Genomic DNA, 56,910 nt, shown 5'->3' on the forward strand with positions numbered 1-56,910 from the left:
CCGCGTCCACGCCCGCCCCGGTGCCGCACGGGGGCGGGCGTGGACGCGGGGGCTTCGCCGACGCCCCGGTCGGCGACGGGTCGGGGCGGGTCGGGCAGGTCGGGCAGGTCGGCGGCTCAGGGGCGGCGTCCCCAGGCCGTGACCAGCCCCGGTGACAGGTCGTCCGCGGTGCCGGAGGCGAGGGCCTCCTGCGCGTCGGCGAACTGCGCGGCGTCGACGAGCCCGGTGGCGAGCATGGCCTCGCGGGACCGGGCCCAGGTGTCCAGCCAGAACGCGGCGATCGGACTGCCCGCGGCCAGCGGGGGCACGTGCACCTCCGCGGCGACCCCGGTCAGGCCGGCCTCGCGCAGCAGCCGCGGGTAGCCGGGCGTCCAGTCGACGTCGGTGCCGATGGAGGTGCGCAGCGCCCGCCACATGGCGCGCATGGCCAGCCGGTAGGGGGAGTCCGGTGGTGCTGCGGTGGTCAGGTCGATCGCGTCGCCGAGGACGAGGTGCCCGCCGGGCAGCAGCAGGTCGCGCAGGTGCGCGACGATCCGGTGGCGGTCGGGGAGGTGCATGAGCACGAATCGCGCGTGGATCAGGTCGAACCGGCCCGGGTCGAAGCCGGGGTCCGTGACGTCGGCGGCGAGGGTCCGCAGCGCGCCGCCCGCGTGCGGTTCCAGGAAGCGGACGTCGCGGTCGACCGCGAGGACGTCGCCGGCCCCGGCCTCTCCGGCCAGCCAGCGGGCCACCGTCCCGGTGCCGGCGCCGATGTCGAGGCAGCGCGTGTCCGGTCCGACGCCGACGGCACGCAACCGGGCCCGGGTGACGTGGTCGTACGCGAGCGAGCCCAGGTCGATGCGTTCGCCCTCGCCGGGTTTCCACGGCTCGAAGAGGGACTCCCCGTAGCTGCCGGTCCCGTCCGGGCCGGCCGCCGTGCGGTCTGCGGGCATGGCGTCCTCCTGTCCGTCCGCCTGCCTGTCCGTCCGTCCGCCTGTCTGCCTGTCCGTCCGCCTGTCCTCAGCGGCCGCCGGGGGGCGGCGCGCGGGTCGGGACGGACGTTCCGAGCGTATCGACGATCCCCCGGCCCGGCGCTCCCGGACGCGGCGGCCGCGGAGCTGCCGGGCCCGGCGCGGCAGGCCGGGCCCGGCAGCTCCGCGGGGTCGTCCCGCCGGTCAGTGGGCCGGGACGGCCACCTCACCGGTGGACGGGCCCCGCCGCACGCCGGCCACGGCGAGGAGGGCGCCGAGGACGCACACGACGGCGGTGGCCAGGACGGCGGTGTGCACGCCGTTCATGAAGGCCTGCCCGCTCCCCTCGACGACCGCCGCCCGCAGCGGCGCCGCCATGCCGGGGCCGACGGGGGCGACGCCCATCGAGACGGCGTCCCGCGCGGCGCCGAGCCCCTGCGCGGCGGGCGCCGGGACGCCCGCCGCGGTCAGCTCGGGCACGAGGGTGGCGCCGACCCGGCTGCCGATCAGGGAGACCAGCACGGACGTGCCGAGGGCGCCGCCGACCTGGAGCGCGGTGGCCTGCAGTCCGCCCGCCACACCGGCGTCCCGGACGGGGGCGCTGCCCACGATCGCGTCGGAGGAGGCGGCCATCACCATGCCCACGCCGAGGCCGAGCGCGACGAAGGGCGGCCACAGCGCGGCGTAGCCGGAGTGGGTGTCCCAGCCGAGCATGCCCAGCGAGGCCCCGGCCTGGAGGAGCATGCCGAGCGGCATGGTCAGCCGGGCGCCGAACCGGCCGGTGAGGGCCGCGCCGAGGGGGGACGCGACGACCGACGCCAGGCTGAGCGGCAGCGTCCGCACACCCGCCTCGACCGGGCCGAGGCCGCGCACGTTCTGCAGGTAGAGCATGACGAAGAAGATCATGCCGAGCAGCACGAAGAAGTTGACCGCCGTGATGACGGTGCCGACGGTCAGGGCCGGGTTGCGGAACAGCCGCATCGGCAGCAGCGGGTGCCCGACCCGGGTCTCCCACCCTGCGAACAGGGCCAGGACGGCGCAGCCGGCGGCGAGGGTGCCCAGGGTCTGTGCCGAGGTCCAGCCCCACGTCCCGCCCCTGACGACGCCGAACACCAGCACCAGCAGGCCCGCGGCGAGCAGCGCCACGCCGGCGAGGTCGAACCGCTGTCCCGCGGTGGTGGCGCGGCTCTGCGGCAGCACCGCGGCGCTGAAGGCCAGCGCGACCAGGCCGACGGGGGCGTTGACGAAGAAGACGGACTCCCAGCCCACGTGCTCGACGAGGAGTCCGCCGAGGATCGGGCCCAGCGCGGTGGAGACGGAGGAGACCATCGCCCAGATGCCGACCGCCGTGCCGAAGCGCTTCGGCGGGAAGACCGCGCGCAGCAGGCCGAGGGTGTTGGGCATGAGGAGGGCACCGAACAGCCCCTGGAGAGCGCGGAAGGCGATCACGCCGTCGATCGAGCCGGCGAGGCCGATGGCGACCGAGGCGGCGGTGAAGCCCGCCACGCCGACGAGGTAGACGGTGCGGCGGCCGAAGCGGTCGCCGAGCTTGCCGCCGAGGACGAGGGCCGCGGCGAGGGCCAGGAGGTAGGAGTTGGTGACCCATTGCAGGTCGGTGGTGGAGGCGTGCAGGTCGCGCCCGATCTCCGGGTTGGCGATGGCGACGACGGAGCCGTCCAGCCCGACCATGAAGAGGCCGAACGCGACGGCCGCCAGTGTCAGCCACGGGTTGGAACGAGCGGCGCGGGCGGCGCGAGCAGCACGGGAGGGCCCGGTCGGCGGGGAGGAGGGCAGGCGGGAGGGGTCCACGACGGTGGAGGGCATGGCGAGGGCTTTCTCGACGGACTGCGGAACGGCAAGCCGGCCGACGGAGCGGCGCAGACGATCGCCCGGTCAGCCGGCAGGGTGCTGGGCGCTCGCCGTCAGTGACCGCAGGGCCACGAGCGCGGAGCCGAGTGCCGCCGCCTCGCCGTCGGTCAGGGCCCGCAGCGCCGTCTCGACGTAACCGGCCTTCAGCGCCTGTGCCTCGGCGATGCGGCTGCGGGCCTCGGCCGTGAGGTGGAGGTGCGCGACGCGGCGGTCGCCCTCGTCCTGCCGCCGGTCCAGCAGCCCCTGCTCGACGAGCCGGGAGACCAGGGCGCTCACGTTGTTGGGCTTCATCAGCAGCGCCCGGGAGGCGGCGCGGACGGTGACGCCCTCGCCCTCCCCGACCAGCAGGAGCAGCGCCAACTGGGCGTCGGGGAGCCTGGGGTGCGGGAAGTCGAGGGCGAGGCCCCGGTCGAGTGCCCGGTGCAGCACCGGCAGGACGGCCGCGAGCCCGGAGGCGAGGGCGCGGTCGTCCCGGTCGGGGGCACTGGAGGTGGGCACCGGGCGAATCTAGCCATGGCGTCATACCTATGTCAAAGGAGCTTTCTGCCCCCGGCGGCCCGAGCAGGCCCGGACGCGCAGCATTATCTTGCGCCCGCGGACGGGTGAATTCCGTTCACCTGGAGGTAACTTCGGCAGCCGTCGGACGTCTTCGAGCAGCACGGCCGCCGGGGCCCGGGCCTGCAGAAACACGGCAGCCGCCCGCGGCCCCGCACCGCGCTGCCCGTCGGCACCACGACCCCCCACCCCCACCACCCACCACCCACCACCCACCACCGGGATCGCCGCCACCGTCGCCGCCGCTCCCGTCCTCCTGCCAGAAAGGCCGGCCCATGCCTGCTTCCGTCCCCCCGCGGAGAGCACTCGCCGCCGTCGTCACCGCCGCCGCCCTGGCGCTCGCCGGCTGCGCCTCCCGACCGGAGACCACCGGCTCCGGCCCCCTGGTCCTGGGCTTCGTCAACGGCGCCGACACGGAGTTCCACACGTGCCTGCAGAAGGCCGTCGAGCAGACGGCGAAGGCGGAGGGCGTCCAGGTCGTCACGGCCAACTCCGCGCAGAACCCGGCGACCGAGCGGACCAACGTGGAGGACATGATCGGGCGCAAGGTGGACGCGCTGATCGTGCAGACCGTGAGCTTCGACGGCCTGGTCGGTGACATCGCCGCCGCCGGGGACGCGCACGTCCCCATCTTCCTGACCTCGGTGGTGCCCGACGACACCACGGGCATCCTCGGCGCCGCCGTGGTCGACCTGCAGAAGGTCGGCGCCCTGGACGCCGGGTGGATCGGCACGGACGCCCACGGCCGGCAGGTGCAGGTCGCGGTGATCTCAGGCTCCCCGGGGGCCGCCTCCACCCTGCTGGTCAACGGGTTCATGGCGGCGCTCCCGTCCAACGCCAGGGTCGTCGCCAACAAGCGGGCGATGTTCAACCCCACCACCGCCCGGGCGGTGGCCGCGGACATGATCAAGGCGTACCCCGGCCTCGGGTACGCGTTCGTCGCCAACGAGGGGATGGCCCTCGCCGCCCGCACGGCGTTCGACGCCGCCGGGGCGGAGAACGTCAGGATCGTCACCGTCAACGGCACAGACGCGGGTCTCGCCGCCGTGAAGGACGGCAGGCTGTCCGCCACGGTCTCCAACTCCGCGCTGTCGACCGGTGAGCTGGCCGTGCACCGGGTGCTCGACCTGCTGGCCGGGGAGAAGACCGAGCCGATCGTGCAGAGTCCGGTGCTGCTGGTCACCAAGGAGAACGTCGCGCAGGCCCCGCGCTACTGCCCCTGAGACCCGGCTCCGCTCCCCCGGCGCCGCGGGGGAGGCCGTCAGGTGCGCTCCGTGCCGCCGCCCGGCCGGCCGCGCCGGGTCCAGCCCGGTTCGACGGCGGCCCACTCGGCCTCCCACGCACGGTCGGCGGCCCGCTCGATCGACCTGCGGCGGAGCATGTACGCACCCGCCACCGCGCCCGCCATGCCGGTGAGCGCGGTGAGCCCGTACACGCCGGCGGCGAACTGCATCGCGGTGTGCCCGCGCGGCGCGGAGGCCCGGGCAGCGGTGTCGTCGACCCAGATCGGGACGGCCGTGCCGGCCGGGGCGCCGCCGGGCACGCCGATCAGGCCGCTCTCCTGATGTCCGGCGGGGTACTGCCAGATCGCCTGCGCCTGGGCGGGCCGGACACTCCGGCCGGGCGTGTCGACCGCGTCGGCGACCGTGGTCGCGGTCACCCGGTGCCGGTGCAGCGCCGTCTCGGCGGCCTCGGTGCGGATGCCGTTCAGGAGCACCACGGCGACCACCACGGCGACCGCCAGCGAACCGGCCACGGCGGCGAGCACGGCCAGCCGGAGCCGACTGCGGGCCAGGTCGAACCGGCGGCAGAGCGGGTTGTGTTCCAGGCCGACGGCCCGCCGGACGAAACCCAGGGCCGACGCGTGCGGCAGCGGCCGCCCCCGCGGTGCGGACGGAGCCGACATGGCGCGCCTCCTCGGCCGGGCACCCGCGCCCGCCCACCGTCGCCGGCGGGGTGCCTCCCCATTCTATTCGGGCGGGGCGGCTCCGTCCGGGCCCGGCGGCGGGGCGGTGGAGACCCGCCCCGCCGCCGTCGCCCGGTGTACGGCCTGCGGTTACGACCGGTAGGTGACGTCGGCCGCGGTGTAGAGGCAGGACGTGCCGTCGGGGCCGCTGCCGGCCTCCTTCGGCTCGCCGCTGGTGACGCCGGTGAAGCGCTGGCAGACGGTGATCTTGTGGCTGGTGTCCCCCGCGATGGTGAGGCGGGTGATCTTCGCGGTGTCGCCGAGGTTGGGGTTGATGCCGACGATCTTCTTGCCGGGCACGGTGGCCAGCACGTTGTCGATGACGACGTGGCGGGCGTACTGCGTCTTGCAGTTGCCGCACGAGCGGTAGAGCTTGCCGAAGTCCTCGACCCGGAAGTTCCTGATGACCATCGTGCCGGGGCCGTTGTGCTGGAAGACCTTGTCGGCGGCACCGCGCGCGCCGCCGCCGTCGACGGTCATCACCTGCGAGGCCGAGGTGCCCTTGAAGGTGGCGGCGTCCTCGCCGACGTTCTCCCACCAGACGTTCCTGAGGGTGCAGGTGCCGCTGCAGTGCACGCCGTCCGCGGCCGGGTCGCCGAGCACGACGTTCTGCAGCACCGCGCCGTCGGCGAGCTCGAAGAGCGCGGGCTGGCTCTCGGACTGGCCGCCGGTGCCGAGCGCGCCCTTGCCGACGTAGCGCCTGCCGCCGCCGTCGAACACCCCCGTCACCTTCTGCGTGGCCGTCAGCGGGACGTCCACGGTGGGCGTCGGCCAGGCCTGGATCGCTCCGGTCGCGGTCGCGGTCGCGGTGGGCGACGCGGTGGCGGTGGGCTTCGCCGACGCCGTCGCCGTGGCGGTCGGCTTGGCGGAGGCCGTGGGTGTCGCGGACGCGGTGGCCGTGGCGGTGCCGCTCGCGGTCGGCGCCGCGGTCGCCGCGACGGCCTTCAGCGCCCAGCGCTTCGCCGGGGCGGAGCCGCAGGAGTTCTGCTGCACCGGCGTGCCGGGCGCGGCCGAACCGTCCCTGACGGCCAGGCACTTGCCGCTGCCGCCGTTGACCAGGCGGTAGCCGCCGTCGACGGCGGTGAAGGTCCACGTCTGCGCGGGTGCGCCGGTGGTGCACGCCTCCTGCTGCACCGCGGCGCCCGCACCCGTCCTGGCGTCGCGGACGGCCGCGCACTTGCCGCTGTGCGCGGCCACCAGCGTGAAGCCGCTGCCCGCGGCGGTGAGCCGCCAGGCCTGCCCCGCACCGCCGCACGCGTGCTGGGTGAGCTGGACACCGTCCGCGACGCTGCTCCCCGGCACGTCCAGGCACAGGCCGCCGGCGGCGCCGACGAGGGTGTAGGTGCCCGCGACCGGGGTGGGCGCGGCCGCGTCCGCGCTCGCCCAGATGCCGCCCGCCGCGCCGGCGGCCGCCAGGGCCGCCGCACTGCCCAGGGCCACGATCCGGCCGCGCTTGGGGCGTATGGCTCGCTTGCTCACGTCTCACAGTTCCTTACCGCTGCAGGGACAGGGAGCGGGGCCGTCCCGGATGCCGGGGGCCCGCCCGAGCGCACGGCCGGCGGGATGACGACCCGTCGGCCCGGTGCTCGTCCCCTGGTCGCCGCCCGGCGGAGGAAGGTTGCCGCGGTCGGGAGGATTTCTTTTCCCGGTGCCGGAGCACCGCCGCCCGCAGGTGCCGGCACGGCCCGACGGACGGTCAGCCCAGCGGTTCGGCCAGCCCCCAGCCCCCGGCCAGCAGGGTGTCGACCTCGGCGAGCGCGGCGGCCAGCCGGGTGGCCCGGTCGCCGCGCAGTTCGCGCCAGGGCGTGCCCGAGGCGGCGAGCACCTCGCGGAACCGGCCGGTCATCCACGGCCGCAGGTGCTCGCCGTCGCGCAGGCCGTCATCGGCGAACGCGACGTCCTCGTGCGAGGTCAGGAGGTACAGGGCGCGGGGCGGCACGGCGGCGGCGAGCCGGTGCACGGGCCCGGTGGCCCTGCCCGTGTAGCGCTCCTGCCAGACCGTGGTGGCGAGGGTGTCGGTGTCGCACACCAGCACCGGCCCGCCGTCGCGGGCGGCGCGGTCCTCGGCCTCGTTCTGGCGGCGGCCGACGGCGACGAAGTCGGCGTCCGTCCAGTCGAGGTCGAAGACGGTGGGCGGGGGCCCGTCCGGTGCGGCCAGGCCGCGGGCCACCGCGAGCTTGGCGACCGTCAGTTCGCGGCCGTACTCGGGCACCCAGTGGGTGCGGGCGTGCGGGCCGCCGCGCCCGCGCAGGGCGGCGGCGAGGTCCCGGGCGAGCGTGGTGGTGCCGGTCGACTCGGCGCCGAGCACGACGACGCGGCGGGCCAGGCCGCCGCGCACGGGCGGTTCGAGCTCGTCCCAGTACGCGACCGGGTCGGCCCGCACCTTGGTGCCGGAGACGGCGAACGTGTCGCGGCCGGTGTCGAGCAGCACCGGGGTGGCGCCGAAGCGGCGGGCCAGTTCGACGCCGTACGGCTCGGAGCTGAAGGCGGCGTCGACCGGCGGGGCGGGCGGGCCCGCGGCGACGGCCTCGCGCATCAGCGCGACGTGCCCGGCCCAGGCGTCCTCGCTGTCGTAGTCGACGGGGAGGTCGTCCGCGATCCCGACGACGGCGACGTGCGGTTCGGCCGACCAGCGCTCGCGTATCCAGGCGACGCGGTCGGCCCGCGGGACCGACTCCTGCGAGGAGGCCATCACGACGACCGTCACCCGCCGGCAGGCGTCCGCGGCGGCGCGGATCAGGAAGTGGTGGCCGGAGTGCGGCGGGTAGAACTTGCCGATCACCAGGCCGTGCGCGAAGGCGCCGCTCATGCGGGCACCCCCACCGGTGCCGCCGGGCGGGCGGTGGCCGCCCCTCGCCGCCAGGCGCGCAGCCCGATCAGGCACATGCCCAGGAACAGCGTGTAGACGACGGCGGTCAGCTGCAGCCCCTTGGCGGCGTACAGCGGGATGTAGACGAGGTCGGCGGCGATCCAGAAGTACCAGGTCTCCACCTGCTTGGCGTTGAGCAGCCACTGCGCGGCGAGCGAGAGGGCGGTGGTGAGGGCGTCCCAGAACGGCGCGCTGTCGTGCGCCCGGGTGAGCAGCAGGGTGAGTCCGGCGGTCACCGGCACCATGAGGGCGAGCAGGACGAGCAGGGTGCGGGCCGGGGCGCGGCCGACGGGCCCGGCCGTCAGCCGGTCGCGGCCGCGTGCCCAGCGCAGCCAGCCGTGCGCGGCGAGCAGGAGGAAGACGACCTGCAGGGCGGCGTCGGCGTAGAGGCGGGCGCTCCAGAAGAGGACGAGGAAGAAGACGTTGTTGGCGATCCCGACGGGGAAGTTCCAGGCGGTGGCCCGGACGCAGAGCCAGACGCAGACGGCGCCGGTGGCGAAGCCCAGGAGCTCGGCCCAGGTGACGGCGTCGTTGCCGAGCAGGAACAGCTGGTGGTTGAGCGGCTCGACGAGCCCGCCGAGTGTGTCGGCGATGGCCATGTGGCCCCCCTTCGCAATTTGTGTCAGAGTGACGATAATCGGCGGAAGGGGTCGGCGCAATGGCGTTGAGCTGTGGATTTCCCGCCGCACGACACCCCGGGGCAGGGCCCGCGGGCCGGGCGCGACCGTGCACGGCCGGGCGGCGGCCGTACGCTCCGCCCGCCGCCCGCCGGGGCCCGCCCGACCCGCGGCCGCCGCACGACTGCGGCCGACCCGGTTGTAGGCCCGAATACCCGCCGCTACGCTGCTGCGCATGAAGCAGCTGAACGTCAGGCTCGACGACGACGCCCACCAGGCGCTCGCGCAGCGCGCCGAGGCGGCGGGGATGACCCTGCCGGACTACGCCCGCACGGTGCTGGCCGAGGAGGCCGACGAGCGGCGCCACCGCTTCCTGACCGCCGCCGCGCACTTCTCGCAGGCATGGGGCCCCGCCTTCGAGGAGGAGTTCGGCCCGTACGCGGCGCGCAGCACCACTCGCGCCCAGCGGGACACCGCCGCGTGATCCTCCACATCGACCGGGCCTGGCTCCTCGACATCGCCCACCAGTTCCTGCCGCACGACCCCGACATCACCGACTACGGCTCGCTCGCCGCGGCGGTCGCCCGGCACGCCGACGCGGTCATGGAGGTGCCCGTCTACGGCGCCCCGCACCAGCGCGCCGCCGCCCTCATGCACCAGCTCGTCCGGGTGCCCGCGCTCGACCACGGCAACGAGCACTTCGCGGCCGTGGCCGCCGCCTCCTACCTCGCCGCCAGCGGCGAGATCGTCACCGCGGAGCCCAAGGCCGCGGTCGAACTCGCCCGCCGCATCCGCGACGAGGCGCTCGACGTGCGCAGCACGGCCGTCGCGATCCGCGGCTGGCACCGCTGAGCCGGGGCCTGCCGCAGCCCGGCGCACCCGTCCCTCCCGGGCTCCGGACGGGCGGGGCCGGATCGCCGCGCCCGTCCTGCGGGTGGGGCGGTCAGTAATCCACGGCGTCGCGGACGATCGGGCAGGTCATGCAGTGGCCGCCGCCGCGGCCGCGGCCGAGCTCGGCGCCGACGATGGTGATCACCTCGACACCGGCCTTGCGGAGCAGGGTGTTGGTGGTGGTGTTGCGGTCGTAGGTGAAGACGACGCCGGGTTCGACGGCGACCGCGTTGTTGCCGCTGTCCCACTGCTGGCGTTCGGAGGCGTACACGTCGCCGCCGGTGGCGATCACCCGCAGCGCGGGCAGTCCGAGGGCCCGCGCGACCACGTCGGTGAAGGCGCGTGAGCCCTCGTCGGTGATCTCGACGCCGGGCGCGCGGTCGCCCGGGCGGAGCGAGAAGGTGTGGACCGCATCCATGATCGTCGGGTAGAGGGTGACGATGTCGCGGTCGGCGAAGGTGAACACCGTGTCGAGGTGCATCGCGGAGCGGAGCTTGGGCATGCCGGCCACGATCACGTGCTCGGCGGCGCCCCGGGCGAAGAGCGCGGCGGCGACCTGGGTGATCGCCTGCCGGGAGGTGCGCTCGCTCATGCCCATGAGGACGACGCCGTTGCCGACGGGCATGATGTCGCCGCCCTCGAAGGTGGCCTGGCCCCAGTCCTGTTCGGGGTCGCCCCACCAGACGGTGGAGTCCTTGTGGTCGGGGTGGAAGGTGTAGATCGCCTTCATGAGCAGGGTCTCGTCGTGGCGGGCGGGCCAGTAGAGCGGGTTGAGGGTGAGGCCGCCGTAGAGCCAGCAGGTGGTGTCGCGGGTGTAGAGCGTGTTGGGCAGCGGGGGCATGAGGTACTCGCGGGCGCCGGTGGCCTCGCGGGCGAGGGCGAGGTAACCGGTGCGGAAGTCCTCGGGCAGGTCGGTGGTGGCCAGGCCGCCGATGAGGAACTCGGCCAGGGCGCGGGGCTCCAGGGACTCCAGGTAGGCGCGGGTGCCCTCGACGAGGCCGAGCCCGACCTCGTTCGCGGTGATCTTGCGGTCGAGCAGCCAGGACCGGGCGTCGGGCAGGGCCATCGTCCGGGCGAGCAGGTCGTGCAGTTCGACGACGTCGACCCCGCGCCCGCGGAGCTTGTTGACGAAGTCGGCGTGGTCGCGCTGGGCGTTCTCCACCCACAGGACGTCGTCGAAGAGCAGGTCGTCCGCGTTGCCGGGTGTCAGGCGCCGGTGGGCGAGGCCGGGTGCGCACACCAGCACCTTGCGCAGCCGTCCGACCTCGGAGTGCACGCCGTGACCGGCGGAGGCGGTGGGGGTGGTGTCTGTCATGGCCTTCCTCACTTCGGAGCGGGGACATCGGTGGGGCGCGGCGGCGGTGCGGGTGGTGCGGCGGTGCGGGTGGTGCGGCGGTGCGGGCGGTGCGGCGGTGCGGGCGGTGCGGGCGGCTACAGCTCGATCCAGCCGAGGGCGAGGGCGAGCACGCCGACCACCGCTCCCGCCAGCGAGACCGCGAGGATGACGAGTTCGCGCGCCGAGAAGAGCCGGCGCCGCTGCTCGCGGCGCGCCATGACGAACAGCACGGTGGCGGGCGCGTAGACGATGAACGAGACCAGCACGAACTTCAGGCCGGCCGCGTACAGCAGGAACGCGGTGTAGATCACGGCGACGACGGCGACGGCGAGGTCACGCTTCGCCGGACCGCCCGCGGCCGCCCCGGCCCCGGCCCCGGCCCCGGCGCCCCCGCCCGGGGGGACGGCCCCGGGCCGCCCCCGGCCGGGCAGGGCGATCTTCAGCGCGAACGCCGCGGCGAGCAGGAAGGGGATCAGGGTGAGCGCGCTGGTGAGGTCGAGGGCGAAGTTGAAGGCGTCGTCGGAGAAGTACGTGATCACCAGCACGATCTGCGACAGCACCGTGGTGAGGAACAGCGCCGGGACGGGGACGTCGGCACGCGTGGTCCGGCCGAGGAAGCGCGGCATGTCGCGGTCCTTCGCGGCGACGAGGAGCACCTCGGCGGCCATCAGCGTCCAGGCGAGGTAGGCACCGAGCACGGAGACGATGAGCCCGACGCTCACGAAGACCTCGCCCCACTCGCCGACCGCGGACCGCAGGACCCCGGCCATCGAGGGCTGGCGGAGGGCGGCGATCTCGCTGCGCGGCAGCAGGCCGTAGGAGACGATCGTCACCGAGGCGAAGACCGCGAAGACGCTGAGGAAGCCCAGGACGGTCGCACGGCCGACGTCCTCCCGGCGCTCGGCGTGCCGGGAGTAGACGCTGGCGCCCTCGACGCCGAGGAAGACGAAGACGGTCGCGAGCATGGTGCCGCGCACCTGCTCGAACAGCGATCCGAGGTCGGCGGCGCGGAAGTTGTCCGCGAAGACCGACGGGTCGAGGTAGAAGAGCGCGAGCACGACGAAGACGAGGATCGGCACGACCTTCGCCACGGTGACGATCCGGTTGATCGTGGCCGCCTCCCGGACGCCGCGCCGGACGACGAGGAAGAAGGCCCAGAGCCCGACCGAGGAGAGCACGATGGCGAGCACGGTGTCGCCGTCGCCCAGCGCGGGCGCGATGCCGCCGATCGTCGACATGATGAGGACCCAGTAGGTCACGTTGCCGACGCAGGCGCTGGCCCAGTAGCCGAAGGCCGAGAAGAAGCCGAGGTACTCGCCGAACCCGGCCTTGGCGTAGGCGTAGACGCCGGCGTCGAGGTCGGGCCTGCGGACGGCGAGCGTCTGGAAGACGAAGGCGAGCATCAGCATGCCGGTGCCGGCGACCGCCCAGGCGATCAGGGCCCCGGCGATGCCGGTCTCCTGGGCGAACCGGCCCGGCAGCGAGAAGACGCCCGCACCGACCATCGAGCCGACGACCACGGCGGTGAGCGTCGGGAGCGTCAGCTTGGCGGCGGGCGTCCTCGCCTGCGCCTCAGCGGCGGTCACCGTCCCTCACCCGGCCGCTCGGGCACCGACCGCTCGGGCAGCGGCCGCGTCGCCCGGGCGCCGACCGGGGTTCCGCCCGGGGTTCCGCCCGGTGCCCGGCAACGGGTGCTCCCGGGGTCGGCGGGCCGCGCACCGCGCCGACACATCGTCACCTTTGTCCACATTTGGATGATTATGCCGACGGACGGCGCGAACGGCCGGGCACGACGCGGCCGCGGGCCGAGGAGCGGGCTCCACGGGCCGGACCGGCGGCCCGACCGACGGCCGAACCGGCGGGGAGGCGACGGCGACGGCCGGTGTGCGGGCTCCGTGTGGAGGGCCGGGTCAGGGCGGCAGCGGCGCCGTGGCCGTGGGGACGAGATGGAACCAGACCCACTTGCCCTCCCCAGCCGCGAGGCACCCCCAGTCCTCGCTCAGCGTCCGGATCAGCGCCATGCCGCGGCCGGACTCGGCCAACCCCTCGGCCGGCACGTGCCGCTGCACCGGACGCGCCGGCTCGGCGTCGAACACCGCGGCGAAGAGGCCGCCGGTCCGCTCGTCGCGGGCGAGCACCACCTGCAGGTGCGTACCGGAGGCGTGCTCGACGGCGTTGGCGACGGCCTCGGTGACCAGCAGGTGGCCGCGGTCCGCGAGGTCCTGGTCCTCCAGGTCCATGGCGCTCACCACGCGCCGGGCCTGCCCGGCCGCCCTGGGATGGCGGGGCAGCGTGAGGTCCGCGGCGAAGTCGGAGCGGCGTTCGGTCGTCAGCATGGGGATTCCTTCCACGGTGGCGGCGCCGCGTCGACGGCGCGGCAGGTGCCCGGGCCGGGCCGGAGCAGCCCGGGGGCCGGGAGGACGAGTGCCCGGAGGACGGGTGCGGGCAGGCGCGGGTGGGCGGGCGGCGTGACGGCCTGCGCCCGTCGGCCGCGGTGGCGCCCGTGCCGCTGCTCCCACGCTACGGACCGCCGCGCACCGGGCGCATCGGCCGCGCAGCCATCACGCACCGGCCGAAAGGACGAGTCCCGCCACCCGCTACCCGGCGCCCGCTACCCGGGCTCGTCCGGCAGGCCGCTCGCCCAGGCCCATGCCGCGATCTCCACGCGGTTCCGCGCCCGGAGCTTGGCCTGGACGTTCGCGAGGTGCGACTTCACGGTGGAGAGCGACACGAAGAGGTCCGCCGCGATCTCGGCGTTCGTCCGCCCGTGCGCCAGGCGCCGCACCACGTCGCGTTCGCGCCCGGTGAGCGGCTCGGACGGCTCCCGGGGCCCGGCCCGCCGCGCCGCGGGCCGCAGCTCGCGCAGCAGCCGTACGGTGATGGCCGGGGAGATCAGGGCGTCCCCCGCGGCGGCCGCGCGGACCGCCTCGACGAGCATCGCCGCGCTGGCGTCCTTGAGCAGGAAGCCGCCCGCGCCGTCGCGCAGCGCGGCGGCGACGTACGCGTCCAGGTCGAAGGTGGTGACGATGACGATCCGCGGGGTGTGCGCGCGTCCCGGCGCGTTCAGCCGGCGGGTCACCTCCAGCCCGTCGACGCCGGGCATGCGGATGTCGAGGAGCAGCACGTCGGGCCAGAGGCGTTCGGCCGCCTCCAGCGCGGCAACGCCGTCGGCCACGTCGGCGAGGACCTCGATGTCGTCCTGGCTGTCGAGGATCATCCGGAAGCCGGCCCGCACCATCTCCTGGTCGTCCGCGATCACCACCGAGATCGCCATGGCCGCCGCTCCTTCCCCGCTGCTGCCGCCCTTCCCCGCTGCTCCCGCCATTGCGGTCCCGCAGGTCCGGCACGGGCCTTCTCATCGCAGCGGACGGCCTGCCGGCCCGCAACCCCGGGCCGCGGGGGCCGGGGCCGGCCGGCGGTTGCGGGGCCGGTGGGCGCCCCGTCCCATGGGAGGACCGGTCCGTACCCGACCGGGCGCGGACCGGGACGGAGGAGGGCCGCGATGACGCCGTGGAGACGCCCGCGGGCCGGGGCCGCCGCCCGGATCGCCGCCGCCGCGCTGCTGGTGACCCTGGTCAGCCTGGAGGGGGCGCTGCTGGCCGGCCAGCCGACCGGGCCGCACGTGCTCGTGTGGGTCTGCGGCGTCCTGGTGTGCTGCTGTGCGATCCCCCTCGCCCGGGTGCCGCCGACCGTACGGGCCGACGTGGCCGCGGCGCTGTCGTGGTCGGTGACACTGGCCCTGCTGCTGTGGGATCCGCCGCTGTCCGTGTGGGGCGCGGGCGAGGCCGCCGCGCTGCTGGTGCTGCTGGCCGAGGTGCTGCGCACGGCCCCGCCGCGCACCGCGGCGCTGCTCGGCGCGGCCCTGGGGGCCGGCGCGGTGGGCGTGCCGCTGCGCGACGAGGACCCCGGACCGTTCACGCTGGTCTTCGCCGTCCTGACGGCGGCGGTCACCGCCGCGTGCCTGCTGCTGCGCGCGCAGGACGGCAAGCAGCTGCGTGACGTGGCCGCCGTGCGCGAGGCGGAGCGCCTGGAGCTGGCGAGGGAGCTGCACGACCTCGTCGCGCACCATGTCACCGGCATCGTGGTGCAGGCGCGGGCCGCGCGGTACGTGAGCGCCGACGCCGGGCAGGCACAGACCGCACTGGCCGGGATCGAGGCCGCGGCCGACCGGGCACTGGCCTCGATGCGGCGACTGGTGGGGCTGCTGCGCGAGGAGGGCGCGCCGACCGCACCGGTCGCGGGGCTGGCCGAGGTACGGGCGCTGGCGGACGCGTTCGCACGGACCGGCCCGCCCGTCCGGCTGCGGATCTCGCCCGACCTGCCGGACCCGCTCTCCCCCGAGCTCGCGGCGGCGGTGCACCGCATCGTCCGGGAGTCCCTGACCAACGTGCGCAAGCACGCGGCCGGCGCGACCTCGGTGGCCGTGGCCGTGGAGGCCCGCGCGGGTGCGCTGGAGGTCACCGTGACCGACGACGGCGCGGACGCGCATCCGCCTCCGGCGGAGGCCGGTGCCGGAGGCGGTGCCGGTGCCGGAGGCGGAGGCGGTGCCGGTGCCGGTGCTGGTGCCGGAGGCGGAGGCGGCTTCGGCCTGGTCGGTCTCGCCGAACGCGCGACCGTCCTCGGCGGCACCCTCACGGCCGGTCCCCTTCCGGAGGGCGGCTGGCAGGTCGCGGCGCGCCTGCCGTCGGCCCCCTGACCGGCCCGGGCCCTCCTCCGCACAGTCCGGCCGGGGCCGGGAGTCAGCAGGGTCCGGCCGGGGCCGGGAGTCAGCAGGGTCCGGCCGGGGCCCGGGGGTCAGGTCCGGCGGGGCGCCGGTGAGAAGAGACCGACGAGGGCGACGGCCGCCACGGCCATGCCGAGTCCGGCGGCGAAGACCACGACCGCCAGGGAGACAACTGCCACGAGCGCCATGGATCCGACCTCCTGTCGCCGGCGCCGGCCGGCTGGCGGGCGTCCGTTCGGGTCGCCGTCTGCCCTCGCCGGTCCGGGCCACACGCGGCCGACCGCCGCTCGGCCCGTTCGCGTACGCGGGGGCGGCCGTGCGCCTGCCCCGCCCACTCCGCCCGCTCCGCCCAATCGCGCCGAAAAGAACATCACCGCACACAACTTGTCAAGGATCTATCAAGTCTGACGCTTCGTCACCTCTGCTGCGCGGGGCGCACTCCCGGTGGTCCTGTCACGCCGGAGCGATCGGGCCGGCCATGCGCCCGCGCGGCGCAGGTGGCGGCGGTCCCGCGCCGGGGCGCGGCCATCGCGCCCTAGGGACCGGGCCCGCGGGCCGGAGCGCAGCCCGGCCCCGGCCGGCGCCCCGGGTGCGCGGTGGCCTGCGGAGTACCACGTGCGAACAGAGCGTTACGGCGCCGCACGCGTGCGCCCCGGCCGCGCCCTGCCCGGCAGCCGGCGGCCGAACCTAGCGTTCACCTCGGCGGAAACCGGACCGGCCCGGAGCACGACCGGCCGGCGGCCCGCCCCACGAACCCACCCCCGCGGCCACGTTGCGGGGCTCGACCGTCCCCGGGGGACACGCCGGCAGCCCGGCCCCTCAGCCCCCGCCCACCTCGGACAGACCTGCCTGCGCGGCACCGGGCCATCCCGTGTCCGGCGCCGCGCGATGCGCCGGACACGGCACCGACCAGCCACCCCACGAGACCTCTGGAGGGTCCTGATGGACATGCGATACGAGGCGTACTCCTACGCCGACAAGCTGTTCTACGACTCACCGGTGCGATGGGCCGCCCTGGAGGAGTTCGCCGCCACCCGGGAACCGGTGCCGCCCGGATGGGTGCGCAACGTCCGCGAGGTGTGGGCCGGCCTCCATCCGGCCGCGGCGGCCCTGCCCGACCAGGGCTGGAAGATCCACGTCTCCGCGTGCCTGGACAACGCCGAGCGCATCCTGGCCGTGGTCCGGGACTACTGCGTCGGACAGCAGGTGGCGTTCAAGTTCCTGCGCAGCCCCGTGCTGGTGCAGACCCAGAACGCCAAGTACGCGTCCCGGGGTTCGAGCGGCAAGTTCATGACGATCTACCCGCCCGACGACACGGCGCTGGAGCAGTGCCTGCACGACCTCGACGCGGCACTCGACGGCGAGCCCGGCCCGTACATCCTGAGCGACCTGCGCTGGCGGAACGGGCCGTTGTACCTGCGCTACGGCGGTTTCACGGAGCAGTTCTGCCGTTCGGAGACCGGGGAGCTCGTGCTGGCCTTCCGCGAGCCCTCGGGCCGGCTCCGCCCCGACGTGCGGCGCGCCGTGTTCGAGGTGCCGGAGTGGGCCCCCGTGCCGGATGTCCTGCGCGAGGCGCTCGCCGGATCCGCCACCGCCAGCACGGACGCCTTCCCGTACGCCGTCGAACGCGCCCTGCACTTCTCCAACGGCGGCGGCATCTACCTCGGCCGGCCGACCGGCGGCGGCCCGCAGGTGGTGCTGAAGGAGGCCAGGCCGCACGCCGGACTCGACCAGCGCGGCGAGGACGCCGTGCTGCGCCTGGGCCGCGAGCACGACGTGCTCCGGCACCTGGAGGGGGTGGACGCCGTCCCGGCGGCACTCGGCCACCTCACCGCCTGGGAGCACCACTTCCTCGTGCAGGAGTACGTCGAGGGCGAGCCGCTGCACCGCTGGTTCGGACGGAACTACCCCCTGATCCACCCCGATCCCGCACCCGGGACCGTGGCGGCCTACCGCGACGACGCGCTGCGCATCATCGACGGCGTGGAGCAGGGGCTGCGGGAGATCCACGCGCGGGGCATCGTCTTCGGCGACCTCCACCCGCGCAACCTGATCGTCCGGCCGGACGGCCGGGTCGCCTTCGTCGACTTCGAACTCGCCTCCCCCGTCGACCGGTTCGTCCGCCCCGCGCTCGGCGCCGCCGGATTCGCGGCGCCGCCGGAGCTCACCGGCACCGACGTCGACACCTACGCGCTGGCCGCGCTGCGGCTCTGGATCTTCCTCCCCCTGCTGCCGCTCTCCGCGCTCGCCCCCGGCAAGGCGGAGGCGCTGGCCCACGCCGCCGAGGAGCGGTTCGGCCTGCCCCCCGGGGCGCTGCAACCGGGCGGCGTTCCGGCGGCGCCACCGGCCGCACCACCGGCGTCAGCACCGGCACCCACACCGGCACCAGCACCGGCACCAGCACCAGCACCAGCACCGCGCGGGGAACCGTTCGCGGAGCCGTTCGCGGAGCTGCTCGACGGCGACCCGGCCCGCTGGCCGGACCTGCGCGAGGAGCTCGCCGCGGCCGTCGCCGCGAGCGCCGCACCGGAACGCACCGACCGTCTCTTCCCCGGCGACCCGGGGCAGTTCACCCACGACGGCCTCGGCCTGGCGTACGGCGCGGCCGGAGTGCTGTGGGCCCTCCACGCCACGGGTGCGGCGGTCGACGAGGAGCACGTGCAGTGGCTGCTGGACGCCGTCGCCCGCGAACCCTGCCGACCCGGCCTGTTCATCGGCGGGCACGGCGTCGCGTACGTCCTGGACCTCCTCGGGCGGCGTCCCGAGGCGATGAACCTGCTCGACCGCCTCCTCAAGGACGACCCGGAGGGCCACGGCCCCGACCTCGCGGGCGGCCTCGCCGGGATCGGCCTGGCCCTGCACCACTTCGCCCGGGCCACCGGCGACCACGCCCTGCACCTCGCCGCCCTCGACGCGGCCGAGCGGGCCGCGGCGAAGCTCGGCCTGACGACGACCGGCACCCCGGCGGCCTCCCCGGCCGCCCGCGCGGGCCTGCTCCACGGTGCCTCGGGGACCGCCCTGCTCCTCCTCCACCTGCACGGGAGCACGGGCGACGACGGCCTGCTCGACCTCGCCGGCCAGGCCCTCGCCCGGGACCTCACCCGCTGCGTGACCGCCGAGGACGGCACCCTGCAGGTGGACGACGGCACCCGGGTGCTGCCCTACCTGGAGTCCGGCAGCGCCGGCATCGGCGCGGTGCTCCACGCCTACCTGCAGCACCGGCCCGACGCGCAGGCCGCGGAGCAGCTCGCGGGCATCCGGGGCGCCGCCGAGCCCGAGTTCATCGTCCAGTCCGGACTGTTCAACGGACGGGCCGGGCTGATCGCGCTGCTGCGGCTGCTGCAGGGCGACACCGCGGCGCACGCCGGCGTGATCCGCCGCCACGTCCGCCGGCTGGCCTGGCACGCCGTCCCGTACGAGGGCCGCCTCGCCTTCCCCGGGGAACAGCTGCTGCGGCTGTCGATGGACCTGGCGACCGGCTCCGCCGGGCTGATGGCCGCACTCGGGTACGCCTTCGCCGGCACCGACCCGCTGCCGTTCTGGCCCGGCCCGGCGACCGCGCCGCCCGACGGCCGTCCCTGACCCCTCCACCCGCCGGCCCCGCGCCGGCGGCCCCCACCGCGGCGGGAGGACCCGCCGCCCACGAGTTCCGGCAGACCGCCGGGAGCACGGTTCCACGACCCGATGGGAGTTCACCATGTCGATCCTGAGCCTGCAGGCGCTCGAGACGCCCGAGGAGACCACCGAGTACCAGTCGGTCCTCAGCTCGCTGAGCGCCGTCAACTGCACCAACAGCACGGTCAGCACGCTGCTCTGCCTCTGAGCGGCAGCGGGTCCGCCGGCCGGCGTGCCGACGGCTGACCCCTCGCAGTGAACCGGCCCGGGCGGCAGCGACCGCCCGGGCCGGCCTGCACATCCGCCCGTCCTGCCGCCCACGGCGCCCGTGCGCGGCCCGCCGACGCATCATCCGGAGGACCCCATGGCCGCAGGACGCCACGCACCCGCACCCGCACCCGGCACCGGCGAGCCCCGCACCGGACACCGCACCGACCACCGCACCGGACACCGGCGCCGGCTGCTGCTGCACGGCCGCCGCTGGTCCGCGGTGCTCGCCCTCGCGGTGGCCGGGAGCACCACGGCCACCCTCCTCCTCCCGGCGGTCCTCGCCGACGCCGTCGACCGGGCGCTCTCCGGCCGCGGTGCGGCGGCGGCCGTCCCGCTGCTCACCGTCCTCGTCCTCCTGGCGGGTGCCGAGTGCGCCGGCCAGTACGCCGGGCCGCGCGCCACGGCCGACGCGACCGCGCACCTGCGTGCGGCCATGGTGCGCCGGGTCGTGGCGGCCGGCGCCCACCCCGCCCACCGGCTGCCCGCGGGCGACCTGGTGGCGCGCCTGACCGGCAGTGCGCCGGAGGCGGCGCTCGCCGCACCGGCCGTGGTCTGGTCGGCGGCCCAGCTGCTGATGGCGGTCGGCGCCGTCGCCGCCCTGGCACTGCTCGCGGTGCCGCTCGCCCTCGCCTTCCTGGTGAGCGCCCCGGCCGCGTACCTCCTCGTCCGCGGTCACCTGCGGCGCACCGCACGCCTGGGCGAGGGGTACCAGCGGGCGCAGGCGGCGGTCGCGGCGGGCCTGGTGGACGCACTGACCGGGGCCCGGAGCATCGCCGCGTCCGGCACGGCCGACCGGGAGATCGAGCGGGTGCTGCGGCCCGTGCCGGAGCTCTCCCGGCACGGCCGCGCGCTGTGGGAGAGCCAGCGGCGCGTCGCCTGGGCCACGGCCCTGCTCGCACCCGCCACCCAGCTGGCCGTCCTCGCGACCGCCGGCGTGGAGCTGACCGCGGGCCGCCTCACCGTGGGCGGTCTGCTCGCCGCCCTCGGCTACACCGGCATCGGCCTCAGCGGGTTCGGGACGGCGCAGAGCCTCCTCGACCTCTCCCGGGCACGCGCCGGGGCCGCCCGGGTACGGGACGTGCTGGAGACCCCGGTGCCCGCCGCGGGCACACGCCCGCTGCCCGACGGCGACGGCCGCCTCGACCTGCGCGGCATCGTGGTGCGGCGGTCCGGTGCAGCCGTCCTCGACGGGCTCGCCCTCACCGTGCCCGGCGGCACGTGGGTGGCGGTGGTGGGAGTCTCCGGCTCGGGCACTTCTCTGCTGGCCGCCCTGGCCGGCGGGCTGCTCGCCCCCGACGAGGGCGAGGTGCTGCTCGACGGCGTCCCGCTCCGGGAGATCCGCCCGGAAGTCCTGCGGACCGCCGTCGCCTACGGCTTCCCGGACCCCGTGCTGCCGGGCCGCACCGTCGAGGACGCGATCGGGCTCGGCCCGGTGCCCGTGCCCGGCGGGGTGGTGCGGCACGCGGCTGAGGCCGCGCAGGCCGACGCCTTCGTCCGGCGCCTCCCGGCCGGCTACGGGACGGCCGTGCCGCTCGTCCCGCTGTCCGGCGGGGAGCGCCAGCGCCTCGGTCTGGCCCGTGCGTTCGCCCGGCGGGCGCGGCTCCTCGTGCTCGACGACGCCACCTCCAGCCTGGACACGGCCACCGAGACCGCCGTACTGCGGGCCGTCGCGGACGGGCGGGCCGGGCACACCCGGCTCACGGTGACCCGCCGCGCCTCGACGGCGGCCCGCGCGGACGCCGTGGCCTGGCTGCACGAGGGGCGCATCCGCGCGCTGGCCCCGCACGCGGAACTGTGGCCGGACCCGGCCTACCGGCGCCTCTTCGGCGGCGGCCCGGCGAGCACGGACGCCGCCCTCTGACGTCCCGCTGCGGAGCGACCGACACCCCGACGAGCGGGAGGACCCCCAGATGCCCCCAGCCACCACCGGCACCACCGGCACCACCGGCCCGGCGGACACGACAGGCAGGCCAGGAACGACGGGTACAGCAGGTACGGCGGATGCGGCAGGAACGGCGGGAGCCGGTGCGGCCGACCGGCCGGCGGCCGGGAAGCCTGCCGCCACGCCAGGCCGGGCGGCCGCCCGGCTGCTGCGCACCGCCCTCGCCGACAGCCGCCGGGCCGCCCTCCGGCTCGCCCTCTGGACCCTGCTCTCCGCGGCGCCCGCCCTGGTATCCGGCAAGGCACTGGCCCTCGCCGTCGACCGCGGTTTCCTCGTCCACCGGCCCGGCCCCGCAGCGCTGTGGCTGTCCGTCTTCGCTGCCGTCACCCTGCTCGGGGCGTGGGCCTCCCGGCAGACCTACCCGTGGCTCGCCGAGATCGTCGAACCGCTGCGCGACCGGCTGATGCGGGCGGTGGTGACGGGCACCCTGCACCGGGCCGTCGCGGCCCGCGGCCGCCGGGACGGCTCCGCCGCCGTGGTGGTCGCCCAGCTCACCCGCCAGGTGGAAGCGGTCCGCGACGCCGCGGCCGGGCAGCTGCTGGTCGTCTCGCACTTCGCCCTGACGGCGGTGGTGGTCGTGGCCGGCACCGCCGCGCTCGCGCCTGCCGCGGTGCCGCTGGTCGCCGGACCGCTGCTGGGCTCGCTGGTGGCGTTCGCCGCGCTGGCCCCGGCCACCGTCCGGCGGCAGCGGCAGGCGTTCCTCGCGGAGGAGGAGCTGGCGCGGCTCAGCGTCGACACGCTGCAGGCGCTGCGCGACCTCGTCGCGTGCGGGGCCCAGGGGCGGGCCGAGCACGAGCTCGTGGCGGCGGTGGCGGAGAACGCCGCGGCCGGGCGTGCGCTGGCCCTGGTGGCGGGGGTACGCCGCCTGGTCGTGGCGGCGGGCGCCCACCTGCCGCTGCTGCTGGTGGTCCTGGCCGCCCCTGCCCTGGTGCGCCGGGGCATGACCGCGGGCGAGGTGGTGGGCGTCCTCGCGTACGTCACGGGCACGCTGGAGCCCGCGCTGCGGCTCCTCGTCCAGGGCGTCGGCGCGTCCTGGCTGCGCATGGCGGTGGCCGCGGAGCGACTCGCCGGCGCGGCCCGCCTCCCGGAGCCGCCCGCCCGCCCGGCGGACGGCCCGGAGGCGGAGAGCCAGGACGCGGACGGGCAGGAGGCGGACGGGCGCGAGGCTGACGGCCCGGACGCGGACGCGGACGGGCGGGAGGCGCGGCCCGCGGACGGCTCGGTCGTGCTCGCCGGGGTCACGTTCGCGTACGGCGCGGCGCCGGAACCCGTCCTCGACGCTCTCGACCTCGCCCTGGCGGACGGGGAGCACCTCGCCGTGGTCGGACCGTCGGGGATCGGCAAGTCGACCCTCGCCGACGTGCTGTGCGGCATCGTCCCCCCCGGGCGGGGCCGGGTGCTGCTGGGCGGGGTGCCGCCCGGTGCGGTCCCCGAGGCGGTGCTGGCCCGTGCCCGGGTCCTGCTGCCGCAGGACGCCTACGTGTTCGCCGGTCCGCTCGGCGAGAACCTGCGCTGGCTCGCCCCGGACTCCTCCGCGGCGGCCGTCGCCGCGGCGGCCGCCGCGCTCGGCGCGGACGGCCTGCTGGCGCGGGTCGGCGGCCTCGACGGACACGTGGAACCCGCCGCCCTGTCGGCGGGCGAACGGCAGTTGGTCGCCCTCGTCCGGGCCTACCTCTCACCGGCCCGCCTCGTGGTGCTGGACGAGGCGACCCGGCACCTCGACGCGGCGGCGGAGCTGCGGGTCGAGCAGGCGTTCCGCGGGCGGCCCGGCACCGTCGTCACCGTCACCCACCGACCGGGGCCGGCCCGCCGCGCCGACCGCGTGCTCCTCCTCGACGGCGCGGCCCCGCAACTCGGCACGCACGCGCAGCTGCTCGCGGCGGTGCCCGCCTACGCCGACCTCCACGGCGGCCCGGACGACGACGGGCCGGACCACGACGGGCTCGACCTCCACGGCGGCCCGGACCACGACGCGGACCACGGTGGCGGCCCGGACGACGACGACGGGCCGGGCGCGGTGCGGCGCCCGGCAGACGTGGTCAACAGCCCGGGCGGATCATCAGATCGCTGAGCGTGCCGTCCCGCGGCAGGTCGAGGGCCGTGGCCACCGCGGCGGCGACGGACTCCGGGCGGATGCAGGTCCGCGGGTCGTAGGGCAGTCCGAGCCGGTCGTGGAGCCTCGCCTGCATCGGCGTGTCGACCTCGCCCGGGTAGACGGTGGTGACCCGCACACCGTGCTGGTGCTCCTCCGCGCGCAGCGCCTCGGCCAGCGCCTTCAGGGCGAACTTCGACGCCGCGTACGCGACCAGGCCCGGCGGGGCGTGCAGGCCCGCGCCGGAGTTGAGGAACACCACGTGCCCGCCCGCGGCCCGCAGCGCGGGGAGCAGCAGCCGGGTGAGTTCGGCGGGCGCCATCACGTTGACGGCGAAGGTCTCCTGCCACGGTTCGGCCGCCAGGTCGGCGACCGCACCGGGCTCCATGACGCCGGCGACGTGCAGCAGCGAGTCCAGCCGGCCGGGGCGGTCCTGGCCCTCCAGGGCCGCCGCCAGGCCGCCGGGCACGGCGAGGTCCGCGACGAGCGTCCGGCTGCCGGGGTACTGCTCGCGCAGCTGCGCGGCCCGCGCCGTGTCCCGTGCCAGGAGCCAGAGTTCGTCACCGCGCTCCGCCAGCAGACCTGCGGTCGCCGCGCCGATGCCGGAGCCGGCCCCCGTGATGAGATGTGTACCCATGTCCTGGCGTGTACCCGCCGCGGTGGTGCGCCAGAGCCGATTTCCGGCCGTCCTGCACCCGGCCGACCTGCATCCCGCCCACCTGCACCCGGCCGACCTGCGCACATGCCCGCTCCCGGGCCGTGGCGGCGGGGCGGGGAACGGAGTCCACCGGGTGCCGACAGCACGGAGCGCCCGGGACTACCCTGTCCGCATGACGAAACCCGATGGGCTGCTTGTCGACATCGCCGCCATGGTGGAATCCGGGGGAAGCAACCAGATGCCTCTCACCGTGGTCGTCCCAGGCGCCGTCATCACGGGCAGGCTCGCGCCGGAGTCCGTGTGGCGGCAGCGGGTGGCCGAGGTGCTCGAAGCCTCCGAACACCTCAAGCCGTTCGCCTCGCTCTTCGCGACGGACGCCGCCGGACCGAACTCCCGTACGGCACCGGGCACCGGCCCGACCTACCTGCACCTGCACGTGGCACGGATCCTGCAGGGCAGTTTCGGGCTGCCCCACACCGGCGGCATGTACCGCATCGCGATCGCCGACATCAGCAGCTGGACGGTGGGCGACCTCAGCTACTCCGACCAGTGACCGCCCCCGACCCCCGCTGACCGGCCCCGGGCCCGCCGCTGCTGCGGCGGGCCCGGGGCACGATCCGGGCGACTACGCGGTGCGGGTGGGGCGACGGCCGCCACGGCTGCCGGCCGCGGCACCACGGGCGGGACGGCTGCGGCGGTCGCGGCCGGGCGCGGCACTGCGGCGCGGCCGCTCGACCACGGGGTCGGCGATCACGACCGGCACGCCGGTGGGCACCCGGGCACCGGTGATGCGCGTCAGCTCCGCGTCGCCCGGCTGCACCCGCGCGGTCGCGGGGGTGATGCCGGCGGTGGCCATCATGCGGCTCATCTCGCGGCGCTGGTTGGGCAGGACGAGCGTGACCACGGTGCCCGTCTCCCCGGCCCGGGCGGTACGGCCGCCGCGGTGCAGGTAGTCCTTGTGGTCGGCCGGCGGGTCGAGGTTGACGACCAGGTCGAGCCCGTCGACGTGGATGCCGCGGGCGGCGACGTTGGTGGCGACGAGCGCGGTCACCCGGCCGGTGCGGAACTGCTCCAGCGTGCGGGTGCGCTGCGGCTGCGACTTGCCGCCGTGCAGCGCGGCGGCCTTCACGCCGTTGGCCAGCAGGTCGCGGACCAGGCGGTCGGCGCCGTGCTTGGTGTCGGTGAACATGATCACGCCGCCCTCGCGGGAGGCGATGTGCGCGATCGTCGCGTCCTTCTCGTGGCTCTGCACGTGCAGCACGTGGTGCTCCATCGTGCTCACCGTGGCGGCGGACGGGTCGACCGAGTGCGTCACCGGGTCCTTCAGGAACCGGCGCACGAGCCGGTCGACGTTGCGGTCCAGGGTGGCCGAGAACAGCATCGTCTGGCCGCCCACGGCGACCTGCTCCAGCAGCTCGGTGACCTGCGGCAGGAAGCCCATGTCGGCCATCTGGTCGGCCTCGTCGAGCACCGTCACGGTGACCTCGCCGAGCCGGCAGTCACCGCGCTGGATCAGGTCCTTGAGCCGGCCGGGCGTGGCCACGACGACCTCGGCACCGCGCTTGAGCGCCTGCGCCTGGCGGCCGATCGACATCCCGCCGACCACGGTGGCGAGCCTCAGCCGCACCGCGTGCGCGTACGGGGTCAGCGCCTCGGTGACCTGCTGGGCGAGCTCACGGGTGGGCACGAGCACCAGCGCCAGCGGCTCGCCGGGCTCGGCGCGGCGGCCCGCGGTGCGGGCCAGCAGGGCCAGGCCGAAGGCGAGCGTCTTGCCGGAGCCCGTGCGGCCGCGGCCGAGCACGTCGCGGCCGGCCAGCGAGTTCGGCAGCGTGGCGGCCTGGATCGGGAAGGGCTCCGTGACCCCGTGCCGGGCCAGCGTGGTGAGCAGTGCGGCCGGCATGTCGAGCTCGTCGAACGCCTCGACGGCGGGCAGCCCGGGCGTGGTGTCCACGGGCATCGCGAACTCCTGGCGGCCGGCGGGTGCCTGACGGCCCCTCGACGGGGCCGGACGGCGGCCGGAACCGAAGGAGCTCGCGCCGGAAGCGGGGCGCGAGCGGGTGTTCTGGTACGGCGAACGGCTGGAACGGTTCATTGCGGAGACCTTCCTCGGGGCGGCACGTCGCAGGGAAGGCTCCGCAGGCCACGGCCGGACGGAGTTGCCAGAACGAACCGGGGGGACGGGCGCCCGGCGCGGACGGCGTAACCGTCCGGGGCGCCCCCTTGCGGTGGGCAGCCGCCGGCGTACGGGCGCAGGCCCGCGGACCGTGTGCGACCTCGCACGGCCCCGCGCAGCGTGCCCACCGGGAGTGCCCGGCGGTGCACGGTGCGCGAACACGCTGCAGGCCCCCGCACGGCGGGGGCCCACAGCGACAGGACTAGAGCGGACGGATGTTCTCCGCCTGCAGGCCCTTCTGGCCCTGCACGACGTCGAACTCGACCTGCTGGCCCTCGAGCAGCTCACGGAAGCCGTTGGCGTTGATGTTCGAGAAGTGGGCGAAGACGTCAGCGCCGCCGTCCTGCTGCTCGATGAAGCCGAAGCCCTTTTCCGAGTTGAACCACTTCACAGTGCCGAAAGCCATAAAAGAAATCTCCTTCGAGGGGGCTATGCCGAGGTGCACACCACGCGCACCACGCGTCGCCGAGATGATGGCCCACCCGGAAAGAGCCGGGAAAAAACAAGGCGCCCGCGAGTAATCAGCAGGCGCACACAGAGTTCATGGGAACCACAACTGCAACTACATCGACTGTAGCAGGCAGCCGCCCCGTACCCGCACCGTCCGCGCCGGTCACACCCCGTGTCGGCCGTCACGCGACCTGCCGGAACGGCCCGGTCACACCCCGTCGCACAGCGGCGTGGGCCCGGCACCGGACACGGGTGCACGCGGGCGGCGGATCGCGGGCGGGACGGGCCCCGGGTGCGGCCGGGAGGGGATGTCGGCGTCGCAGGGCCGGGTGAACACGGCGGCGGACGCCGGCGACCGCAGGATCTCGGAACCCGTTCGGAGGACGGACCAATCCACGCGGTGTGCTGCGTCGAACACGGGGTGCAGTCGGGCGGGTGTTTCTGAGGCAGGCGCCGGACTGCGGGGCGGAACCGTCGGCACACGGGTCGTGGTGGGCGGTTCCGCCTTCAGCTCTGTCGGGGACAGGGCATCAGGTCGTACGGGCGGAGCGGGCGGAGCGGGCGGAGCGGGCGGAGCGGATCGCTCGCGCCGTCAGCGGCGCGGGCGGGGCGAGCGGGACGTCAGTCCTGGCCGAGCGGTACGGCGATGTCGACCACCTGGTCGTCCGCACCGAACGTCCCGAGCGCCACGGCGCGGCCGGTCAGGACGTCGACCCGGTAGAAGGACCGCTGCCCGTCGACACCGAGCGCGGCGTAGCCGTGGTTGCTGCCGCGGCTCGCCGAGTAGTGGACGTCGAAGCCCGCGTCCGGTCCGGCGTCGACGCCCAGGCGGCCGGTGGGGGCGAGGGTGCCGGCGTTGGCGGGCGACTGCAGGGAGATGCGGTCGTTCGCGGTGTCGAGGGCGAAGAGGGTGGTGGCGGTGGCAGCGTCGAGGTCGTTGTTGGTGTACGCCGAGCCGGTGATGCCGGTCGCCGTGGTGGGGGTGGTCGCGGGCGGGACGGCCGGGTTGCTGAGCATGCCGTCGACGGCGGTGGTGCCGGCGGCGGGGGTGCCGTTCGGGTCGTCGATGTTGTGGCGGAGGTTCTGCCCGGTGTCCGAGACGATCCGCAGCCGGTTCGCGGCCGGGTTGAAGTCGACGCCGAAGTACGTGCCCTGCAGGGCCACGGAGAGCTGCGAGACCTTGGTGGAGCAGCCGCTGGTGTCGTCGATCGTGTAGATGCCGCCCTGGTCGCCGACTCCGTAGAGCATGCCGTTCTGTACGCGGTAGTCGATGCCGACCAGGCGGGTGTCGCCCTGCAGCCCGTCGACGGCCCCGATCGTCCGGGCCTGGTCGGGGTGGACCACCGGGAAGGCGACGAGGCGCTGGTCGTCCGTCAGGCCGACGGAGCGCAGGCCGTCCCGGACCGTGCCGTCGGCCGGCAGGGCCGGGCGGTGCGCGGCGGATCCGGGGACGGCGGCGCCCGGGGCGGCCGCGCCGGAGGCGGGCAGGGCGGCCACGGCGGTGGCGGCGATCACGAGCGTGGTGGTGAGCAGTGTCCTGCGCAAGACGACTCCTGTGAGAGGTTCGCAGCGCCCGGGTGGCGTCCGCTGCCCCAAGGAACACACACCCCGGCACCGGACGGGCGTTCGCAACCCCGGGCCTCACCCGCACGGCGCAGGGGCTGACGCACCGTCGGCGCTGTCCCGGCACCGGACCCGCCGGGGCACCGGCCGCTCGGGGTGACCCTTGCCGCCTCCGGGCGGAGCCAGTAGGTTCTCGCATCATCCGTTCCCCGTGGCCCTGTGGAGGCGCCCATGGCCGACGGTGCACCGGGCGGTCGCGACGGCTCGCCCGTCCTGGTCGGACGCGCCGAGGAACTCCACCGCCTGACCGAGGCGCTGAGGTCCGCCCCGGCCGTGGTCCTGATCGAGGGCGAAGCCGGCATCGGCAAGACCCGGCTCATCCGCGAGGCCCTGCGGCGTCTGCGGGACGGCTCCGTCCGGCAGCGCGGCGCCCGCGCCGGGGGGAACGCCCCGGGCGACCTCGGCGTGGTGCTCGCCGGAGCCTGTCCGCCGCTGCGCGAACCCTTCCCGTACGGGCCGTTCTTCGACGTGCTGCGCACGCTGGAGGGAGCGCTGCCCGTCGGCCTCAACCCCGTCTGCGGTGCGCTGCGGCCGTATCTCCCCGAGCTCGCCCACCGGCTGCCTCCCGCGCCGGAGCCGATCGCCGACCAGGCCGCGCACACGCACCGGGTGTTCCGCGCGGTCCGCGAACTCCTCGGCGCGCTCGGGCGGGTCACCCTCGTCGTGGAGGACCTGCACTGGGCCGACGACGGCACCCGCGACCTCGTACGCTTCCTCGTCGACGCGCCACCGCCCGGCCTGGTCACCGTACTCAGCCACCGCCGCGAGGAACTCCCCCGCACCGGAATGCCGTTGGGCCGCGCCTACCGCCACCCGCCCGGTGTCACCTCGGTGGTGATGCCGCTCCGGCCGCTCGACGCCGAGGGCGTGCGCTCGCTCACCGCGGAGCTCACCGGCCGGCCCGTCGGCCCCGCGCTCGCCGCCCGGCTCCTGGACCGCACGGCGGGCATCCCGTTCGTCCTGGAGGAGACCGTCCGCGCGCTCCCGCGGGACGGCGACGGCCCCGGGCCCGCCGGCCTCGACGCGATGGCCGTACCCACGCTGCTCCAGGAGGCCATGGCCGACCGCATGGCCTCCCTCTCGCCGTCCGCGGTCGACATCGTGCACGCCGCCGCCGTCCTGCGGGTCGCCGCCGACGACGGCCTCCTCACCCTGGTCTCCGGCCACCCGGGCGAGGCCGGACTGGACGCGCTGAGCGAGGCCCTGCACGCCGGGGTCCTCCACGACCACGGCGACGACCGCTACGGCTTCCGCCACGGGCTCGCCCAGCAGGCCGTCCACGACCAGCTGCTGCGGCTCGACCGGCGCCGCCTGCACCGCCGGGCGATCGACGCCCTCGCCGCGCAGGAGAAGCCGCCCCTCGTCCAACTCTCCTACCACGCCCGGCAGGCGGGCGACCTGCCCGCCTGGCGCGAGTACGGCGAGGCGGCGGCCGAGGCCGCCCGCGCGCTCGGCGACACCGCACTCGCCGTCGAACTCCTCGAACGGCTCCTCGACGACGCGTCCCTGCCCGACGCCGACCGCGGACGGCTCGCCGTCCGGCTCAGCCGCCTCGCCATGATCGGGCTCACCCACCGCCGGTCGAGCCGTCTCCTGCGCCGCATCGTCGACGCGGGCGACCTCCCCGACGCCGTCCGCGGCGAGATCCGGCTCAACCTCGGCCTCCTCCTCAACAACCAGGCGGGCAACCACGAACAGGGCCGGGCCGACACGGCCGCCGCCGTCGAGGAACTGCACGAACGGCCCGACCTCGCCGCCCGCGCCCTCGCGAGCCTGGCCATGCCCACCTGGGGCACCGACCCGCTGCCCGTCCACCAGGAGTGGATCCGCCGCGCCGAACGCCTCGCGCAGGCCCACGGCAACGGCGCCCTGCGGCTCGCGGTGCGGGGCAACCACCTGGCGCTGCGGCTCGGCGCCGGCGACCCGGCGGTACGGGCCGAGGCGGAGGCGCTCCTCGCCCGGCCCGCGGAGCACGCCGAACGCCTCGAACTCGCCCGCATGTGCGCCAACCTCGCCGACCAGGCCGCCTGGCTCGGCCTGCAGGAGGACGCCGCACGCTACGCCGACCAGGGCCACCGCCTCGCCGCCGCCAACCGGGCGCCGTTCCTCGCCGGCATCATCGAGGGCACCGCGCTGCGGCTGGAGTGGAGCCACGGCCGCTGGCCCGGACTCGCCGAACGCGCCCGGCACACCGTCGACATCGCCGAGGGCCCCTCCGACATCCGCTCCGACGCCGGGCTCGTGCTGGGCCTGCTCGGCGCCGCCCGGGGCGAGTGGCAGGAGGCCGCCGACCACTTGGACGCCGCCGCGCTGGCCGACCCCGACAACGCGCCGGCACCCCTGCTGGCCGCGGCGTCCGGCGCGATGGTCCGCATCCTGCTCGCCCGCGGCGACCTCCCCGCGGCCTGCGCCGAGGCCGAACGGGCCGTCGCCCGGATCCGCCGCAAAGCGCTCTGGGCCTGGGCCGCCGACCTCGTCCCCGCCGCACTGACCGCACTGATCAGGGCCGGTCGCACCGCCGACGCGACCGCGCTCGCCGACGAGTACGCCGCCGGCGTGGACGGCCGCGCCCTCCCCCTGGGTCTGGCCGCCGTACCCGTCTGCAGCGGGCTGCTCGCCCGCGCCGCGGGCCGGGACACGGACGCGGCCGCATGGTTCACCCTCGCCGAGGAACGCTACGCCCGGCTGCCCAAGCCGTACCCGGCCGCACGCTGCGCCGAGGCGGCCGTCCGGAGCCGACGGGCGGCCGCCCGCGAACCCGGTGCCCCCGGTGCGGGCGTGCCCGCCGAGGACGACCTCGACCGACTGCGGTCGCTCATCGAGGAGTTCGACGCGCTCGGGGCCGTGCACGACGCGGCCCGGTGCCGCCGTACGCTGCGCGCCGTCGGCGTGCCCACCCCCTCGCGCCGTGGACGGCGCGGGTACAGCGGCCTGCTCTCGCCGCGCGAACGGGAGGTCGCCCGGCTGGTCGCCACCGGCGCGACGAACCGCGGGATCGCCGAGACCCTGTTCCTCTCGCCCCGCACCGTCGAACAGCATGTCGCCAAGGTGCTGCGGAAGTTGGACGTGGCCGGCCGCGGCGGGGTCGCCGCCGCCCTGGCCGTGGTGCCGCTGCCGGACGAGGTGCCCGCGGGCCGCGCCTGACCCCGGCCGCGGTCCAGGCTACGCGGCGACGGACCGCCCGCACCAGGCCGGGCGGTACGCATCCGGCCGGCCGGCGGGCCGCGCGCACGAATGCGTACGCCTACCCATGCCCCTACGGATTGTTCCGGCACGGCACCGGCGCCGAGGCTGATCAGCGTCACCGCGGCGGCCCCCGATTCCGCTGCCGCGCAGCACCGGTGACGTCCCGAACGAGGCAGCGCGGTCCCCCGACGGGCCCGTGCACCCCCACGCCCCAGGAGCACGAGCATGCGAACGCCCCCCGCACCGACCCCCGCACCACTGCGCGCGATAGGCACCGCCGCGCTGGCGGCCCTCCTCACCCTCACCGGTGCGGCCTCCGCGACGGCCGCACCCGCCCCCACCCCGGCCCTCGGCGAGATCCGGGGCGCGCAGGACGCCGACGCGGTGGCCGGCCGCTACGTCGTCGCGCTGGACGAAACCCCCTCCCCGGTGGCCGCCGCCGCCTCCGACGTCCGCAGCCGCGCCGCCGAACTGGTCGCCGCGCACGGCGGCGCCGTCGGCCTGGTCTACTCCAGCGCGCTCCGCGGATTCACCCTCTCCGCCACGGAGGCGCAGGCCCGCCGCATCGCCGCGGCGCCCGGCATCCGGTACGTGCAGGCCGACAAGACCGTGCACCTGACGGGAAGTCAGGCCAACCCGCCGTCCTGGGGACTGGACCGCATCGACGGCGCGAAGGACAGCACGTACACCTACCCCGACGACGGCTCCGGCGTGACGATCTACGTCGTCGACACCGGTGTCCACCTCCAGCACCCCAGCTTCGAGGGCCGGGCGACCTCGGGCTACGACTTCATCGACAACGACTCCGACGCGAGCGACTGCCAGGGCCACGGCACCCACACCGCCGGCACCGCGGGCAGCAAGGAGTACGGCGTCGCGAAGAAGGCGAAGATCGTCAGCGTCCGCGTCCTCAACTGTTCCGGCACCGGTACGAGTTCGCAGATCGCCGCCGGCATGGACTGGGTCGCGCGCAACCACTCCGGCCCCGCCGTCGCCAACCTCAGCCTCGCGGGCAGCGCCGACACCGTGATGGACGACGCGGTGACGGGCGCGATCAACGCCGGTGTGACCGTGGCGATCGCGGCCGGCAACGACAGCAAGGACGCCTGCTCCACCAGCCCCGCCCGGGTCGCCGCAGCCATCACCCTCGGCTCGACCGACAGCAACGACGCGCGCTCCGGTTTCTCCAACTACGGCAGCTGCCTCGACCTCTTCGCGCCCGGCGGCAGCATCGTGTCGACCAGGAACGGCGGCGGGTCCGCCACCATGAGCGGCACCTCGATGGCGACGCCGCACGCCGCGGGCGCCGCCGCGCTCTACCTCTCCGCGCACCCCGACGCCACCCCCCGGCAGGTCCGTGACGCCCTGGTCGCCGCGGCGGCCTCCGGCGTGGTCACCGGCGCGGGCAGCGGCTCGCCGAACAAGCTGCTGATCGCCAACGGCCTGGGCGGCACGACGCCGCAGCCCGGCAACCCGGTGGCCGACTTCACGGCGACGTGCGCGGACTCCGGAACCACCTGCACCTTCGACGCCTCCGCCTCCACCGACGCGGACGGCTCGATCGCCTCCTACGCCTGGGACTTCGGCGACGGCACCACCGGCACCGCGGTCAGGCCCTCGCACACCTACGCCACGGCCGGCACCTTCACCGTCAGGCTGACCGTCACCGACAACAGCGGCCTCACCGGCAGCACGTCCAAGCAGGTCACGGCCGGCAGCACACCCCCGCCCGGCGGCAACGCACCGAAGGCCTCCCTGGTGGCGTCCTGCTGGTACCAGGACTGCACCTTCGACGCCACCGGCAGCACCGACCCCGACGGTGACATCGCCTCCTACAGCTGGAAGTTCGGCGACTCCACCAGCACGACCGGGGCCACCGTCTCCCACCGCTACCCGGCCGGGCAGGGCACGTACACCGCCCAGCTGACCGTCACCGACCGGACCGGCCGCACCGGCACGGCCACCCGCAGCATCGCCTGCTACCCCATGGGCGCGAGCGCCCTCTGCTTCGCCGGCTGACAGCCGACAGCTGCCAGTTGCCGGACGGCGGACGGCGGACGGCGGACGGCGGACGGCAGGAGCGGGCCCGGTCACCACGACCGGGCCCGCTCCCGTGTGTCCCGGGCCGTGGCGGCCACACGTCAGTGCGCCCGGGTGAGCCTGCCGGGCTTGAAGCCGTCCTGGGAGCAGGTGACGCTGCCGTCGGGGTTCAGCTTCAGCGCCACCTCGACCCCCACCAGACCGTTGCACCCGTTGCTGCTCGCCGGCCACGACTCCGAGACCACCAGGGTGTCGGACGTCGCGGAGACCAGGATCCCGGTACCGCCGCCGCAGGTGATGCTCGCGCTCGGCAGGGCCGTCGTGGCCCGGCTGACCGTCTCACCGATCCGGCCCTGGAACAGCTGGACGCGGTAGGTGAGGCTGTTGCCGGAGCCCTTGCCCCGGCTGGGCACCACCGTCCCCTCCCAGGTGCCGAGGAACACCGCGGGGACGGCGCCTTCCGCGATCGGCTGGACCGTGCGGGACGGCGAGGGCGACGGGGACGGGGACGGCGAGGCGGACGGGGACGCGGACCGGGACGCCTCCGGCGCCGCACCCGGGCTCCCGCCGGCCGGGAAGCCGGACAGCCACAGGGTCAGCCCGGCCGTCGCGAGGACGACGGCCACCCCGGCCGCGACCGGCGCCGCCCAGCGGCGGGCGGCGTGGACCGGGGCGACGGCGACGTCCGCGGTGGCCGCGGCGACGCCGCCGGTCCCGCCCGGGTGCGCCGCGTCGGCCGTCGCGGGTGCCGGATCCCCCACGGCCCGTACCGTCCCGGGCGCCGTCGGGGTACGGCCGTCCGCGCCGTCGGCCTGCGCGGGCGGCGTCGCCCCACCGGCGGACCCGCCGTCCCCGGCCGGACCCTGATCGCCGTCGGCACCGCCCGGGCCGTGCGGGCCGTGCGGGCCGTCGGATTCCGCGCCGTCCAGGTCGAGGCTCAGCAGGTCGACGGCGAGCCGGGCGACGGACTCGGAGACCGCCGCGGGCAGCCAGCCGCTCCGGCCGAGCCGCACGGTGCCGCCCTCGCCGGCGCGGAGGCGCTCCCGCAGAGCGGCCGGGGTCGGCCGGTCGGCCGGCGCCTTGGCGAGGCAGTCGAGGATCAGTGCGCGCAGGTCGCCGTCGAGCTCGCCGAGCTCCGGCGGTTCGTGCAGCACGCGGTAGAGCAGGACGGCCGCACTGACCCCCTCGCCGAACGGCGCGATCCCGGTGGAGGCGTACGCGAGGACGGCGCCGAGGGCGAAGACGTCGCCGGGAGGTCCGGCCGGGCGGCCCTGCGCCTGCTCGGGCGACATGAAGCCGGGCGAACCCACGACGAAGCCCGACTGCGTGAGCGCCGTCGCCGCGTCGAGGGCCCGGGCTATGCCGAAGTCGATCAGCCGGGGGCCGTCGAGGGCCAGCAGCACGTTCGACGGCTTGATGTCGCGGTGCACCAGGCCCATGCCGTGCACGTGTTCCAGCGTCTCGGCCAGCCCCGCGCCGAGCGCCCGGACGACCGGGGCGGGCAGCGGCCCGAACTCCCGGACGGCGGAGGAGAGCGGCGGCCCGGCGACGTACCCGGTCGCGACCCACGGGTGGTCGCCCTCGGTGTCGGCGGCCAGCACGGGCGCCGTCCACCGGCCGCCGACGCGCCGGGCCGCCGACACCTCCTGCCGGAAGCGGAGCCTGAACTCGCGGTCGGCCGCGTACTCGCCGCGCACCATCTTCACGGCGACCGTCCGCCCGCCCGGGCTGCGGCCGAGGTAGACCTCGCCCATGCCGCCCGCGCCCAGCCTCCGGAGCAGCAGGTACTCCCCCACCTGCCGCGGGTCGCCCGCTCTCAACGGCTCCATTCCCCCACCACTCCCCCACCTTGCCGGCACCACCGTTCGGGCCGACCGTACCGGGTGCCGTGCCGCCCTGACGATCCGTCCGGCCGCCGGACCGGGGGGGAGGGGACGCGCGGACCTGCGGACCGGGCGGCAGGCACGGACGGTGCGGAGGGTGACCGGGCCGGGACGGGCCGACCCCTGGTCAGCCCAGCCAGGCGGAGCTCTCGGTGTCCTCCGCGCCGCGCACGGGCAACGGGCGCAGTTCCTCGGCCGCGGGCGGTGTGCGGAGCTCGTCCAGGGCCTTCTCGGCGGCGGCGACCACCCGGGCGGCCGCGTCGAACGCGCCCTCCCGGTCACCGCGCCGCCAGCAGTCGAGCGCCGTGGCGGAGAGGTCCGGCAGTGCGGCCAGCCCCGCGGGGGCGGCATCGGGCAGTACGTCGTCGAAGCGTTCGTCCATCGGGCCACCCTGACCCGCGACGCCCCCGCTGCACCAGCCGACGGGCCGTGTCCGCCCGCGATACGGCCGAACGGGGCACCCCGGCACCCCGCCTGCCACCGCCCGCGCACCACGGCCGCACGCACCCGCCGCACCCGCCGCACCCACCGCACCCACCGCACCCACCGCACGATCCCGGAACACCCCGGACGGGACGCTGCGCCGCCACGAGACGATGTGCACGCTGATGCGCAAGGACCTCTCCTGAACACCGTCCCGCGCCCGACCGCGGCGGTCGGCGCGGGGCGAGGGTCGCGAGGAGCGGCCGCGGGGAAGGCGAACGGCGGCGGAGCGTGGTGCCGCTCCGCCGCCGTGGGCGCACTCCCGGCACCCGGCCGCAGCCGGGTGCCGGACCGTCACGCGGAGGCCGTGCCCGCCTTCGCCGCCTGCTCGGCGGCCGCCAGCTTCACGCAGGTGGCGACGCCCCGCATCGCCGTCCGGACCTCGTCGACCGTCGGGAAGGACGGGGCGAGGCGGATGTGGCTGTCACGCGGGTCGTGTCCGCCGGGGAAGGCGGCGCCGGCCGGGGTGAGCGCGATGCCGGCCTCCTTGGCGAGCCGCACGACCTCGGAGGCGCAGCCCTCGGGGACGTCCAGGCTGACGAAGTAGCCGCCCAGGGGGGCCGTCCAGGTCGCGATGCCGAGCGGGCCGAGCTCGCTCTCCAGGGCCTCGTAGACGGCGGCGAAGCGCGGGGCGAGCAGGGTGCGGTGGCGCTCCATGTGGGCGAGCACCGCGTCGGTGTCGGGGAGGAACCGGGCGTGGCGGAGCTGGTTGACCTTGTCCGGGCCGATGGTCTGGGCGGCGGCGAGCTTCGCGTACCAGGCCATGTTCGCGGCCGAGGAGCCGAGGAACGCGACGCCCGCACCGGCCAGGGTGATCTTGGAGGTCGAGCCGAACACGAACACGCGGTCCGGGTGGCCGGCCTCGGCGCAGGCGGCGAGGACGGGCAGGATCTCGGCCTTCTCGTCGGCGAGGTGGTGCACCGCGTACGCGTTGTCCCACAGCACGCGGAAGTCGGGGGCCGCGGTGGTCATCGCGGCGAGGCGGCGGACCGTCTCGTCGCTGTAGGTCTCACCGGTGGGGTTGCTGTACTTGGGCACGCACCAGATGCCCTTGATCCGCGGGTCGGCGGCGACGAGCTCCTCGACGACGTCCATGTCGGGGCCCTCGCCGGTGAGCGGCACGGGGATCATGGTGATGCCGAACCGGTCGCACAGGGTGAAGTGCCGGTCGTAGCCGGGCACGGGACACAGGAAGCGGACCTCCTCCTCCTGCGCCCAGGGCCGCTCGGCGCCCGGGAGGGCGGTCAGCATGGCGTGCGCGATCACGTCGTACATGACGTTGAGGCTCGCGTTGCCGCAGGCGAACAGCTGGTCGGCGGGCACCTGGAGCAGTTCGGCGAATGCGCTCCGCACCTCGGGCAGGCCCTGCAGGCCGCCGTAGTTGCGGACGTCGGTGCCGTCCGCGGCACGGACGTCGCCGGGCTGCAGGATGGTGAGGAGGTCGTCGGAGAGGTCGAGCTGCTCGGACGAGGGCTTGCCGCGCGTGAGGTCGAGGCGCAGGCCGAGCGCGAGGAGCTTCTCGTACTCGGCGCGTGCGTCCGCGAGATCCACGGGGTGCTGTCCGGCTGCCTGTGACGACGAGGACACGACGGGTACTCCTCCGATGAGATGCGGCGCCCATGCGCGGCGCCACGGCACCTGCCAACTTACCAGCGCCGCCGCACCCGTCCGCGGGCCGCCGTACCCGGGAAGCGGCTGCGTGCGGCCGGGCCGGGCGGTGCCGGGTCCAACTCCGTTCCGGGCCTTTCGGGTTCACCGTCCCAGCAGTTCGGCACGGGGCCACTGCCGGGCGGGTGCGGCGGCGGAGCGCCGTTGACGGACGGCCCGGGTGCCCCTTGGATGGGCCTCTCATGAGCGCCACCTCGCTGCTGGTCGACGCCACCGTCGTCGTCTCGGTCTCCGCCGCGGCCGCGGCCGCGTTCGCGGGTCGCCGGCGGTCGGCCGCCGGCCCCGGCCCTGGCGCCGGCTGCGGCTCCGGCCCCGCCCCTGACCCGGGCCCCGGCCCCGGCCCCGCCCGCGGATCGTCCGGCGGCCGTACGCGGCGCGGGGTGCCGCCGGAAGCCGCGCTGGCCGCCGTGACCGGCCTGATCTACCTCAACCAGGTGCTGTTCACCGTCTACGTCCTGCGGGTGCACGGCGGCGACACGTCGTTCATCGCCCGGCACCTCCCGGCGGGCTGGTTCGCCCTCGCGGACGGCAACCCGGCCCTGCGGGCCCTCGCCGACCGCACGCCCGCCCCCTGGATGCTCGCGCCGAGCCTGCTCCGCGTGCAGGCGTTCCTCGAACTCCCCTTCGTGGTGCTGGTGTTCATGGTGATCCTGCGCCGCCTCGACCCGGCGCTGCACCGGCGCGCCGCCCACCACGCGCTGACACCCCTGGCCTGCGCGTCGTACACGGCCGTGTTCTGCATCGTCGAGTGGGACCTCCGCAACCCGTACACCGTGCAGGACATCGCCCTCCGCCTGGCCTCCGCCGCGGTGACGCCGCGGCTGGTCCGGGCCACCGCGGGGCGCGGGCCGGACGCGCCGACCGTGGTCACGCCGCGGGGCCTGCTGGTCTTCACGGCCGACCTGTGGGCGATCGGGCATCTGGTGCTGACCGTGTACGACACCGCGCTCCTCTACAACCTGGGCCACCTCGGGGCGCAACTCCCCTGGGCCGCGGCCGCCCTGGCCGTCCTGGCCGTCACCGGACGCATCCCCCGCGGCGCCGTCCCGGCCGGCCCGGCGACGACCGTACTGGCCTCGGGCCTGGGCCGGGCACTCCTGCTGTTCTACGTCCCCGCCCTCGCGGTGCGGTACGGCGTCACCTTCGGCACCCCGGCGGTCGCGGCCGGCGCCGGAGCGCTCCTCCTGACGGCCGCCGCGGTGCACGCCGTACGGAGCACCGGCCCGCGCCCCGCGGTGGCGGCCGGACTCGCCCTCGCCCTCACCACGGCCGCCGCCGCCGCGGCCGCCACCGCACGGTGGACGGTCGGGACGACCTACGAGTCGACGCTGCTCCGCGCCGCCGTGGCGGGGGCGGCGGCGGCGATCGCGGTCTGCGCCCTCACCGACGGGGCCGCGCCGCACCTGCGCCGGTCACCGTCAGGCCCCGAGTGACTCACACCTCCCCTTCCTTCCCTATCCATCCCCACCATGGGGACGGATGGAGTACGATACGGATCGATGGATACCACGGATCGTGAGCTGTACTCGGTCGGCGAGGTCGCCGAGCTGCTCGGACTGCACGTACGGACCGTCCGGAGCTACGTCCGCGAAGGGCGGCTGAAGGCCACTCGGATCGGCAAGCAGTACCGGATCGCCCGGGAGGACTTCGAGGCCCTGACCGGCCGTCCGGCCGCACCGCTCGCGGCGCCACCGGCCCCGGCCTCCGCCCGGGGGCACGTGGAGGTGTCGAGCATCGTGCAGATCGACGGCATCGACGCCGGGGCGGCGGCCCGGCTGAGCACCCTGCTCACGGCGGGGGCGCAGTCCCGGCAGGCCACACCCGACCCGCTGCGCATCCAGACGATCCACGACAGGGAGCGTGCACGCATGAAGATCGTGATCCTCGGACCGGCCTCCGCCACGGCCGACCTCCTCCACCTGCTCGACGGCGTCCTCGGGCCCGGCAACGGCATGACCGGCCCCTCCGGACGGGAGCCGGAGCATGGCTGACCGGGTGGACCAGCTCCACGGCGTGCCGGTGCTGGTCTGCGACGCCGGCGGCGCGCCGATCGCCACCGAACAGGACGCCCTCGACCACCTGGTGGGCGTCGCCTTCGGGCAGGCCGAGGTCGTGGCGGTGCCGGCGGGCAGGCTCGACGGGCGCTTCTTCGACCTCAGCAGCGGCTTCGCCGGGCAGGTCATGCAGAAGTTCGTCAACTACCGGCTGCACCTGGTGGTCGTGGGCGACATCTCCCGCGAGCTCGCGGCGAGTTCGGCCCTGCCCGACCTCGTCCGCGAGTCGAACCGCGGACGGCACGTCTGGTTCGTCGCCGACCTCGACGAGCTCGCCGCCCGCTTCGCGTAGCACCGCCGCACTCCATACGCCGCACACCGCACGTCACCGACACGGCTGGCGCCTCCGCCGCACGTCACCTCGCCGACGCAGCCCAGGGCCCGGCCCGGTGCGGTGACCGCCCGGGTTCACCGGGTCCGGATCCGGTGGCGGGTTCGGTGGCGGTGGCGGTGGCGCTCGTGCGGTAGCCCCGTACGGGCTTGACCTGCCAGTATCTGCGGATGCTCATCCTTGCCGACGACCTCGGGCACCTCTCCTACACCGTCACGGGCGAAGGTCCGCCCGTCGTCCTCGTCCATGCCGGCGTCGCCGACCACCGCATGTGGGACGCCGTCGTGCCCGCCCTCGCGGAGCGGCACACCGTCGTCCGCTACGACCTGCGCGGCTTCGGCGAGTCCGCGCCCCCGGCCGGGCCGTTCAGCGAGACGGACGACCTCTGCCGCCTCCTGGACCACCTCGGCCATGCGCGCGTCCGGCTCGTCGGCGCGTCCTGGGGCGGCCGCGTGGCCGTGGACTTCACCCTCACCCACCCGGAGCGGGTGGAGTCGCTGGCACTGCTCGCCCCGCCGTGGCCCGGCTACGACTGGTCGGCGGACATGATCGCGTACGACGAGGCCGAGACGGCGGCCCTGGCCGCAGGCGACCTGGACACCGCGGTCCGCGTGAACCTCGACATGTGGCTGCGCGGACCGGCCCGCAGCTGGGAGGACGTCGCCCCGGGACTCGCCGAACGGCTCCGGCCCTCCGTGCGGACGTCGCTGGTGCACCAGGACACCGTCGGCGCACACTCCCGGGGCGGCACGAACCGCGACGTCGCCACGATCGGCGTGCCCGCACTGGTCGGAATCGGCCGCCTCGACGTCGCCGACTTCCAGGACATCGCCCGCCGGTACGCCGCCGGGATCCCCGGCGCCGACCTGGTCGAGTTCCCCACCGCGGCCCACCTCGTCGCACTGGACGCACCCGCCGAACTCACCGCGGTCCTCGTCCCGTTCCTCGCCCGCTGACGCGGTGACCGCGCGGGCACGGCGGAGGCCCGCCCCCGGCGGCGCGTCGGGGTGACGCTCCGCCGGGGGCGGGCCTCCGTGCGGACCGGCCTGTCAGCAGGAGAAGTTGACGAGCCGGAAGGTCACGTAGTGGTCCGAGGTGTAGTAGTCCTCGTGGTAGGCCTTGCCGGTGACGATGCGCCGGGCGCCTCTGGTCGAGGAGCCCGGGGTCACGACGGTGTACTCGTGGTAGTAGCCGGTGGACTGGGCGGGCAGCACGCCCTCCCGGTTCTGGAAGACTGCGCCGTCCTGCGAGTAGGGGTAGGGGCCGCCCTTGGCGATCAGGGCGAGGGTGGTGTCCGCCTGGTCCGGCAGGACGGAGAGACACACGGTGCCACTGACGGTGGCGTGGGCCTCGGTGCTGGTGACCACGGCGGGGGCCAGGGTCAGCAGGGCGACGGCGGCGACGGTGGCGGCGCGGGTCTTCCACGCGCGTAGAGTGTTGGCCATGCCCAGCAGTGTGACGGCCTGCAGGACGATTCCGATAGTGACATGACAAGACTTCATCTGTCGGTAACTGGCATGGAACGCACCCGACTTGCGCCGTCCGCCGACCACCGGCGCGTCGCTCGGACCGCCCCCGGACCGCCCCGGCACGCAGCCCGGACCGCCCCGGACCGGGCGCGCGGCCCGGCCGGGGCGGTCGGCGGACGCCGTCTCAGCCGACCGTCACCGGGTGCCTGACGACGGCTCCGAAGAGGTACCCCTCCCGGTTGAACACCGCCGTGTCCGGCTGCCGGTGGCCCGCCCGGTCGGTGGCCCGCGCCAGCAGCTCGTACGGGCCCGGCGCGGCAGGCCGCCAGTCGAGGCTCCACCGGGTCCAGCCGTGACGGCGCGGCACGTCGTGCAGTCGGGCGCGCCGCCAGACCTGGCCGCCGTCCGTGCTCACCTCCACCTCCCGGACGGGCGCCGTGCCCGACCACGACCTGCCCTCCAGGCGGTGGACCCGGTCGGGTGCGAGGACGGCACCACGGCCCAGCTCGAACGCGCTCTTCACCACCTGCGTGATGAGCGGCGCACTGCCGCCCTCCGGGTGGTCCGGGCCGAACAGCCGGTAGTAGTCGGTGTTCCACGGCGAGTACAGCGGCTGGTCCGACACCTCGATCTCGCCCAGCCACTTGATCGACGCGATACCCACCCAGCCGGGCACCACCAGACGGGCCGGCGCACCGTGGTCGGCGGGCAGCGGTGCGCCGTTCATCGCGTACGCCACCAGGACGTCGTCCACGGCCTTCCCGATCGGCAGCGGCCTGCGCACCCGCCCGAGGCTCACGCCGTCGGCCCCGCGGTACTCCGCGTCGAGCCCGGACGGCATCACGTCGACGGCCCCGTGGGTGAGGCCGGCGCGGCGCAGCAGGTCGCCGAGCCGCACCCCGCGCCACTCGGCCGAGCCGATGCCGCCGAGGGTCCACGGCGTGCCCGGCACGGTCTGCCCCTGCTGGGAGGCGTAGAAGCTGCGTCCGTTGCCCGCGCACTCGACCAGGGCGCTCAGCCGGTGCGAGGGCAGCCGGTGCAGGTCGGCGAGCGAGAACTCCGCGCCGTCGCCGCGGAGCCCGGCGCCGTGCACCCGGAGCCGCCAGCTCGCCTGGTCGATCAGCGGGGTGGCGGTGTGGTTGCGGACGAAGAACCGCTCGTTCGGCGTGTGGAGTCCGGTGCCGGGCACGGCGTCCCACCGCATCTCGGCGTTCGTTCCGCGCGGCACGAACCACTCGGCCGGCAGCGGCTTCACGATCCCGGGCACCGGCCCGGCGGCCGCCGCGGCGGTCCCGCCTGCGGCTGCGGCGGTGGCCGCGACGGCGCGGGCCGGCGGCAGCAGGGCGGGTGCGGCCACCACTCCGGCGGCGGCCAGCATGCGCAGCAGTGTGCGGCGGTCCACGCCGTCGGCGCGGGCCTCGCCCGCGAGCCACTGGCGGCGGCGCAGGCGGTCGTAGGTGAGTTCGTTCATGGTGCACCATCCGTTCGGCAGGAGGGTGCGCACGCCGTGACCGGGCGGAGCGGATACGGCCGTGACCGCCCGCGGCCGGGCGGACGGGCGCACCGGCAGGGTCAACGGCAGTACGGGCGACACGGACAGGTGGCACCGGCGCAGGGGCGGCGGGGGCGGCCGTCCTGCGATGCGGACGGCGCCGGGAGTCCGGTCATGCCCGGCATCCTAGTGTCCCGGCCTTACGGGTTCGGCGAGTTCGGCGAGTTCCGTGGGCTCGGCGGGCTCGGCGGGGCTCGGCGGGGCTCGGCGGGCTCGGCGGCTTCGGCAGGTTCCGCGGGAAGGGCCGGGGTCGGTCCGGCGGGTCGCGCCGTACGGTGGGCCCACCCGCCGTGGCCGGCCGGGTGTCAGGACGTGGATCCGGCGAGCGTCGAGATCCGGCCGGCGAAGAGGCCGTACGAGCTCTGGGCGGTGGCGGCCTCGGAAAGCTTGGCGCCGCCGGTGAGGCTCTCCGGGCTCCGGACACAGGTGGTGGCGGCGGTCTCCACCCGGGCGAGGGTCTTCTCCCAGCGACCGCGGGCGATCCCGTCGGCTGACAGCCGTGCACGTCAGCTGTGCAGGGCCGTTGTGTCCGCCCTCCACCGGTGCGGCCGGTCCGGGGCCGCCGACCGGGGAACGGCCTACGGCGTCGTGCTCTCCCGGACGACGAGCCGGTGGCCGGCGTGCCGCACCTGGGCGGGCGACGTGTCGCCGCCGATCCTGCGGAGCAGCGCGTCGACGGCGAGGCCCGCCAGTTCGTGCTTGTCCGGCGCGATGCTGGTCAGCGAGGGCACCGAGTACTGGGCCTCCTCGACGTCGTCGAAGCCCGCGACGGCGACCCGGCCGGGCACGGCGACACCCCGGTCTGCGGCCGTGCGGAGCGCCCCGGCGGCCAGCAGGTCGTTGAAGCAGAACACCGCGTCCGGGGGCTCCGGCAGGTCGAGCAGCGCCCGCATGGCGTGGGCGCCGTCCGCCCGGTGGTAGGCGGTGACGTACGGGGCGAGCGCCGGGTCGAAGGGCACCCCGGCCGCGTACAGCGCCTCCTGGTAGCCGCGCATCCGCTGGTGGGCGGTGGCCGCGGCGACGCCCCGCTGGTTGCCGATCGCCGCCACGCGTCGGCGGCCGGGTGCCAGGAGGTGCGCCGTCACCTCGCGGGCGGCCGCCACGTTGTCGATGAGCACGTGGTCGGCGGCGAGGTCGTACTCGCGCTCGCCGAGCAGGACGAGCGGCACGCGGCGGCTGCGGCCGAGCAGGGCGGCCTGGTCGAGGTTGAGCGGGCTCAGCAGCACGCCGTCGATGAGCGGCTCGCCCAGCCCGGAGGCGATGCGCAGCTCCTCGGCGGCGTCGCCGCCGGTCTCGTCGATCAGCACGGTGCAGCCGCGCGCCTTGGCCGCGGCGATCACGGCCGCGGCCAGTTCGGCGAAGTAGGGGGCACTCAGCTCGGGCAGGGCGAGGGCGACGATGCCGCTGCGGCCGGTACGCAGGTGCCGGGCGGAGGCGTTCGGGCGGTAGCCGAGCTCCGAGACGGAGCGCATGACGCGCTCCCGGGTCGACGGGGCGACGGCCACCTCGCCGCGGACGACGTTGGAGACCGTTTTGATGGAGACACCCGCGTGCTCCGCCACGTCCTTCAGGCGCACCGTGTCCATCGCCGTCTCCACTTCCGTCCCGCCAGGGGGATCAACCTACCTCCCTCCCGTTGCAGGTCGGCGCGGGGTCTTCCCCCGGGCCGCTTGCCGCCGCCGCGCAGCCCGTACCGGTCCCGGGACGGCACGGCTCGGGGCGGCGCCACGAGCAGCATCGTCACGGTGCCGGCCGGGCACCACCAGGCCGTACCCGCCGGACTCCCGGCAGGCGGCCCGACGGCAGACGGCCCGACGGCAGGCGGCAGGCGGCAGGCGGCAGGCGGCGGGCAGCAGGCGGCGGGGGCCGGGCGGTCAGATCCAGGGTGCGGGCGCGCCGAGGGTCGCGAAGTCGACGGCGTCGATCTCGGCGTAGCAGTCGCCCCTGGTGAAGCGGAGGGTGTTGGCCCCCTGCACGAGCCGCACGTCGAGGCCGCGCAGCGACCACTCGTCCCAGCCGAGCGGCGGGTGGGCGACCGTGGTGGCCGGTCCGCCGCCGACGGTGAGGAGGTGGCTGCACCAGGTGCCCATGCCGTTCCCGGCGCGCACGTACATGCGGTAGGTGCCCGTGTAGGGGGCGTTGATGCGGTATTCGAGGGAGCTGTCGGCGTAGTCGATGTGGCCCGCCTTGGCACCGCCGGACGCGGTGGGGGTGCCCGGCAGGTCGGCGTGGTGGACGGTCGCGTACGCGGGGTTCTCCGCCTCCCACCGGGTGACGGGCGAGGACACCAGCGCGGCGTACCAGCGGGCGGCCATCCGTGCGTAGCCGCCGCCGGTGGGGTGGACGCCGTCGGCGAGGTCGGAGGTGGTCAGGGCGCCGTGCATGGGGACGAAGTGGACCCGGCGGCCGCGGCCGGCCCAGGTGTCCACCACGCCGGGGACGGCGGCGTTGTACGGTGCGGCGCGGCTTTCGAGCACGGGGTCGGCCAGCGGGACGAGGTCGCTGACGAAGAGGTCGGCGCCGGGTGCGGCCGTGGTGATGCGGTCGATGAGCAGGGAGAGCCGGGCGGGCGCGCCGGCGGGGTCGCGGTTCTGGACGATGTCGTTGGTGCCGATGTGGAGCAGCACGGTGCGTGGTGCCGCGGCGCGTACCCAGGCGTCCGCGCGGGCGTCGATCTCGTCGATCCGCCAGCCGGGGTGGCCTTCGTGGTCGTGGTCGCCCAGCCGGGCGGGGCCGTTGGCGGCGGATCCGACGAAGTCGTCGAGGTGGCCGTCGGCGGCGAGGTACTGCCACAGGTCGGCGCGGTAGCCGCCGGGCACGTTGTACCCGTCGGTGATGGAGTCGCCGAGCGGCATGATCCGTACGCCGCCGTTGCTCTCCGCGTGCGCGGGCCGGGCTGCGGCGGTCAGCCCGCCGAGCAGGGCGGCGAGCAGGGCCAGGACGGCCGCGAGGGCGGGGAGCGGGGCGCCGGCCGGCCGCACACGCCGCGCGCCCCGGCCTGCGGGGGCAGGCCGGGGCGCGCGGGGTCGGTACCGGGTCGGGAGGCGGGCAGGGGTCGGGGCCGGGTCAGCGCACCGCGTAGGCGTCGGTGACGGTCTGGGTGACGGAGGCGCCGTCGGCGGCGGTGAGGGTGGCCCGCAGGCTGACCTTCCGGCCGGCCGCGCCGGTGTGGTCGGGGGTCGCCGTCCAGCCGGCGGCGGTGCGGACGGTGGGGGCCTTCGTCCAGGTGGTGCCGCCGTCGTAGGAGTACGAGAGCGCGGCGGCGGTCAGGGCCGCCGGGGTGTAGCCGGCCTGACCGGTGGCGGTCAGGATGATCTTCGGACGGCCGGCGGCGACGGTGTTGGCGCCGTCGACGTCCAGGGCGTACGCGGGGAACAGCAGCGGCAGCGGCTGCGAGTACGCGGCCGGGTCGCCGTGCGAGCGGAAGGCGAACGCCGTGGTGACGGCCGTCGAGCGCTGCCACAGGTCGAGGTGGTGGAAGCGCTTCTGGTCGAGCGTCAGCACGTACGCGTGGTCGCCGGCCGGCAGCTCCCAGACGTTGAACGGGCCGTACCAGGAGGCGCCGAGCGAGGCCCCGTCGGCGGCGAGTTCGACGGTCGCGCCGTCGCCGAAGTACGACTGGGTGCCGGTGTGGTCCGGGTCGGCGTCGCTCCAGAGGGACCGCGAGAAGTCCACGCCGATCAGGTCGGCCTGGCGCTCGGCGACCAGCGGCGCGGAGCCGTCGGCGGCGAGGCCGGCGGTGGGCCGCACCACGCCGCGGTACCACTCCTCCGTCCGCCGCTGACCCGGGCTGTAGGTGCGGGTGCGGTCGAGCTGGAACTCGGCGAACGGCCAGCTGCTCTGGGCGGAGTGCGTCCAGGCGGTGCCGTCGGCGGTGTAGTAGGAGGTGCGGGTGCCGGGGGTGGCGACCAGGCCCTGCGCCACGGGCACGGCCGCGGCGGCGTTCCACGGACGGCCCGCGTCGACGTACTCGGACATGCGGGTCGCGGCGCCCATGGAGTGCCACTGCTCGGTGGTCCTCGCGAGGTCGGCGTCGCGCACGGTGTGCGACTGGCGTCCGGCCACCTTGCCGGTGTCGTGGTAGGCGAGGTTGTAGACGTACGGGCTGTCCGGGGTGGACGTCCAGCCGAGGGTGACGGGTCCGGCCGCGAGCTTCGCGGTGAGCGCGGCCGCCTCGTCGCGGGTGATCTGCAGGACGGGGGCGGCCTGCGAGATGTCGTTCTTGCCGAAGCTGCCCGGCGTCGGCCGGTACGTCAGCACGCCGACGGCGCCGGCCTCCTGCGCCCGGGTGGAGACGGTGTTCGCGCTGGTGCCGTCGTCGGGGACGAGCACCAGCCGGCCCCTGGCCCCGGCCGCGGCCAGGTCGTCCGGCGAGGAGCTGCGCGCGGCGACGAGCCGGGCCGACCCGGTCGCGGGCAGGTGCGCCTCGGTGGCGTACGCGGAGTAGTGCGGGCGCAGGGTGACGCCGGCCCCGGTGAGCACGGCCTCGGGCGCGCCGAGCCGCAGGTAGGTGTCGGCCTCGAAGCCGCCGGTGGTGGCCTTGCCGTCACCGCCGAGGTAGAGGTCGACGGGCTGGCTGCCGACCCGGGCGCCGATCGAGTCGATCCACTTGTCGCCCCACCAGCGGCCGAGTTCGAGCACGCCGGACTGCCGGGCGAGGGCCCGGTCGCCCTGCACCTCGACCTTGGCGGCGCGCCGGGCGTCGAGCGTGATCACGGTGTCCTCGGTGAGCGTGAACTGCGGCCTGGCGAGGGCGGTGACGGAGAGCGGGGCCGCCTCGCCGGTGGTGTCGCGGGCGTCGGGCGTGACGACCAGACCGGTCAGTGAGAACACGCCGGGGCGCAGGCGGTAGACGATCTCGCCGTTGGCGTCCGGGGCGTCGCGGGTGCCGGTCGACCGACTGATGTCGATCATGTCGACGGCGGTGCCGGCCTCGGCCGTCGCCGGCCGGCCGTCGCGGTCGATCAGCTTGACCCGCACGGCGAGCGTCTCGGGCTCGACGTACGCGTTGAACGGGGTGCTGACGGTGGATCCGTCACCGGCGGTGGCGACCACCCGGCCCGTGACGTCGCCGTACTGCGCGCCGGTGAGCCGCGCGGTCGGGTCGAAGGTCAGCGGCACCTGCACGGTGGCGCCGGCCGCCACGGTGACGCGGTCCGCGCCGAGCCTGACGATCGTCGAACGGACCGCCGAGTCGTCGTCGCCGTCGGTGCGCTGCACGGCGAGGCTCAGGGTGACGGGCCGCGATCCGGTGTTGGTGTACGGCAGTTGCACGGTCCGGGCGTCGGCCCGGCGCTGCGGCCACGCGAACGTGCCGAACTGCGCGGCAGGCGTCCCGAGGACGCGCTGGGTGACCGCCGCGTCGGCGCGCAGCCGTCCGCCGCCGGTCTGCTGGACGTCGCCGGGCACGGACGGCAGCGCGGACGAGACCAGCGCCGCCTTGAGCCGGGCGCCCGTCCAGTCCGGGTGCTGCTGCTTGAGCAGCGCCGCGGCGCCCGCGACCAGCGGGGTGGCCATCGAGGTGCCCGACATCGAGGTGTACGCGTAGACCCCGCGGCCGCCCGCGGCGGCACCGGTGACCTCGACGCCCGGCGCCGCGATCTCCGGCTTCAGGGTGTGCGCGACGGTGACCGAACCGCGGCTGGAGAAGGAGGCCGTGCGGTCGGCGGAGTCGACGGCGCCGACGGTCAGCACGTCCGGTGCGCAGCCGGGCGAGGAGACCGACTGGTAGCGGCCGAGGTTGCCCGCGGCGACGACGAAGAGTGCCCTGCCCTCCCGCGCCATCGACTGCGCGGCGACCGACATCGGGTCGGTGCAGTCGGTGGGCTCGGAGCTGCCGAGCGACATCGAGACGACGTCGGCGCCGGAGTCGAGGGCCCACTGCATGCCCGCGATGATCTGCGAGGTGCTGCCGGAGCCGGAGTCGTCCAGCACCTTGCCGACGAGGAGCTGCGCCGAGGAGGCGACGCCGCGCTGCGCACCGCCGGAGGCGGCGCCGCTGCCGGCGATCTCGGAGGCGACGAAGGTGCCGTGGCCGACGGCGTCGTGCACGTCGGCGTCGGGTGTCTCGGCGGTGAAGTTGCGGGAGTCGGCGACGCGTCCGGCGAGGTCAGGGTGGTCGGCGTCGACACCCGTGTCGAGGACGGCGACCTTGACGCCCTGGCCGCCGAGGCCGAGCGCCCAGGCGGCGGGCGCGCCGATCTGGCGGGTCTCGCTCTGCAGCGTGGCGCGGACCTTCCGGTCGAGCCACAGGCCGGTGAGGCCGGAGCGTCCGTGGCCGGTGCCGTCGACCAGGGTGTCCCAGGTGCGGGCCGCGGCCTTCTTGTCGGTGCGGAAGGCGACGGCGTGGGCGGCCTTCAGGCTGCGGGTGCCGGCGGCCCGGCTGCGGGCGGGCGGGCTGGTGTCGGCGGTCTGCTGGTCGCGGTAGACGGCGATGACGGGGAGGGCGGCGGCCGCCGTGTCGTCGTAGCCCTGGCGTATCAGCGCGCTGATGTTGAACAGGCCGGTGTCGACGGCTCCGGCGGCTATCGCCGCGTTGGCGCGCTGCGGGAAGACGTACTGGTCGCCGTTGACCTGCCGGGTGAAGTGGACGGGGACGACGCCGTGTTCGTCCGGCCGCAGGGAGACGCGGGTGCGTCCGGCGGCGTCGGTCACCACGTCCACGGTGTCACCGGTGATCAGGGTGACGGTGTGCCGGACGGCCGTGGCGGCGGTCCGGTCCGCGGCCGAGCCGGTGATGGGGGCTGCACTCGCCTGGGCCGGCGTCAGCGCGGTGGCGCCGAGCAGGCCGACGGCCGCCAGTGCCATCGCGGCGCGGATGCGCGTCAACGATGTCATGGGCACCTCCGAAAGTCGGGTATCTGGCCGGTGAGCCTGGCAGACAGGGCACCTGACCGGCCATGACGTCGGCTGGCGGAGATCCGCCTGGGCAGCAAACCGCCAACTCCCCGGCCGGGCCACGGCTGTGCGGGCCGGACTGTCCGACCCCGGAAGGAGAATGCCGCGCATGGAGAAACCCACGATCGTCTCCGCCGACGAATGGCGGCTCGCCCGCGCCGAGTTGCTCACGGCCGAGAAGGAACTCACCCGCGCGCAGGACGCGTTGGCGGCCCGGCGCCGCCGCCTGCCGATGGTCCGGTTCGACACCGCGTACGCCTTCGCCACCCCCGGCGGCACGAAGAGCCTGCCCGACCTCTTCGAGGGCCGGGACCAGCTCGTCGTCTACCAGTTCATGAAGGGCGGGCCCGACCACATCTGCCCGGGCTGCACGCACTTCACCGACAACGTGCCCGCGCTCGCTCCCGCCCTGCTCGCCGGTACCGGCGTGACCTGGGTGACCGTCTCGGACATGCCGCTCGACGTGATCGGGGCCCATGTCGCCCGCAAGGGCTGGACGCTCCCGTTCGTCTCGTCGCTCGGCACGTCGTTCTCGGACGACTGCGGCGTGGGCGGCGGGTTCCAGCTCAGCGTGTTCCTGCGCGACGGCGACGAGGTGTACCTGACCTACACCACCGGCTCCCGCGGCGTCGACCGGCTCCTCTTCACGCACAACGTCCTCGACCTGACCCCGTACGGCCGCCAGCAGGACTGGGAGGACTCCCCGCCCGGCTGGCCGCAGCGGCCGACCTACGGGTGACGGCCGCACGCGTCACGGTGGTTCGGCGGCTCGCAGCACCACGCACCCGGCCCCCGGCCGGGCTGTCGGCAGGCCGTGCCAGAGTGACGCCATGCTGAAGATCACGGTGAAGCCGGAGCGCGGCCCGCGACGGGTCGGGGTGAGCGCCGAGGAGCTCGACGGGCTCGTCCGGCGGATCGGGGACGAGGGTGACCGGTTCCTCGTCGTCCAGCGGATCCCCGACCTGCCGGACGTCTACGTCCAGGTCTGGCACGAGGCCGGGGGCGACTACACCCTGGAGTACCGCGACGGCGCGCCCGACCGGCACTTCGAGACGCGCCTCGACGGCCCCGGGCCCGTGGTCGCGGCGATGACGGGCTGGGCGCGCCAGGAGGACCGCTGGCAGGACGGCCCGGTGTGGACGGTCCTCGACCTGGGCCCGCTCCCCGCCCCCGTCCCGGCGCTCGACCTCGCGGACGACGATCGCGCGGCGCTGGAGGCGCGGGTGCGCGAGGTGCTCGTCGGCGGCTACGCGACGCGTGCGGAGCTGGCCGAACTCGCGGAGGAGTACCTCGTCTCCGACGGCCACCGGCCGGTCTCCCCCGAGCAGGCGCGGCTGCTGGCCGACCGGCTGTGGCTGGACCGCGTCGGTGAGGAGTCCGGATGGGAGGGCGAGACGGACCCGGAGCGCCTCACCCGCGCCTTCGCCGTCCTGGAGGCGTCCGGCATCACCGCCCGCGAGAACTTCACCTGCTGCCGCACCTGCGGGCAGGCGGAGATCCGCACGGCAGGTACCGCGGACGCCCGCGGCTTCGTCTACTTCCACTCCCAGTGCACGGAATCCGCGGCGTCCGGGCAGGGCCTGATGCTGCTGTACGGCGGGTTCGACGGCACGGCGGCCACCACCGCGGCCGTCGGCCGGGAGGTGGTGGCCGCGCTCTCCGACGCCGGTCTGCCGGTGGTGTGGGACGGCGACCCCGACCGGGCCGTCACCGTCACGCCGCTGGACTGGCGCCGCCGGCTCGTCGGCTGACGATCCGGCGGGGGCCGGACGGCGGAGCCTCAGCCGGACGTGCCCCGGAGGTGGGCGAGATAGGCGGCCGCGTCCGGGTAGGGGTGGTCCTGCGCGCCGTGGCGGTGCAGGGTGAGCCGGCCGTCCGGGTGCAGCCGCAGGGTGGTGGTCGCCCGGCGCCGGGCGGGCGGCTCCCCCGCCTCGGGCTCCCCCACCGCGGACTCCGCCGGTTCGGCGAGGGCCAGCACGGGTGTGTCCGCCCCGAAGACGGCGACCGCCTCGGCGGTGTCGGCGGCCGGCGGGTGGCCGGTGCGGTTGGCACTGCTGACGTACAGCACCGGGAACGCGTCGAGGAGGGGGCGCAGCGGCTGCCAGCGGGCGCCGAAGAGCAGTGTCCAGCCGTCCTTGCTCGCCGGGGCCAGCCACGCCGGCCGGCGGGCGGCCGGACGCAGCGGCACCAGCAGGGTGAGGAGTTCCCCGGCGAGCAGGTGCCGGGCGCGTGCGAGGGCGGGCCGGTCGAGGTCCAGGGCGTCGGCGACGTCGGCGAACGTGTCGGGGTGGTGGGCCCACAGGGCGACGGGCTGGTCGGCGGGACGGTGCTTGGCGCCGTTGACGGCGGCGGGGTCGGTGCCGGCGACGACGCAGGTGAGCGGCGCCGGGTTCGGCAGCACGACGGCGGTGCCGGCGGCGAGGGCCTGCCGGGCCCCGGCGAGGCCGACGGTGCCGGCCGGCCGGCGGTCGGGGTTCACCGGGCACCGTCCGGGGCGGGGACGGCCGGGGCCGGGGCGGCGGGGGCGGCCGGGGCGGCGTGGACGGCTGCCGAGGTGAGCCCGTCGAGGTAGGCGCCGAAGGCCTGGTCGTCGATGACGGCCCGGCCGGTGCGGTACGCCCGCGTCTTCGCCCATCCCATGGCCGCGCGGGCCTGTCGGCGGTCCAGGCGGTGGCCGAGGCGGGCGGCGACGGCGGTCACGACGCGGGCACTGGCGAGGTGGGTGAGGACCACGCCGGGTGCGAGGCCGAGGAGCGCCTCGGGGTCGTAGGGCTGGAAGAGGTCGGGGCGGACGAAGGGGGTGCCGGTGGAGATGGTGGCGACGCCGGTGCCGACGATCGGCGTCGTCACGGCGAGGGGCACCCCGGTGCGTTCGGAGACCTCGCGGGCGATCCCCGGCAGCCGGGTGAGGTCCGGGGGCGTCCACCAGAGGCCGTCGCCGGTGCGGCGGCCGGTGAGTTCGCCGGCGCGGCCGGGGTCGTGGGCGAGCAGGAAGAGCAGCTGCTCGGTGGCGGCCAGGCCTGCGCGTTCGGCGATGCCGAGCCAGGAGGTGGAGACCACCCTGGTCCCGGCCTTGAGGGCCTCCAGGTTGTTGGCCAGGCCGAGGCCGAGGTCGTTGTGGAGGTGGGCGCCGAGCATCACGCCGTCGCCGGCCAGTGCGGCGACCCGGGTGAACATCCCGGCGGCCTCCCGGGGCAGTTGACGGCCGACGGTGTCCGCGAGGATCAGGATGCCGGCGCCCGCGGCGGTGGCGGCGCCGGCGTGGTCGGCCATCAGGGCGTGGTCGGCCCGGGAGGCGTCGGCGAGGCAGACGTCGACGGCGACCGCGTCGTCGAGGTCGCGGGCCTGCTTGACCAGGTCGACGCCGCGCGCCAGGGCCTCGCGCGCGCCGCGTCCGACCATGACGTGCGCCATCGCCTCGGAGGCGGGCACGACGACCATGACGCGGGCGTGGGCGCTGCCGCGGACGGAGGCGACGGCCTGGCGTACGTCGTCGGGGGTGGCGCGGCAGACGGCGGCGACGCCCACGGCTCCCTCGGCCTCGACGGCCACGCGGCGCACGGCCTCGAACTCCTCGCCGCAGACGGCCGGGAACCCGGCGGCGAAGACCACGTGCCGCGGCCCGTCGGCGCCGAACATCCGGCCCTGCGCACGGGCCAGCCGCACCCGGAACCCGGCGTCCATCAGCGTCTTGGCCTGCGCCCCGTCCCGCGCGGACTCCTCCCAGACCACCAGTCGGCCCGCCGCCGCGGACTCGCGCACCAGGTCGCCCGTCATGGGTGCTCCCATCGTCTCCCCTCCCTGCCACGCGGCCCCGGCGGGGCCGCGTACCACTGCCGGTCACCGCCGGTGCGCCGGAGGGCGCAGGGCAGGCGGAGCGATCGTTCCAAGGCGGGGGCTCCCGGGCCCGGACTCCGCCGCCCGGGTCACCCGTTCGGACGGAACGCGGCGTCAGATGCACCGTGGACGGCGGGCACGGGCGAGAATGACCCTCCCCCGGTTGCGGATGCGCCGGGTGCGGTCATGTCGGCGGCACCTCGTAGGCTCTGCGCATGAACGAGCACACCTGGGCCGGCGTACGGGAACGCGTCCTGGCACTGGCCGCCGCCCCGGACACCGTCGACGTCTTCGGCCGCTCCGGGCACCGGTTCGCCCTGGAGGCCCCGCTGACGGCGGAGGAGCTGGCCGACCTGGAGTCCTCGGCCGGCGTGACCCTGCCGGAGGACTACCGGGCCTTCCTGCTCCAGGTCGGTGCCGGCGGTGCCGGTCCCGCGTACGGGCTGTTCCCGGTCCGCCGTGTCCAGGGGCGCTGGCGCTGGGAGGGCGACGGCGCCGACCTCGCGGACCTCGCCCGGCTGGCCGAACCGTTCCCGCCCCTCGGGCCCGACCCCGAGGAGGTGGAGGCGCTGCTGACCGAGCGCCCCGAGGAGGAGGACTTCGAGGACATCGAGGTCTTCGACACGGCCACCGAGGCCTGGGACGAACGCTGGGACGCCCTGATGTGGGCCGGCGACCGGACCGCCGGGGCGGTCGTGATCTGCCACCTGGGCTGTGCCTACCGCGAGTGGCTGGTCGTCAGCGGCCCGGAGCGCGGCCGGATGTGGGCCGACAGCCGGGTGGACGACATCGACCTCGCCCCGCTGCTGGACGAGCGGGGCGCAGCGGTGACGTTCACCCGCTGGTACCTGGGCTGGCTCGAACAGGCGGAGCAGGCGGTCGCCGCAGCCGCCACCACAGCCACCGCAACAGCCACCGCAGCAGCAGCCGCACGTTGAACGGACGGGCCGACGGGCGGCCGCGGGAGAATCGTCCGGTGACCCCTCCCCCGGACCGCACCCGCTCGCTCGACGACCTCGAAGGCGCCTGGCCCGCCCCGCCGCCCGGGGCGACCCGCCTCGTCACGGCCGTGCACGCGGCGCGGCGACGGCCGGTCGGCGACCTGTCGGTCGAGGAGCTGCGTCTGCTGGTCGGTCAGAACGTGGGTCTGCCGTACGTCCTGCCGCTCGCCGTGGCGGTGCTCCGGGACGACCCGATGGCGGAGGGCGACTTCTACCCGGGCGACCTGCTGTCGGCGGTCGTGACGAGGCACCCGGCGGTCTGGGCGGTGTTCCCGGATCTTCGGCACGCCCTGCGGCCGGCCCTCGCGGATCCGACCACCCTGCCGCCGGACCTGCGGGCCGGGGTCGAGGAGTTCCTGGCATCAGGAGACCTCCCTCTTTGACATCGCTGGAATGCTGTTCCACAGCGGCCCGCCGGGCAAGGGCATCCAGACGCACCGGGAGAGCGGCGGCACCCTCCACACGTCGTGGCGCTCACCCGGCCGCAGGACTGGTTCGCCGGGGTCGACTTCACCGATCCCGTCGCAGCCGGGGACCGGATCGCCCAGGAGTTCGACGGCTGGGCCCCGGAGCTCACCGCACTGATCACCGACAGCGGGACCGCGCCGCTCCTGCGCCCCCTCCACACCCTGCCGACCGCGCACCGGTGGGACCGGGTGCCGGGGGTGACCCTGCTCGGCGCCGACGCCCCCCACGGCCTGGTCGCCCTGTTCACCGGGGACGAGCGGACGGCGTGACCCCCTCACCGCACCGGACCCCACGGGTACCGCCGCCCTCCGGCAGCCCGGATCCGGCGGCCCGGGCGGAGGGACGCGGCCCGCGCCTGTCGGATCCGCATGGGATCCTCCGCGCATGGAGATGACGCTGCAGCTGGTGATCGACTGTGCCGACCCGCGGAGACTGGCGGGCTTCTGGGCCGAGGCCCTGCGGTACGTCCCCGAGCCCCCGCCGGCCGGGCACCCCACGTGGCGGGCGTACTGGGCCGACCTGGGGGTGCCCGAGGAGGAGCTGCCCGCGGGCGCCGGGGAGGCGCCGGAGTCGATCGTCGACCCCGCGGGCCGGGGGCCGCGGGTGTGGTTCCAGCAGGTCCCCGAGCCGAAGGTCACCAAGAACCGGGTGCACCTCGACCTGAAGGTGGGCGGTGGGCGCGGTATCCCGCTGACGGTTCGCACGCAGCGGGTCACCGCCGAGGTGGAACGGCTCACCGGGGCCGGGGCCACCGTGCTGCGGATCATGGACGAGCCGGGGATGGAGCACTACGCCGTCGTTCTGCAGGACCCCGAGGGCAACGAATTCTGCGTCGTCTAGCCCCCTCGGCCGGTCGCCACGGGTCCGGGCCGCACGACAGGCCGCCCTAGGTGTTCCGGATCGCCCGGACGAGGCCGGCGACCAGGTTCGCCCGCTCGGCCATGGCGTCGACCAGCAGGTACTCGTGGTCGGCGTGCGCGCCGCCGCCGACCGCTCCGAGGCCGTCGAGGGTCGGCACGCCGAGGGCGGCCGTGAAGTTGCCGTCGCTCCCGCCGCCGACCGCGACACCTTCGAGGCCGGGCAGCAGCCGTCGTGCCACGGCGAAGAGCTCGGTGGACGCCGACTCGGGCATCGGGGGCCGGCCGACGGATCCCTCGACGGCGATCTGCGCCCCGTCGAGGTGCGGGGTCAGCGCCGCGAACGCGGCTTCGATGCGCGCCTTCTCGCTCGCCGACTCGACCCGGACGTCGACGACGACGGTCGCCTCCGCGGGGACGACGTTGTCCAGCGTGCCCGCGGAGGCGACCGTCGGGGTGACGGTCGTGCCGATGTCGGGCCGGCCGAGCGCGGCGATGTCCAGCACCTGGTGGGCCGCCTCGATCAGGGCGTTGATGCCCGCCGCGGGTTCGAGGCCCGCGTGGGACGCCCGCCCGGTGACGGTG

At 75.9% G+C, this 56,910-nt stretch carries 47 protein-coding genes and 1 pseudogene (1 of these 48 only partly in view); 21 read left to right on the plus strand and 27 right to left on the minus strand.

The genetic code is table 11. The features are described from left to right. Positions 1 to 116 precede the first annotated feature (116 nt). From SNE206_RS32230 to SNE206_RS32240, 3 genes are all read right to left on the minus strand, one after another. The gene (locus tag SNE206_RS32230; protein WP_407917077.1) at positions 117 to 932 is read right to left on the minus strand and encodes a class I SAM-dependent methyltransferase; all 816 of its coding nucleotides are present in this window, start codon (positions 930 to 932) and stop codon (positions 117 to 119) included. A 222-nt stretch (positions 933 to 1,154) separates the two neighbouring features. Then, positions 1,155 to 2,774: an MFS transporter gene (locus SNE206_RS32235; RefSeq protein WP_407917078.1), complete on the minus strand. Its 1,620-nt coding sequence runs from the start codon at positions 2,772 to 2,774 to the stop codon at positions 1,155 to 1,157. A 69-nt stretch (positions 2,775 to 2,843) separates the two neighbouring features. Next, positions 2,844 to 3,317, minus strand: coding sequence for a MarR family winged helix-turn-helix transcriptional regulator (locus SNE206_RS32240; protein ID WP_407917079.1), 474 nt, complete (start codon positions 3,315 to 3,317; stop codon positions 2,844 to 2,846). A 332-nt stretch (positions 3,318 to 3,649) separates the two neighbouring features. Between SNE206_RS32240 and SNE206_RS32245 the strand changes: the two genes are divergently transcribed. Next, on the plus strand, positions 3,650 to 4,597 hold the full coding sequence (locus SNE206_RS32245) for a sugar ABC transporter substrate-binding protein (protein WP_407917080.1): 948 nt from the start codon (positions 3,650 to 3,652) through the stop codon (positions 4,595 to 4,597). A gap of 38 nt (positions 4,598 to 4,635) precedes the next feature. Here the strand turns inward: SNE206_RS32245 and SNE206_RS32250 are convergent, their stop codons facing one another. The 4 genes from SNE206_RS32250 to pnuC form a co-directional block, all read right to left on the minus strand. Beyond that, entirely contained in the window at positions 4,636 to 5,280 is a 645-nt protein-coding gene (locus SNE206_RS32250; protein ID WP_407917081.1) for a hypothetical protein, read from the minus strand. 150 nt (positions 5,281 to 5,430) lie between these two features. Next, on the minus strand, positions 5,431 to 6,819 hold the full coding sequence (locus tag SNE206_RS32255; protein ID WP_407917082.1) for a pectate lyase: 1,389 nt from the start codon (positions 6,817 to 6,819) through the stop codon (positions 5,431 to 5,433). 217 nt (positions 6,820 to 7,036) lie between these two features. Next, entirely contained in the window at positions 7,037 to 8,149 is a 1,113-nt protein-coding gene (locus SNE206_RS32260; protein ID WP_407917083.1) for an AAA family ATPase, read from the minus strand. Further along, positions 8,146 to 8,808, minus strand: coding sequence for a nicotinamide riboside transporter PnuC (pnuC, locus tag SNE206_RS32265; RefSeq protein WP_407917084.1), 663 nt, complete (start codon positions 8,806 to 8,808; stop codon positions 8,146 to 8,148). The genes SNE206_RS32260 and pnuC overlap by 4 nt, the downstream gene beginning before the upstream one ends. Before the next feature lie 253 nt (positions 8,809 to 9,061). Here pnuC and SNE206_RS32270 point away from each other — a divergent pair, with 253 nt between their 5' ends. Together SNE206_RS32270 and SNE206_RS32275 are read left to right on the plus strand one after the other, a co-directional pair. Next, a complete protein-coding gene (locus SNE206_RS32270; RefSeq protein WP_407917085.1) occupies positions 9,062 to 9,310 on the plus strand; it encodes a hypothetical protein in 249 nt (82 codons plus the stop codon). Further along, on the plus strand, positions 9,307 to 9,678 hold the full coding sequence (locus tag SNE206_RS32275) for a fic family toxin-antitoxin system, toxin component (RefSeq protein WP_407917086.1): 372 nt from the start codon (positions 9,307 to 9,309) through the stop codon (positions 9,676 to 9,678). The genes SNE206_RS32270 and SNE206_RS32275 overlap by 4 nt, the downstream gene beginning before the upstream one ends. Positions 9,679 to 9,769: 91 nt before the next feature. Here the strand turns inward: SNE206_RS32275 and SNE206_RS32280 are convergent, their stop codons facing one another. The 4 genes from SNE206_RS32280 to SNE206_RS32295 form a co-directional block, all read right to left on the minus strand. Beyond that, positions 9,770 to 11,032 carry an arginine deiminase gene (locus SNE206_RS32280; protein ID WP_407917087.1) on the minus strand — a complete coding sequence of 421 codons (1,263 nt, stop codon included), beginning with the start codon at positions 11,030 to 11,032 and terminating at the stop codon, positions 9,770 to 9,772. 116 nt (positions 11,033 to 11,148) lie between these two features. After that, positions 11,149 to 12,558 carry a basic amino acid/polyamine antiporter gene (locus SNE206_RS32285; protein ID WP_407917130.1) on the minus strand — a complete coding sequence of 470 codons (1,410 nt, stop codon included), beginning with the start codon at positions 12,556 to 12,558 and terminating at the stop codon, positions 11,149 to 11,151. Between the two features lie 405 nt (positions 12,559 to 12,963). Continuing rightward, positions 12,964 to 13,389 carry an ATP-binding protein gene (locus SNE206_RS32290; protein WP_407917088.1) on the minus strand — a complete coding sequence of 142 codons (426 nt, stop codon included), beginning with the start codon at positions 13,387 to 13,389 and terminating at the stop codon, positions 12,964 to 12,966. Between the two features lie 275 nt (positions 13,390 to 13,664). After that, positions 13,665 to 14,327 (minus strand): response regulator, encoded by a 663-nt coding sequence (locus SNE206_RS32295; RefSeq protein ID WP_407917089.1) that lies wholly within the window; start codon positions 14,325 to 14,327, stop codon positions 13,665 to 13,667. Positions 14,328 to 14,555: 228 nt separating this feature from the next. On the opposite strand from SNE206_RS32295, the gene SNE206_RS32300 reads away from it, so the two are divergent. The 5 genes from SNE206_RS32300 to SNE206_RS32320 all read left to right on the plus strand — a co-directional run bounded on the left by SNE206_RS32300 (position 14,556) and on the right by SNE206_RS32320 (position 23,674). Next, positions 14,556 to 15,749 carry a sensor histidine kinase gene (locus tag SNE206_RS32300; RefSeq protein ID WP_407917090.1) on the plus strand — a complete coding sequence of 398 codons (1,194 nt, stop codon included), beginning with the start codon at positions 14,556 to 14,558 and terminating at the stop codon, positions 15,747 to 15,749. 969 nt (positions 15,750 to 16,718) lie between these two features. Continuing rightward, positions 16,719 to 19,358 (plus strand): class III lanthionine synthetase LanKC, encoded by a 2,640-nt coding sequence (lanKC, locus tag SNE206_RS32305; RefSeq protein WP_407917091.1) that lies wholly within the window; start codon positions 16,719 to 16,721, stop codon positions 19,356 to 19,358. A 115-nt stretch (positions 19,359 to 19,473) separates the two neighbouring features. Further along, positions 19,474 to 19,599, plus strand: a complete 126-nt coding sequence (locus SNE206_RS32310) for a SapB/AmfS family lanthipeptide (RefSeq protein WP_100886905.1) — start codon at positions 19,474 to 19,476, stop codon at positions 19,597 to 19,599. A gap of 156 nt (positions 19,600 to 19,755) precedes the next feature. Then, the gene (locus SNE206_RS32315) at positions 19,756 to 21,522 is read left to right on the plus strand and encodes an ATP-binding cassette domain-containing protein (RefSeq protein WP_407917092.1); all 1,767 of its coding nucleotides are present in this window, start codon (positions 19,756 to 19,758) and stop codon (positions 21,520 to 21,522) included. 49 nt (positions 21,523 to 21,571) lie between these two features. Continuing rightward, complete coding sequence (locus tag SNE206_RS32320; protein WP_407917093.1) at positions 21,572 to 23,674, plus strand: ATP-binding cassette domain-containing protein; 2,103 nt, start codon at positions 21,572 to 21,574, stop codon at positions 23,672 to 23,674. Here the strand turns inward: SNE206_RS32320 and SNE206_RS32325 are convergent. Then, entirely contained in the window at positions 23,643 to 24,332 is a 690-nt protein-coding gene (locus SNE206_RS32325; RefSeq protein ID WP_407917094.1) for an SDR family oxidoreductase, read from the minus strand. The two genes, SNE206_RS32320 and SNE206_RS32325, sit on opposite strands and share 32 nt — an antisense overlap. A gap of 193 nt (positions 24,333 to 24,525) precedes the next feature. On the opposite strand from SNE206_RS32325, the gene SNE206_RS32330 reads away from it, so the two are divergent. After that, the gene (locus SNE206_RS32330; protein WP_407917095.1) at positions 24,526 to 24,906 is read left to right on the plus strand and encodes a hypothetical protein; all 381 of its coding nucleotides are present in this window, start codon (positions 24,526 to 24,528) and stop codon (positions 24,904 to 24,906) included. Positions 24,907 to 24,978: 72 nt separating this feature from the next. Here SNE206_RS32330 and SNE206_RS32335 read toward each other — a convergent pair whose 3' ends face one another. The 3 genes from SNE206_RS32335 to SNE206_RS32345 form a co-directional block, all read right to left on the minus strand. Continuing rightward, the gene (locus SNE206_RS32335) at positions 24,979 to 26,445 is read right to left on the minus strand and encodes a DEAD/DEAH box helicase (protein WP_407917096.1); all 1,467 of its coding nucleotides are present in this window, start codon (positions 26,443 to 26,445) and stop codon (positions 24,979 to 24,981) included. 283 nt (positions 26,446 to 26,728) lie between these two features. Then, the gene (locus SNE206_RS32340) at positions 26,729 to 26,932 is read right to left on the minus strand and encodes a cold-shock protein (RefSeq protein ID WP_405009024.1); all 204 of its coding nucleotides are present in this window, start codon (positions 26,930 to 26,932) and stop codon (positions 26,729 to 26,731) included. A 665-nt stretch (positions 26,933 to 27,597) separates the two neighbouring features. Continuing rightward, positions 27,598 to 28,521, minus strand: a complete 924-nt coding sequence (locus tag SNE206_RS32345) for a DUF4394 domain-containing protein (protein ID WP_407917097.1) — start codon at positions 28,519 to 28,521, stop codon at positions 27,598 to 27,600. A gap of 249 nt (positions 28,522 to 28,770) precedes the next feature. Here SNE206_RS32345 and SNE206_RS32350 point away from each other — a divergent pair, with 249 nt between their 5' ends. Both SNE206_RS32350 and SNE206_RS32355 read left to right on the plus strand, forming a co-directional pair. After that, positions 28,771 to 31,743, plus strand: a complete 2,973-nt coding sequence (locus SNE206_RS32350; protein ID WP_407917098.1) for an ATP-binding protein — start codon at positions 28,771 to 28,773, stop codon at positions 31,741 to 31,743. A gap of 267 nt (positions 31,744 to 32,010) precedes the next feature. Further along, the gene (locus tag SNE206_RS32355) at positions 32,011 to 33,804 is read left to right on the plus strand and encodes a S8 family serine peptidase (RefSeq protein ID WP_407917099.1); all 1,794 of its coding nucleotides are present in this window, start codon (positions 32,011 to 32,013) and stop codon (positions 33,802 to 33,804) included. A gap of 122 nt (positions 33,805 to 33,926) precedes the next feature. Here SNE206_RS32355 and SNE206_RS32360 read toward each other — a convergent pair whose 3' ends face one another. The 3 genes from SNE206_RS32360 to SNE206_RS32370 all read right to left on the minus strand — a co-directional run bounded on the left by SNE206_RS32360 (position 33,927) and on the right by SNE206_RS32370 (position 37,778). Then, positions 33,927 to 35,654, minus strand: coding sequence for a protein kinase domain-containing protein (locus tag SNE206_RS32360; protein ID WP_407917100.1), 1,728 nt, complete (start codon positions 35,652 to 35,654; stop codon positions 33,927 to 33,929). 181 nt (positions 35,655 to 35,835) lie between these two features. Continuing rightward, the gene (locus tag SNE206_RS32365) at positions 35,836 to 36,090 is read right to left on the minus strand and encodes a hypothetical protein (protein ID WP_407917101.1); all 255 of its coding nucleotides are present in this window, start codon (positions 36,088 to 36,090) and stop codon (positions 35,836 to 35,838) included. Between the two features lie 395 nt (positions 36,091 to 36,485). Beyond that, positions 36,486 to 37,778, minus strand: coding sequence for an aminotransferase class I/II-fold pyridoxal phosphate-dependent enzyme (locus SNE206_RS32370; protein WP_407917102.1), 1,293 nt, complete (start codon positions 37,776 to 37,778; stop codon positions 36,486 to 36,488). 263 nt (positions 37,779 to 38,041) lie between these two features. On the opposite strand from SNE206_RS32370, the gene SNE206_RS32375 reads away from it, so the two are divergent. The 4 genes from SNE206_RS32375 (at position 38,042) to SNE206_RS32390 (ending at position 41,200) form a co-directional block, all read left to right on the plus strand. Next, positions 38,042 to 39,292, plus strand: coding sequence for a hypothetical protein (locus SNE206_RS32375; protein WP_407917103.1), 1,251 nt, complete (start codon positions 38,042 to 38,044; stop codon positions 39,290 to 39,292). Positions 39,293 to 39,358: 66 nt separating this feature from the next. Next, positions 39,359 to 39,850 (plus strand): helix-turn-helix domain-containing protein, encoded by a 492-nt coding sequence (locus tag SNE206_RS32380; protein ID WP_407917104.1) that lies wholly within the window; start codon positions 39,359 to 39,361, stop codon positions 39,848 to 39,850. Next, complete coding sequence (locus tag SNE206_RS32385; RefSeq protein ID WP_407917105.1) at positions 39,843 to 40,205, plus strand: DUF4180 domain-containing protein; 363 nt, start codon at positions 39,843 to 39,845, stop codon at positions 40,203 to 40,205. Before SNE206_RS32380 ends, SNE206_RS32385 begins: the two co-directional genes overlap by 8 nt. A gap of 209 nt (positions 40,206 to 40,414) precedes the next feature. Further along, positions 40,415 to 41,200, plus strand: a complete 786-nt coding sequence (locus tag SNE206_RS32390; protein ID WP_407917106.1) for an alpha/beta fold hydrolase — start codon at positions 40,415 to 40,417, stop codon at positions 41,198 to 41,200. 93 nt (positions 41,201 to 41,293) lie between these two features. On the opposite strand, the gene SNE206_RS32395 is transcribed toward SNE206_RS32390, so the two are convergent. The 6 genes from SNE206_RS32395 to SNE206_RS32420 all read right to left on the minus strand — a co-directional run bounded on the left by SNE206_RS32395 (position 41,294) and on the right by SNE206_RS32420 (position 50,102). Further along, the gene (locus tag SNE206_RS32395; protein ID WP_407917107.1) at positions 41,294 to 41,689 is read right to left on the minus strand and encodes a ribonuclease; all 396 of its coding nucleotides are present in this window, start codon (positions 41,687 to 41,689) and stop codon (positions 41,294 to 41,296) included. Between the two features lie 208 nt (positions 41,690 to 41,897). After that, entirely contained in the window at positions 41,898 to 43,184 is a 1,287-nt protein-coding gene (locus tag SNE206_RS32400; RefSeq protein WP_407917108.1) for a sulfite oxidase, read from the minus strand. 386 nt (positions 43,185 to 43,570) lie between these two features. Continuing rightward, complete coding sequence (locus tag SNE206_RS32405; protein ID WP_407917109.1) at positions 43,571 to 43,711, minus strand: hypothetical protein; 141 nt, start codon at positions 43,709 to 43,711, stop codon at positions 43,571 to 43,573. A 132-nt stretch (positions 43,712 to 43,843) separates the two neighbouring features. Then, positions 43,844 to 44,851 carry a LacI family DNA-binding transcriptional regulator gene (locus SNE206_RS32410; protein WP_407917110.1) on the minus strand — a complete coding sequence of 336 codons (1,008 nt, stop codon included), beginning with the start codon at positions 44,849 to 44,851 and terminating at the stop codon, positions 43,844 to 43,846. Positions 44,852 to 45,139: 288 nt separating this feature from the next. Then, complete coding sequence (locus SNE206_RS32415; protein ID WP_407917111.1) at positions 45,140 to 46,246, minus strand: GDSL-type esterase/lipase family protein; 1,107 nt, start codon at positions 46,244 to 46,246, stop codon at positions 45,140 to 45,142. Between the two features lie 85 nt (positions 46,247 to 46,331). Further along, entirely contained in the window at positions 46,332 to 50,102 is a 3,771-nt protein-coding gene (locus SNE206_RS32420; protein ID WP_407917112.1) for a S8 family serine peptidase, read from the minus strand. Positions 50,103 to 50,271: 169 nt separating this feature from the next. Between SNE206_RS32420 and SNE206_RS32425 the strand changes: the two genes are divergently transcribed. Together SNE206_RS32425 and SNE206_RS32430 are read left to right on the plus strand one after the other, a co-directional pair. Further along, complete coding sequence (locus SNE206_RS32425; RefSeq protein ID WP_407917113.1) at positions 50,272 to 50,901, plus strand: DUF899 domain-containing protein; 630 nt, start codon at positions 50,272 to 50,274, stop codon at positions 50,899 to 50,901. Between the two features lie 91 nt (positions 50,902 to 50,992). After that, on the plus strand, positions 50,993 to 51,913 hold the full coding sequence (locus SNE206_RS32430) for a DUF6891 domain-containing protein (protein ID WP_407917114.1): 921 nt from the start codon (positions 50,993 to 50,995) through the stop codon (positions 51,911 to 51,913). 29 nt (positions 51,914 to 51,942) lie between these two features. On the opposite strand, the gene SNE206_RS32435 is transcribed toward SNE206_RS32430, so the two are convergent. Together SNE206_RS32435 and SNE206_RS32440 are read right to left on the minus strand one after the other, a co-directional pair. Beyond that, positions 51,943 to 52,641, minus strand: a complete 699-nt coding sequence (locus SNE206_RS32435; protein ID WP_407917115.1) for a Sua5/YciO/YrdC/YwlC family protein — start codon at positions 52,639 to 52,641, stop codon at positions 51,943 to 51,945. Then, on the minus strand, positions 52,638 to 53,951 hold the full coding sequence (locus tag SNE206_RS32440; protein ID WP_407917116.1) for a 2-isopropylmalate synthase: 1,314 nt from the start codon (positions 53,949 to 53,951) through the stop codon (positions 52,638 to 52,640). The genes SNE206_RS32435 and SNE206_RS32440 overlap by 4 nt, the downstream gene beginning before the upstream one ends. Before the next feature lie 263 nt (positions 53,952 to 54,214). On the opposite strand from SNE206_RS32440, the gene SNE206_RS32445 reads away from it, so the two are divergent. From SNE206_RS32445 to SNE206_RS32460, 4 genes and pseudogenes are all read left to right on the plus strand, one after another. Beyond that, complete coding sequence (locus SNE206_RS32445) at positions 54,215 to 54,937, plus strand: SMI1/KNR4 family protein (protein ID WP_407917117.1); 723 nt, start codon at positions 54,215 to 54,217, stop codon at positions 54,935 to 54,937. Positions 54,938 to 54,975: 38 nt separating this feature from the next. Continuing rightward, positions 54,976 to 55,383: a contact-dependent growth inhibition system immunity protein gene (locus tag SNE206_RS32450; protein ID WP_407917118.1), complete on the plus strand. Its 408-nt coding sequence runs from the start codon at positions 54,976 to 54,978 to the stop codon at positions 55,381 to 55,383. A 31-nt stretch (positions 55,384 to 55,414) separates the two neighbouring features. Next, a pseudogene (locus SNE206_RS32455) lies at positions 55,415 to 55,695 on the plus strand (FAD-dependent monooxygenase); the annotation flags it as partial. A 157-nt stretch (positions 55,696 to 55,852) separates the two neighbouring features. After that, positions 55,853 to 56,308, plus strand: coding sequence for a VOC family protein (locus SNE206_RS32460; RefSeq protein ID WP_407917119.1), 456 nt, complete (start codon positions 55,853 to 55,855; stop codon positions 56,306 to 56,308). 46 nt (positions 56,309 to 56,354) lie between these two features. Here SNE206_RS32460 and SNE206_RS32465 read toward each other — a convergent pair whose 3' ends face one another. Beyond that, a protein-coding gene (locus tag SNE206_RS32465; RefSeq protein ID WP_407917120.1) for a M20 family metallopeptidase crosses the window boundary here: on the minus strand, positions 56,355 to 56,910 show its 3' portion. Its footprint extends 545 nt past the window's final position; only the last 556 of its 1,101 coding nucleotides appear in the window; its start codon lies off the right edge, out of view; its stop codon occupies positions 56,355 to 56,357.

The organism is Kitasatospora sp. NE20-6, assembly GCF_045862635.1.

Coding starts and splice junctions, on each gene's coding strand:
- SNE206_RS32230 (WP_407917077.1), bottom strand. CDS start 932: ATGCCCGCAGACCGCACGGCGGCCGGCCCGGACGGGACCGGCAGCTAC.
- SNE206_RS32235 (WP_407917078.1), bottom strand. CDS start 2,774: ATGCCCTCCACCGTCGTGGACCCCTCCCGCCTGCCCTCCTCCCCGCCG.
- SNE206_RS32245 (WP_407917080.1), top strand. CDS start 3,650: ATGCCTGCTTCCGTCCCCCCGCGGAGAGCACTCGCCGCCGTCGTCACC.
- SNE206_RS32250 (WP_407917081.1), bottom strand. CDS start 5,280: ATGTCGGCTCCGTCCGCACCGCGGGGGCGGCCGCTGCCGCACGCGTCG.
- SNE206_RS32260 (WP_407917083.1), bottom strand. CDS start 8,149: ATGAGCGGCGCCTTCGCGCACGGCCTGGTGATCGGCAAGTTCTACCCG.
- pnuC (WP_407917084.1), bottom strand. CDS start 8,808: ATGGCCATCGCCGACACACTCGGCGGGCTCGTCGAGCCGCTCAACCAC.
- SNE206_RS32270 (WP_407917085.1), top strand. CDS start 9,062: ATGAAGCAGCTGAACGTCAGGCTCGACGACGACGCCCACCAGGCGCTC.
- SNE206_RS32280 (WP_407917087.1), bottom strand. CDS start 11,032: ATGACAGACACCACCCCCACCGCCTCCGCCGGTCACGGCGTGCACTCC.
- SNE206_RS32285 (WP_407917130.1), bottom strand. CDS start 12,558: ATGGTCGGTGCGGGCGTCTTCTCGCTGCCGGGCCGGTTCGCCCAGGAG.
- SNE206_RS32290 (WP_407917088.1), bottom strand. CDS start 13,389: ATGCTGACGACCGAACGCCGCTCCGACTTCGCCGCGGACCTCACGCTG.
- SNE206_RS32295 (WP_407917089.1), bottom strand. CDS start 14,327: ATGGCGATCTCGGTGGTGATCGCGGACGACCAGGAGATGGTGCGGGCC.
- SNE206_RS32300 (WP_407917090.1), top strand. CDS start 14,556: ATGACGCCGTGGAGACGCCCGCGGGCCGGGGCCGCCGCCCGGATCGCC.
- lanKC (WP_407917091.1), top strand. CDS start 16,719: ATGGACATGCGATACGAGGCGTACTCCTACGCCGACAAGCTGTTCTAC.
- SNE206_RS32310 (WP_100886905.1), top strand. CDS start 19,474: ATGTCGATCCTGAGCCTGCAGGCGCTCGAGACGCCCGAGGAGACCACC.
- SNE206_RS32315 (WP_407917092.1), top strand. CDS start 19,756: ATGGCCGCAGGACGCCACGCACCCGCACCCGCACCCGGCACCGGCGAG.
- SNE206_RS32320 (WP_407917093.1), top strand. CDS start 21,572: ATGCCCCCAGCCACCACCGGCACCACCGGCACCACCGGCCCGGCGGAC.
- SNE206_RS32325 (WP_407917094.1), bottom strand. CDS start 24,332: ATGGGTACACATCTCATCACGGGGGCCGGCTCCGGCATCGGCGCGGCG.
- SNE206_RS32330 (WP_407917095.1), top strand. CDS start 24,526: ATGACGAAACCCGATGGGCTGCTTGTCGACATCGCCGCCATGGTGGAA.
- SNE206_RS32335 (WP_407917096.1), bottom strand. CDS start 26,445: ATGAACCGTTCCAGCCGTTCGCCGTACCAGAACACCCGCTCGCGCCCC.
- SNE206_RS32340 (WP_405009024.1), bottom strand. CDS start 26,932: ATGGCTTTCGGCACTGTGAAGTGGTTCAACTCGGAAAAGGGCTTCGGC.
- SNE206_RS32350 (WP_407917098.1), top strand. CDS start 28,771: ATGGCCGACGGTGCACCGGGCGGTCGCGACGGCTCGCCCGTCCTGGTC.
- SNE206_RS32355 (WP_407917099.1), top strand. CDS start 32,011: ATGCGAACGCCCCCCGCACCGACCCCCGCACCACTGCGCGCGATAGGC.
- SNE206_RS32360 (WP_407917100.1), bottom strand. CDS start 35,654: ATGGAGCCGTTGAGAGCGGGCGACCCGCGGCAGGTGGGGGAGTACCTG.
- SNE206_RS32365 (WP_407917101.1), bottom strand. CDS start 36,090: ATGGACGAACGCTTCGACGACGTACTGCCCGATGCCGCCCCCGCGGGG.
- SNE206_RS32375 (WP_407917103.1), top strand. CDS start 38,042: ATGAGCGCCACCTCGCTGCTGGTCGACGCCACCGTCGTCGTCTCGGTC.
- SNE206_RS32380 (WP_407917104.1), top strand. CDS start 39,359: ATGGATACCACGGATCGTGAGCTGTACTCGGTCGGCGAGGTCGCCGAG.
- SNE206_RS32385 (WP_407917105.1), top strand. CDS start 39,843: ATGGCTGACCGGGTGGACCAGCTCCACGGCGTGCCGGTGCTGGTCTGC.
- SNE206_RS32390 (WP_407917106.1), top strand. CDS start 40,415: ATGCTCATCCTTGCCGACGACCTCGGGCACCTCTCCTACACCGTCACG.
- SNE206_RS32395 (WP_407917107.1), bottom strand. CDS start 41,689: ATGGCCAACACTCTACGCGCGTGGAAGACCCGCGCCGCCACCGTCGCC.
- SNE206_RS32400 (WP_407917108.1), bottom strand. CDS start 43,184: ATGAACGAACTCACCTACGACCGCCTGCGCCGCCGCCAGTGGCTCGCG.
- SNE206_RS32410 (WP_407917110.1), bottom strand. CDS start 44,851: ATGGACACGGTGCGCCTGAAGGACGTGGCGGAGCACGCGGGTGTCTCC.
- SNE206_RS32420 (WP_407917112.1), bottom strand. CDS start 50,102: ATGACATCGTTGACGCGCATCCGCGCCGCGATGGCACTGGCGGCCGTC.
- SNE206_RS32425 (WP_407917113.1), top strand. CDS start 50,272: ATGGAGAAACCCACGATCGTCTCCGCCGACGAATGGCGGCTCGCCCGC.
- SNE206_RS32430 (WP_407917114.1), top strand. CDS start 50,993: ATGCTGAAGATCACGGTGAAGCCGGAGCGCGGCCCGCGACGGGTCGGG.
- SNE206_RS32440 (WP_407917116.1), bottom strand. CDS start 53,951: ATGGGAGCACCCATGACGGGCGACCTGGTGCGCGAGTCCGCGGCGGCG.
- SNE206_RS32445 (WP_407917117.1), top strand. CDS start 54,215: ATGAACGAGCACACCTGGGCCGGCGTACGGGAACGCGTCCTGGCACTG.
- SNE206_RS32460 (WP_407917119.1), top strand. CDS start 55,853: ATGGAGATGACGCTGCAGCTGGTGATCGACTGTGCCGACCCGCGGAGA.